This is a genomic window from Leifsonia psychrotolerans (assembly GCF_013410665.1).
Lineage (GTDB): Bacteria > Actinomycetota > Actinomycetes > Actinomycetales > Microbacteriaceae > Cryobacterium > Cryobacterium psychrotolerans_A.
This window is the reverse complement of record NZ_JACCFM010000001.1, coordinates 2,530,104-2,587,774: the sequence shown is the minus strand read 5'-3', so window position 1 is coordinate 2,587,774 and position 57,671 is coordinate 2,530,104. Positions and strand designations below refer to the sequence as shown.

At 63.9% G+C, this 57,671-nt stretch carries 48 protein-coding genes, 1 pseudogene and 1 riboswitch (1 of these 50 only partly in view); of the genes and pseudogenes, 26 read left to right on the top strand and 23 right to left on the bottom strand.

All coding sequences use genetic code 11. The annotated features are described in order from the left end of the window. Window positions 1–20: 20 nt before the first annotated feature. From HNR05_RS11815 to HNR05_RS11805, 3 genes are all read right to left on the bottom strand, one after another. Window positions 21–920 (bottom strand): hypothetical protein, encoded by a 900-nt coding sequence (locus HNR05_RS11815; RefSeq protein ID WP_179579191.1) that lies wholly within the window; start codon window positions 918–920, stop codon window positions 21–23. A 456-nt stretch (window positions 921–1,376) separates the two neighbouring features. Then, a complete protein-coding gene (locus tag HNR05_RS11810; RefSeq protein WP_179579190.1) occupies window positions 1,377–2,771 on the bottom strand; it encodes a glycosyltransferase in 1,395 nt (464 codons plus the stop codon). An 8-nt stretch (window positions 2,772–2,779) separates the two neighbouring features. After that, window positions 2,780–4,189, bottom strand: coding sequence for a glycosyltransferase (locus tag HNR05_RS11805; RefSeq protein WP_179579189.1), 1,410 nt, complete (start codon window positions 4,187–4,189; stop codon window positions 2,780–2,782). 80 nt (window positions 4,190–4,269) lie between these two features. On the opposite strand from HNR05_RS11805, the gene HNR05_RS11800 reads away from it, so the two are divergent. Both HNR05_RS11800 and HNR05_RS11795 read left to right on the top strand, forming a co-directional pair. Further along, entirely contained in the window at window positions 4,270–5,088 is an 819-nt protein-coding gene (locus HNR05_RS11800; RefSeq protein ID WP_179579188.1) for an ABC transporter permease, read from the top strand. Then, window positions 5,085–5,831 (top strand): ABC transporter ATP-binding protein, encoded by a 747-nt coding sequence (locus HNR05_RS11795; RefSeq protein WP_343062569.1) that lies wholly within the window; start codon window positions 5,085–5,087, stop codon window positions 5,829–5,831. The genes HNR05_RS11800 and HNR05_RS11795 overlap by 4 nt, the downstream gene beginning before the upstream one ends. Window positions 5,832–5,954: 123 nt before the next feature. On the opposite strand, the gene HNR05_RS11790 is transcribed toward HNR05_RS11795, so the two are convergent. Together HNR05_RS11790 and HNR05_RS11785 are read right to left on the bottom strand one after the other, a co-directional pair. Beyond that, window positions 5,955–7,268 (bottom strand): rhamnosyltransferase WsaF family glycosyltransferase, encoded by a 1,314-nt coding sequence (locus HNR05_RS11790; protein ID WP_179579187.1) that lies wholly within the window; start codon window positions 7,266–7,268, stop codon window positions 5,955–5,957. Between the two features lie 7 nt (window positions 7,269–7,275). Then, window positions 7,276–9,051, bottom strand: a complete 1,776-nt coding sequence (locus HNR05_RS11785) for a glycosyltransferase (protein WP_179579186.1) — start codon at window positions 9,049–9,051, stop codon at window positions 7,276–7,278. Here HNR05_RS11785 and HNR05_RS11780 point away from each other — a divergent pair. The 6 genes from HNR05_RS11780 (at window position 8,963) to nrdF (ending at window position 17,515) form a co-directional block, all read left to right on the top strand. Further along, window positions 8,963–11,371 (top strand): glycosyltransferase, encoded by a 2,409-nt coding sequence (locus tag HNR05_RS11780; RefSeq protein ID WP_343062568.1) that lies wholly within the window; start codon window positions 8,963–8,965, stop codon window positions 11,369–11,371. The two genes, HNR05_RS11785 and HNR05_RS11780, sit on opposite strands and share 89 nt — an antisense overlap. A gap of 69 nt (window positions 11,372–11,440) precedes the next feature. Then, window positions 11,441–13,186: a glycosyltransferase family 2 protein gene (locus tag HNR05_RS11775; protein WP_179579184.1), complete on the top strand. Its 1,746-nt coding sequence runs from the start codon at window positions 11,441–11,443 to the stop codon at window positions 13,184–13,186. A gap of 389 nt (window positions 13,187–13,575) precedes the next feature. Continuing rightward, entirely contained in the window at window positions 13,576–13,809 is a 234-nt protein-coding gene (gene nrdH / locus HNR05_RS11770) for a glutaredoxin-like protein NrdH (protein ID WP_179579183.1), read from the top strand. Between the two features lie 83 nt (window positions 13,810–13,892). Then, on the top strand, window positions 13,893–14,297 hold the full coding sequence (gene nrdI / locus HNR05_RS11765; protein WP_179579182.1) for a class Ib ribonucleoside-diphosphate reductase assembly flavoprotein NrdI: 405 nt from the start codon (window positions 13,893–13,895) through the stop codon (window positions 14,295–14,297). Window positions 14,298–14,326: 29 nt separating this feature from the next. Continuing rightward, entirely contained in the window at window positions 14,327–16,432 is a 2,106-nt protein-coding gene (gene nrdE / locus HNR05_RS11760) for a class 1b ribonucleoside-diphosphate reductase subunit alpha (RefSeq protein WP_218869150.1), read from the top strand. 108 nt (window positions 16,433–16,540) lie between these two features. Beyond that, entirely contained in the window at window positions 16,541–17,515 is a 975-nt protein-coding gene (gene nrdF, locus HNR05_RS11755) for a class 1b ribonucleoside-diphosphate reductase subunit beta (RefSeq protein WP_179579181.1), read from the top strand. Between the two features lie 209 nt (window positions 17,516–17,724). On the opposite strand, the gene HNR05_RS11750 is transcribed toward nrdF, so the two are convergent. The 5 genes and pseudogenes from HNR05_RS11750 to HNR05_RS17800 all read right to left on the bottom strand — a co-directional run bounded on the left by HNR05_RS11750 (window position 17,725) and on the right by HNR05_RS17800 (window position 21,607). Beyond that, complete coding sequence (locus tag HNR05_RS11750; RefSeq protein WP_179579180.1) at window positions 17,725–18,453, bottom strand: glycosyltransferase family 2 protein; 729 nt, start codon at window positions 18,451–18,453, stop codon at window positions 17,725–17,727. After that, window positions 18,453–19,829 (bottom strand): PIG-L family deacetylase, encoded by a 1,377-nt coding sequence (locus tag HNR05_RS11745; protein ID WP_343062565.1) that lies wholly within the window; start codon window positions 19,827–19,829, stop codon window positions 18,453–18,455. Before HNR05_RS11745 ends, HNR05_RS11750 begins: the two co-directional genes overlap by 1 nt. Then, the gene (locus HNR05_RS11740) at window positions 19,826–20,905 is read right to left on the bottom strand and encodes an acyl-CoA dehydrogenase family protein (protein ID WP_179579178.1); all 1,080 of its coding nucleotides are present in this window, start codon (window positions 20,903–20,905) and stop codon (window positions 19,826–19,828) included. The genes HNR05_RS11745 and HNR05_RS11740 overlap by 4 nt, the downstream gene beginning before the upstream one ends. A 31-nt stretch (window positions 20,906–20,936) precedes the next feature. Next, window positions 20,937–21,331: pseudogene (locus tag HNR05_RS11735) on the bottom strand (Dps family protein). A gap of 141 nt (window positions 21,332–21,472) precedes the next feature. Then, complete coding sequence (locus HNR05_RS17800) at window positions 21,473–21,607, bottom strand: hypothetical protein (RefSeq protein ID WP_281369819.1); 135 nt, start codon at window positions 21,605–21,607, stop codon at window positions 21,473–21,475. Window positions 21,608–21,776: 169 nt separating this feature from the next. Between HNR05_RS17800 and eno the strand changes: the two genes are divergently transcribed. Next, the gene (eno, locus tag HNR05_RS11730; protein WP_218868882.1) at window positions 21,777–23,108 is read left to right on the top strand and encodes a phosphopyruvate hydratase; all 1,332 of its coding nucleotides are present in this window, start codon (window positions 21,777–21,779) and stop codon (window positions 23,106–23,108) included. Window positions 23,109–23,141: 33 nt separating this feature from the next. Here the strand turns inward: eno and HNR05_RS11725 are convergent, their stop codons facing one another. Next, on the bottom strand, window positions 23,142–24,662 hold the full coding sequence (locus HNR05_RS11725) for a MutS-related protein (protein ID WP_179579177.1): 1,521 nt from the start codon (window positions 24,660–24,662) through the stop codon (window positions 23,142–23,144). Further along, entirely contained in the window at window positions 24,659–26,233 is a 1,575-nt protein-coding gene (locus HNR05_RS11720; RefSeq protein WP_218868881.1) for a MutS-related protein, read from the bottom strand. Before HNR05_RS11720 ends, HNR05_RS11725 begins: the two co-directional genes overlap by 4 nt. Before the next feature lie 39 nt (window positions 26,234–26,272). Next, window positions 26,273–26,336: riboswitch (Fluoride riboswitch) on the bottom strand. Window positions 26,337–26,546: 210 nt separating this feature from the next. On the opposite strand from HNR05_RS11720, the gene HNR05_RS11715 reads away from it, so the two are divergent. After that, entirely contained in the window at window positions 26,547–27,047 is a 501-nt protein-coding gene (locus HNR05_RS11715) for an inorganic diphosphatase (RefSeq protein ID WP_179579176.1), read from the top strand. Here the strand turns inward: HNR05_RS11715 and HNR05_RS11710 are convergent. Further along, the gene (locus HNR05_RS11710) at window positions 27,035–28,321 is read right to left on the bottom strand and encodes an MFS transporter (RefSeq protein ID WP_179579175.1); all 1,287 of its coding nucleotides are present in this window, start codon (window positions 28,319–28,321) and stop codon (window positions 27,035–27,037) included. The two genes, HNR05_RS11715 and HNR05_RS11710, sit on opposite strands and share 13 nt — an antisense overlap. Window positions 28,322–28,426: 105 nt before the next feature. On the opposite strand from HNR05_RS11710, the gene HNR05_RS11705 reads away from it, so the two are divergent. The 5 genes from HNR05_RS11705 to HNR05_RS11685 all read left to right on the top strand — a co-directional run bounded on the left by HNR05_RS11705 (window position 28,427) and on the right by HNR05_RS11685 (window position 34,937). Next, entirely contained in the window at window positions 28,427–29,974 is a 1,548-nt protein-coding gene (locus HNR05_RS11705) for a molybdopterin-dependent oxidoreductase (protein ID WP_179579174.1), read from the top strand. Between the two features lie 77 nt (window positions 29,975–30,051). Continuing rightward, window positions 30,052–31,023 (top strand): oxygenase MpaB family protein, encoded by a 972-nt coding sequence (locus HNR05_RS11700; RefSeq protein WP_179579173.1) that lies wholly within the window; start codon window positions 30,052–30,054, stop codon window positions 31,021–31,023. Beyond that, window positions 31,020–33,479 (top strand): excinuclease ABC subunit UvrA, encoded by a 2,460-nt coding sequence (uvrA, locus tag HNR05_RS11695; protein ID WP_179579172.1) that lies wholly within the window; start codon window positions 31,020–31,022, stop codon window positions 33,477–33,479. Before HNR05_RS11700 ends, uvrA begins: the two co-directional genes overlap by 4 nt. Before the next feature lie 194 nt (window positions 33,480–33,673). Beyond that, the gene (locus HNR05_RS11690) at window positions 33,674–34,417 is read left to right on the top strand and encodes a 5'-methylthioadenosine/adenosylhomocysteine nucleosidase (RefSeq protein WP_343062564.1); all 744 of its coding nucleotides are present in this window, start codon (window positions 33,674–33,676) and stop codon (window positions 34,415–34,417) included. A 229-nt stretch (window positions 34,418–34,646) separates the two neighbouring features. Next, a complete protein-coding gene (locus tag HNR05_RS11685) occupies window positions 34,647–34,937 on the top strand; it encodes a hypothetical protein (protein WP_179579171.1) in 291 nt (96 codons plus the stop codon). 64 nt (window positions 34,938–35,001) lie between these two features. Here HNR05_RS11685 and HNR05_RS11680 read toward each other — a convergent pair whose 3' ends face one another. Genes HNR05_RS11680 through HNR05_RS11660 form a run of 5 tightly spaced genes read right to left on the bottom strand, consistent with a single transcriptional unit; the run spans window position 35,002 to window position 39,629 of the window. Further along, window positions 35,002–36,270, bottom strand: coding sequence for a sensor histidine kinase (locus HNR05_RS11680; RefSeq protein WP_179579170.1), 1,269 nt, complete (start codon window positions 36,268–36,270; stop codon window positions 35,002–35,004). Next, window positions 36,267–36,935, bottom strand: a complete 669-nt coding sequence (locus tag HNR05_RS11675; RefSeq protein WP_179579169.1) for a response regulator transcription factor — start codon at window positions 36,933–36,935, stop codon at window positions 36,267–36,269. The genes HNR05_RS11680 and HNR05_RS11675 overlap by 4 nt, the downstream gene beginning before the upstream one ends. Before the next feature lie 26 nt (window positions 36,936–36,961). After that, the gene (locus HNR05_RS11670; protein ID WP_343062563.1) at window positions 36,962–37,705 is read right to left on the bottom strand and encodes an FAD:protein FMN transferase; all 744 of its coding nucleotides are present in this window, start codon (window positions 37,703–37,705) and stop codon (window positions 36,962–36,964) included. Next, entirely contained in the window at window positions 37,705–38,220 is a 516-nt protein-coding gene (locus tag HNR05_RS17980) for an FMN-binding protein (protein ID WP_343062562.1), read from the bottom strand. The genes HNR05_RS11670 and HNR05_RS17980 overlap by 1 nt, the downstream gene beginning before the upstream one ends. Then, window positions 38,217–39,629, bottom strand: coding sequence for a ferredoxin reductase family protein (locus HNR05_RS11660; RefSeq protein ID WP_179579168.1), 1,413 nt, complete (start codon window positions 39,627–39,629; stop codon window positions 38,217–38,219). The genes HNR05_RS17980 and HNR05_RS11660 overlap by 4 nt, the downstream gene beginning before the upstream one ends. A 223-nt stretch (window positions 39,630–39,852) precedes the next feature. Here HNR05_RS11660 and HNR05_RS11655 point away from each other — a divergent pair, with 223 nt between their 5' ends. Continuing rightward, window positions 39,853–42,354, top strand: a complete 2,502-nt coding sequence (locus HNR05_RS11655) for a CDP-glycerol glycerophosphotransferase family protein (protein ID WP_343062561.1) — start codon at window positions 39,853–39,855, stop codon at window positions 42,352–42,354. Here HNR05_RS11655 and HNR05_RS11650 read toward each other — a convergent pair. Continuing rightward, window positions 42,351–44,006 carry a glycosyltransferase family 39 protein gene (locus tag HNR05_RS11650; RefSeq protein WP_179579166.1) on the bottom strand — a complete coding sequence of 552 codons (1,656 nt, stop codon included), beginning with the start codon at window positions 44,004–44,006 and terminating at the stop codon, window positions 42,351–42,353. The two genes, HNR05_RS11655 and HNR05_RS11650, sit on opposite strands and share 4 nt — an antisense overlap. 86 nt (window positions 44,007–44,092) lie before the next feature. Between HNR05_RS11650 and HNR05_RS11645 the strand changes: the two genes are divergently transcribed. The 5 genes from HNR05_RS11645 to HNR05_RS11625 all read left to right on the top strand — a co-directional run bounded on the left by HNR05_RS11645 (window position 44,093) and on the right by HNR05_RS11625 (window position 48,639). After that, the gene (locus tag HNR05_RS11645; protein WP_179579165.1) at window positions 44,093–44,833 is read left to right on the top strand and encodes a VIT1/CCC1 transporter family protein; all 741 of its coding nucleotides are present in this window, start codon (window positions 44,093–44,095) and stop codon (window positions 44,831–44,833) included. A gap of 126 nt (window positions 44,834–44,959) precedes the next feature. After that, window positions 44,960–46,246, top strand: coding sequence for an ATP-binding protein (locus tag HNR05_RS11640; protein WP_179579164.1), 1,287 nt, complete (start codon window positions 44,960–44,962; stop codon window positions 46,244–46,246). Between the two features lie 88 nt (window positions 46,247–46,334). Then, the gene (locus HNR05_RS11635; protein ID WP_179579163.1) at window positions 46,335–46,904 is read left to right on the top strand and encodes a hypothetical protein; all 570 of its coding nucleotides are present in this window, start codon (window positions 46,335–46,337) and stop codon (window positions 46,902–46,904) included. 140 nt (window positions 46,905–47,044) lie between these two features. Further along, the gene (gene rarD / locus HNR05_RS11630) at window positions 47,045–47,959 is read left to right on the top strand and encodes an EamA family transporter RarD (protein ID WP_218868880.1); all 915 of its coding nucleotides are present in this window, start codon (window positions 47,045–47,047) and stop codon (window positions 47,957–47,959) included. A 146-nt stretch (window positions 47,960–48,105) separates the two neighbouring features. Then, window positions 48,106–48,639, top strand: coding sequence for a DUF6630 family protein (locus tag HNR05_RS11625; protein WP_179579162.1), 534 nt, complete (start codon window positions 48,106–48,108; stop codon window positions 48,637–48,639). A 46-nt stretch (window positions 48,640–48,685) separates the two neighbouring features. Here HNR05_RS11625 and paaK read toward each other — a convergent pair whose 3' ends face one another. The 3 genes from paaK to HNR05_RS11610 form a co-directional block, all read right to left on the bottom strand. Continuing rightward, window positions 48,686–50,005 carry a phenylacetate--CoA ligase PaaK gene (gene paaK / locus HNR05_RS11620; RefSeq protein WP_179579161.1) on the bottom strand — a complete coding sequence of 440 codons (1,320 nt, stop codon included), beginning with the start codon at window positions 50,003–50,005 and terminating at the stop codon, window positions 48,686–48,688. Window positions 50,006–50,024: 19 nt separating this feature from the next. Beyond that, window positions 50,025–50,519: a hydroxyphenylacetyl-CoA thioesterase PaaI gene (gene paaI / locus HNR05_RS11615; protein WP_179579160.1), complete on the bottom strand. Its 495-nt coding sequence runs from the start codon at window positions 50,517–50,519 to the stop codon at window positions 50,025–50,027. Window positions 50,520–50,690: 171 nt separating this feature from the next. Continuing rightward, window positions 50,691–51,515: an MBL fold metallo-hydrolase gene (locus HNR05_RS11610; protein WP_179579159.1), complete on the bottom strand. Its 825-nt coding sequence runs from the start codon at window positions 51,513–51,515 to the stop codon at window positions 50,691–50,693. 112 nt (window positions 51,516–51,627) lie between these two features. Here HNR05_RS11610 and HNR05_RS11605 point away from each other — a divergent pair, with 112 nt between their 5' ends. Then, window positions 51,628–52,446, top strand: a complete 819-nt coding sequence (locus HNR05_RS11605) for an NUDIX hydrolase (protein ID WP_179579158.1) — start codon at window positions 51,628–51,630, stop codon at window positions 52,444–52,446. Window positions 52,447–52,475: 29 nt separating this feature from the next. Here the strand turns inward: HNR05_RS11605 and HNR05_RS11600 are convergent, their stop codons facing one another. Next, window positions 52,476–52,829 (bottom strand): DUF4234 domain-containing protein, encoded by a 354-nt coding sequence (locus tag HNR05_RS11600; RefSeq protein WP_179579157.1) that lies wholly within the window; start codon window positions 52,827–52,829, stop codon window positions 52,476–52,478. Window positions 52,830–53,451: 622 nt separating this feature from the next. Between HNR05_RS11600 and HNR05_RS11595 the strand changes: the two genes are divergently transcribed. The 4 genes from HNR05_RS11595 to paaZ all read left to right on the top strand — a co-directional run. Further along, on the top strand, window positions 53,452–54,636 hold the full coding sequence (locus tag HNR05_RS11595; protein WP_179579156.1) for an acetyl-CoA C-acyltransferase: 1,185 nt from the start codon (window positions 53,452–53,454) through the stop codon (window positions 54,634–54,636). Further along, a complete protein-coding gene (locus tag HNR05_RS11590; protein WP_179579155.1) occupies window positions 54,636–55,466 on the top strand; it encodes an enoyl-CoA hydratase/isomerase family protein in 831 nt (276 codons plus the stop codon). The genes HNR05_RS11595 and HNR05_RS11590 overlap by 1 nt, the downstream gene beginning before the upstream one ends. Further along, the gene (locus HNR05_RS11585; RefSeq protein WP_179579154.1) at window positions 55,463–56,341 is read left to right on the top strand and encodes a 3-hydroxyacyl-CoA dehydrogenase family protein; all 879 of its coding nucleotides are present in this window, start codon (window positions 55,463–55,465) and stop codon (window positions 56,339–56,341) included. Before HNR05_RS11590 ends, HNR05_RS11585 begins: the two co-directional genes overlap by 4 nt. A gap of 103 nt (window positions 56,342–56,444) precedes the next feature. Continuing rightward, on the top strand, window positions 56,445–57,671 hold the 5' portion of the coding sequence (paaZ, locus tag HNR05_RS11580; protein ID WP_179579153.1) for a phenylacetic acid degradation bifunctional protein PaaZ. 867 nt of this gene lie beyond the right edge of the window; 1,227 of the gene's 2,094 nt are visible here — the first part of the coding sequence; the start codon lies at window positions 56,445–56,447; the stop codon falls past the right edge of the window.

The following is a 57,671-nucleotide window of genomic DNA, read 5'->3' as shown; positions in this document are numbered from 1 at the left end:
TGCTTCGGCCGGGCGATTGCCTACCCGGTTGCCAGAGCTCCATACTTGGCCTTCAAAACGGCGGATGTTGGCACCACATTGCAATTGGCGACAGATCCGGTGAATGCAACCGATTCGTTGCTATTGCGAGCCGTGAAGATCGTGGTCGTCGCACCAAAATCGGGTTTCAAGGCGTTTGTGTATCCGGAGATGAGGGAGTCCTTGACGGCATTCTTATTCGCGCGGGCCAGCTGGTAGGTCTTTACGCCGCCGTCGTACTGCTGGGAACCGGAAGGGAGGGCGATGAGATTCTTCTCAACTGAGATCCCCTCGGATTTCAGGCCGATGGTCACACCAGAGGCGGCGTAGAGCATGGTGTTGTTGCGGATGAGTACGTTTCGCGGGCTTGCATTTGCGGTGGCGGGAGTACTGGCAGCTGCCTTGATGTTCGCTCCGCGCGGTGCGCCGGCGAGAAAATTGCGTTCGATGAGTCCGCCGGTTGAGTAGATACTCGACATGAGGTAAATGTTATGCATCGTGCCGTGCTCGCCATAACCCCTGTTCTGCGTGATGCAATTGCCACTTACGGTGTAGTCGTTGGGGGCCGCCTTGATGAGCGCGGCGTTTGTTGTCGACGAAGGCTTGGTCGCCTCGATGATCAAGTTTGCAACGCCGGTGGTGCCCGTGACCTCATTGTTCTCAAACGTCCAGCCAGTTCCGCCAGCGAAGGTCGCAATCGCTTGTCCCGACTGAATCGTCGAGTCGTAGACGAAACGGAATCCGTTCACTCGCCAGAAGTCGGCTCCCCGCAACGCGATGGTTCCAGAAACAACCGGCTGCTCACCGGGGTAGGCCTGAAGAACGATGGGCTGGGATTGCGTCGCTGGGCGGGCATTCCAGCCGAGGGCTTCCTTGTAGGTGCCGCCTCGAACGACGATCACATCCCCAGCCTTCGCAATTCGAATTGCAACTTGGATATTCCTCAACGGTGCGCTGGGGGTTGGCTCAGGACAGGCCAGTTGGGCTGAACTCGATGAGGGTTTCCAGCCCGGTGTATCAAGGCATGTGAGGCGACTGTACTCTTTCCAACCCGTAAAGGTGGACCAGACCTTGTACTCCTTCTGCACATCCGTTCCGTTTGGGGCGACATAGATCGTCCGCGCGCCTGCTGACGCAGCTGCGATCGGGGCGCCGGACGGGGCGCGAGCGGCGAAGCTTGCATCTGCCGGGCCGAAGGTGCCAATGAGCAGGGCCGCGACCGCGACGAGACATCCAAGAGCTGTGAATCCGGATGAGCGCACTGAATTTCCCCTTTGCTGTGGCTATCAAGCCGACCGTGAGGGGACACGCCCCCCTAACATGGTCGCAGACTCTCGGACATGGTCGGCGCATTTGATTCAGTGTCGCAGCACTTTTCGCATGATTGTCGCGAGCGCCGGCGTATTGCGCTCCAGGGCTTGAACCACTCGTGAACGCAAGCGGGTCGGCGCGACTAATGGGATTGCGAGGCGCATTGCATCGTCAGCGTTGTCTGACCACCGCTTTCGAAGCAGTCCAAAATCGATAGCTGCGCGGCCGTAGTCATGGCACAGCGTCTGCAGAAGTGACGTACCGTCCCAGCCATCAGAAGGCAACACGGCGACGGACCACTGCTCGTACTGTTCCTCCCCGCCAATGACAACGACCCGTGGGCTGGCTCGGGTCAGACGATCGCGTTGGAGCGGCGCTGGATCAGCGGTCACAGTCACGGCAACATCCCAGATGCCGCTCAGATGATCCGGATCCACGACACTGAGATTGGGATATGCACTGCGAATGAGCCCGCCGAGCCGGGGCGGCACACTCACCGTCACCTGTGCATTAAGGTGACTCGCGTCGTTTGCGGCGCGTAACAGATTTGCCGCCAGCCCGACAGGTGCGCCCTCACAGTCTATGAGCAGCCGGACGACGTCATCTGACGGAACAATTGCATCGGCAAAAACATCGACAGGATCGGCCGTTCGTTTCAGATAAGACTGGACAGACTGTGTATAGGTCGGATGCCGACCCACCAGGATTCTCTCGTGGGCAGCGCGCAGCTGCATCCGCTGTTCGGAGGGGAAACTCTGCCCGACTGCGTGAAACACAAGTGCGCGATGCGAAATGAGGGAGAGGTAGCCGTGCTCGCGCATTCTCAGGCAGAAATCGTTCTCTTCGCCATAGCCGGGCGAGAAAATCTCGTCGAAGAGGCCGAACCGTACGATCAACTCGCGGCGAATGAGAAAACAGAAACCCATCGCGACCGGAGCAACGCTGAAGGCAGGAAGCTCGTTCACTACACCGGCGTAAACTTCGGTCGTGCGCTCAGCAGTTCGTTTAGCCCCTGGCCGCCTGAGACGATAGGGAAGGCTGGCAATTGTCGCGTTGTTACTGCGGGCACACACGATGCCGTGCTCAGGTGCCGCGTGGAGTACCGCGGTCATTTCGTCGAGAAAGCCCGGCGTGACGATCGTGTCACTGTTGAGCAGCAGAATGTCATTCGTCGAGTCGTCAAGCTCGAGCGCGGCGCGATTGCAATTGCCGACAAAGCCGAGATTGCGCGAATTGCGCTCATACCTCACGCCAGGCGTGCCGCTGACCGCGGATAGCACTGCCCGCTCGATATTCTCGGCATCTGGGCCGCAATCGTTGACGAGAAGCAGCGAGTGATGCGTGAGGTCAACTGAAGACGTGACTGCGGCGATGCAGGCGAGGAGGCCGGGAAGATCCCCATATATGGGTATCACGACGGTCACCGGATTGGTCTTGGTCACCTCAGGGCCTAGGAGCGCTGCGCTCGCCGGCGCAGGGCGCTGAACGGGCGCACGAACAAGGCGCGCGTTCTCCCGCCCAACCGAGTCATGATGAACGAAATTGTGATCCTTGGAGCGCGCCGGATATCAAAGTAGTGCTCCGGAAGGCTGAACCAGTATCTCGCGATGCTTGGGAGTCGATAGGCAGGCATCGTCGACGTATGTTTCAACCGCTCGATCGCCGCAGCATTGCTGAACTCGTGGGACTGGAATACACCGGACCGACTCTTCGCAGCAGCACCGTGCTGTGCGACAAGGGCTCGATCGTTGGCGTAGCGCTCAAGGTGATCCACCAGCTCCGCGGGCGATTGCAGATCGAAGAGATACCCGGTTTCGTCATGCGCAATGAGCTCGGCGCTGCCGCCTCGCGCGGCTGCGACGACCGGCTTTCCGAGGATCATCGCTTCGAGAGTGGTGCGCCCAAAGGCCTCGATGCTCGACGGCGTGACACAGACATCAGCAGCTGCCAAATAGGGGAATGGATTCGACTGTTCACCGACGATAGTGAGGCGATCGGCCACTCCGTGTCCCGCTGCCCGCTTCATCATCTGCATGTCGTAGCCGGGATCAATCCATGATCCGACGAGACAGAGTCGGGCATCGACACCGCGTGCAGTCAGTTCTCCGAGCGCGTCGATGACCCTCCACTGGCCCTTGGACTTGGCAAGCCGGCCGACGACCGTGATCTTGAGACTCTTGTCGTTCGCAGGGAACGGCGCACGGGCTGGCGGCTCCTTTGCCAGTTCTTGAATCCGCGGGACATCAAGGCCGGGATAAATAACCGACACCTTCGACTCGTCGAGGTACTGCCCAATGTGGGACTTCACGGCGTGAGAATTGGCGAAGACCGCCTCGGATAGCATCCCGATGTCGGTGAAAGTGTCGGCGCGGCCTATCTGGAAGGCAAGCCCGTGGTCGAGGTCGCCGTATTCACGGACGAACCAAGCATGAGGAATGCCCAAAGTCTTCGCCGCGAAGGCGCCCCACGGTGCCACGATGGTGTTGGTGACGACGAGATCGGGGCGTCGCTCTTCCATGAGCTTGATGATGTCGAGGGTTGAGGCATAGTCGTAACGAGCGAAGTAGGTGATCTCGCTGACAGGGGCGTCGTGTTTGGGGATAGTCCACCCGCGATACGCAAACGCCTTATATTTCCATCCGCGTTCTTCGATTGCCTTGATGAAGAGGCCCCGAGGGGCCTTAGTGATGAAGAACGCTTCAAAATCAGGGTCGCTCGCATACCAGTCCTCGACGAGCTTTATCATCGACCGCTCGGCTCCGCCTAAATTCGCAGGTGCGACGCTGTGGTTGATGAAGTAAACGAGCATGTTGCATTCCACCATATCTGGTCCAACGCGTCGCCACGGTGCAATCAACACCCGGAGTGGCTGTCTATACTGGTCGGGCAGCCCGGGTGTCCCGGGCATTTCCTTGCCGCGCCACGATCGAGAGCCGCTAAATGAGTTATCAAAGCGAACTGTTCGCAACTCGCGAATTGCTCGCCAACCTCACCATGCGGGAAGTGAAGGGCAAATACCGACGCACTGTTTTCGGCCAGTTATGGTCGCTCATTAACCCGCTCGCAACGATGTTGGTGTACACCATCGTATTTTCCTTCATCTTTCAGGCACGACCAAGCGTCGGTGATCCAAGCGGACTCAACATCTATCCGCTCTGGCTGATGTGTGGGCTGCTTCCCTGGCTTTTCTTTACCCGGGTCGTAACCGGGGGGATGTCCTCAATTGTTGCAAACGCGGGACTCATCAAGAAGGTCTACTTTCCACGGATGCATTTGCCGCTCGCAATTGCGGGTTCGACGGGATTCACCTGGCTCACCGAGATGGCTCTGCTCGCAGTCGTTTTGAGCATTGCGGGAAGTTTTGTTCTGCCATGGGTGCCGTTGGTGGCTGTCTTTATGGTCCTACTGGCGCTGTTCGCCGTCGGTCTCGCCATGTTGCTCGCGATCGCGAACGTACATTTCAGGGACATGCAACACTTCACTGCGATCGGCCTTCAGATGTGGATGTACCTGACGCCGATCATCTACCCGATTGCGCTCGTTGAGTCGGCAGCGAAAACCCATGGCGAATGGGTGCTCCAGGTTTACAAGCTCAACCCCCTTGAACGATTCGTCACCGTTTTTCGCAGCATGATGTACGACAACCGATGGCCGGACCTCAACGATTCTCTTGTCTGTTTGGGCTGGGGAGTAGGGATGTTCATCGTTGGCTACCTCGTGTTCTCCCGCAATGAAAAGAGACTGGCGGAAATGCTGTGAGTGAGCCTGCTGTAGTTGTCGAGAACCTGTCGAAGAAGTTTCGACTGTACAAGGAGCGCAACAACTCGCTGAAGGCAGCGGTCATGCGTGGCCGCAAGGAGGTCGCCGAGGACTTTTGGGCGCTCCGTGACGTGTCGTTTGAAGTTCCGGCAGGGTCGACATTTGGGCTTATAGGTCGCAACGGATCTGGCAAGTCGACCCTCCTGAAATGTCTTGCCAAGATTCTCTATCCCGATGGCGGCTCGATTACGATGAACGGCAAGGCCGCGTCGATGCTTGAGGTTGGATCCGGATTTCATCCTGAGCTTTCTGGGCGCGAGAATATCTTTCTCAACGGCTCAATTCTAGGAATGTCGAAGAAGGATATCGCCGGCCGGCTGGACGAGATCATCGATTTCTCGGGTGTTGAAAAGTTCATCGACCAGCCGGTGAAGAACTATTCCTCCGGCATGTACGTGCGCCTGGGTTTCTCGGTTGCCATCCACGTGAAGCCGGACATCCTTGTCGTGGATGAGGTTCTCTCGGTCGGTGACGCAGCATTCAAAGCGAAGTCCAAACAGAAGTTTCTCGAGTTCACTGAATCAGGGCGCACAGTCATTCTTGTGACGCACTCGATGTCAGAGGTCAAGAACATGTGCGATAACGCCGCATGGCTGAACAATGGCACTCTGAGTGCCTATGGGGACTCCAAGTCCGTGCTTGCGGCCTATGCCGCTGACATCGCAGAGGGTGACAAACGCTGACGCTCAGCAACTAACCCGGTCGAGACATCCGCTGATTGATCGGTCGATGTTCCTCGCCCAAAACGGGTGGTGAAGCGTGCGGTGAGACGGGTCGGGGTCGTTGGGTTCGTGCAACGAGTCCGATCAGAATCCGATCCGCCCGGCAAGAGTATCGATGACCCCGTCGATTTCGCTGCCCAGAATCCCATCTGCGAGACCCGAATAACTTCCGGGGCCTTCGTCGGAAATGCGATTGATGGCATCGGTGAGCGCAGCACCGAGCGACTCCGGGTCGGCCGACACCGCGGACAGTCGCGGATGGAGGTCGTTGCGGGTCTGTGCAAACTCATTGGTCACAGCGATCGCGCCCGACACTGCGGCTTCCAGTGGAGGGTGGCTCGGATGGGGGCTTGCCTGGAGTGACAGAACAACGCTTGCGGTCGGCAGGAGCGCGAAGTAGGCGTCCCATGGAAGTGCCCCGACGCTTTTCAGCTGGACGCCCGCGCCGAGATCGATTGAGTCATGGGCTTCGCCGGCAGAAATGAACTCAACGCTGACCGCGCGATCCCCCAGACGCTGCACTGCGTCCATCATCGCTGCGACACCGAGGGAGAAGAGATTGCGCGGCTTGCTCGGGCGACCGTAGAACAGAACGCGGACGGGTCCTCGCTCACGCAAACGCGCGACCTCCTGCATGCGCGCGATATTGAGGGCTGGCGCGAACACACACTCATCGTCGATTTCCACCCCTGCAGTGTCTCGAAGATACTTCGCCAGGGGGGCGGAATTAACCAGGTGGTGGAATCCAGCGTCGTACGTTGACCGTGCCACCGTATGCGCGGTCGACCACGCATGGAATCCGGGTTCGTAGTCCTGGATGAGATAAACGACGTTTTCAGAGCGAATCACGCCTGCCCGGGCAGCGACGGCAGCGGGATGTGCCGTGGTCCAATGAGTGACGACCCAGATGTCGTCCGGATTGAAAGTCGTGTCGAGCAGAGCGTCGCGGTAGACGACATTAACCGGCCGTGCGAAGCGCTGAGTAAGCACGGTCCGCGCCTCAGCTGCCTCGTTGGCGCCGAAGCGTTCACTCAACGTGACAAGCTGCACGGGAAGGCCCGTTCGTGCTCCCAACTTGTCGGCTACATCCAACGCGGTGTGGATTCCGGCAAACGCACGATTGGGGATGAAATCAGTTAAGACGATGTTGATGCGCCGGGGCGTGTGATCCGATTGCGAGGTGGCGGCCAGCGCCAGTGCGGCTCCACTCAAACCGGTGTGGGGGACGGCTGCAGGGGTGACGCGCGCGATTTCCCGTCGAACCTGGACGGTCGGGCGCTGAGCAAGCAGCCATTCCGAGTAGGCCTTCATCGCATCGGCGCGAAACGACCCGGAGCGCACGAGAAGTGCGTTGTATGTCGCTACGTCTCGTAATGCGGTCAGCACTCGTGTGAACATAATTCCCTTAGCGTTCGTTAGTAGGCGTGGAGACGAGACTGCCGACGCGTCGCTTGATTGAACCGAGGCGAGGCCGAACCCGAACCCACGCGGTGGGCTTCACGTGCAGCACGAGGTTCCCGCTGGTTGGCTCAGCCTTCCACAGTGCCCAGTCACTCGGCCGGGTTGCTGGCCCGAAACTGGGTTCAGCTACGGCTGGCAATTGAATCTGGGCGCTACCCCGCTTGCACGAATGAACGAGACTCCAGCACCCCGTGAACAGATGGCCACGCGTGCGGATTCTGTGTTCTGCGGGCACCGATCCCGCAGTCCTCCGGCGCGAGAGTTCGTGCTCTGCCGCGCGAGGGCCCTTGAGCATCGACGAACAGCTGAAATCGTGCCGGGAGGCTAGGAAATCTGAAACCACCAGGTCTGGTTCCGCGCTCATCACGCCTATGGCTTTGACTCGCACGCCCACTGGATTGATGTCGCTGGACAACAGACCGAGCGCGAGTCGAAGCGTGTCAGGATTGTGGTCGTGCGCGGCATTGATTGCCTCCCGTTCAAACGGGGTGAGTCGGGTGCGTGCAACGAACCGTCGCTGGAACTCAAGAAGAGTCTCCGACTTCCTGAGCAGGGAAACGTCATCGAGCACCTCCCAAGCGGCCGAAAGGTCGTTGAGGAGGCGGTATAGGAGAGTTGTAACGAAGAGGTGGGCGGAGGCATCACCGAGCAAGACCTTTAACAGCTCAAGCTGCGAGAAGTGCTCATCAGTGTGGGAGAGATCGACGAACATGAGGTCGAATTCCTGATGCCCGGGTAGGAGGCCCATTGGCTCGAGTTTACCCGACTCGATGATGCGATACGCCCAACGCTGCGTGTGACGGAGCTCAGCCGATGCAGTGTCGGGGGCAGCAGCGATGAGTTCAGAGATCTGCGCGCAGACAGCGTTTTCTGCGTCAGAAACGGGTGCACTCGGCCTGTCGACGAGCGTCTGCGCATGATTCCATACATCGAAGCTCAGAATTCCCAGAATGTAGGCTTCGAGAACATAATCGGAGACGGTTGTTGACAACGCCCGCCAGCACGCGATCTCTTGTGCAAAATAGGCATGCAGCGACGCAAGAGAATTGCGTTGTGCCGTCATCGAGGTTCGTCCAACGCGCTTACGGTAGAGGTAGATGATGTCAGGGACGATGTCGACAGTTGCAGAGATATAGGTTCTGGTCATCGCGAAGATGTCGTTGGAACGAAGAGAATCGGCAAACTCAATTGAGTTCCACGACCACCAGTCGGCGTCGTAGATCTTGTTCGAGCACACCCGGTCGCGAAGCAGACGCGTCTCGTCCTCGAGGGTGAGTCCCTGCCGCTTCGCCCCATAAATGGGAAGGTTGTTGTGGCGGCTCCAGGCTTGATCGGGGGTGAATGTCAGATACTCGCCCATGGCGACATCTGATCCGCTGGCCCCCAGCGACCTGAGAAGCGCGGAGTAGGCGCCGGGCGGCACGAGAACGTCGCCGTCGGCGAACGCCAGATAGCGCCCTTGGGCTCGAGAGGTTCCAAAATTCCGAGCTGACGCTCCCCCTGGTTTCGGGCTTCGAAGCACCTGAATCCGGGGGTCCGATTCGGCCAACGATTGAGCAAACTCCGCGGTTCGATCGGTCAAATTGTCGTCGATGACCGGAATCTCCATTGACTCGATTGCCTGGATTTGAATGCTGCGGATGCAGTCGAAAATCCAAGATTCAACGTTGTGGACCGGAACGATCACGCTGAGGAGGGTGTGCTTGAATGGGGGTTTCACGGAGCGACCAGTGGCACAGGCTCATCCCTACACAGTATCTTGTTCGTCAATGCCCGAGTCCCCGGCAGCACGATCGATAAAATGCAATCATAATTCACCCGAAGGAAGCCTGTTGCCCGCGAGTGCGAATCCGACCCTTTCAGTGATTGTGCCAATTTATGGAGTGGAGAAGTGGCTACCCGCCTTTCTCGACAGCTTGATTGCTCATGCCCAGCGAGACAGCCGACTGCAGGTACATTCCTTCGAGAACGGAGGGCTCGGACGAGCCCGAAATCGTGGGCTCCGATTGGCACGTGGCACCGACGTAACCTTTCCCGATTCTGATGACGTGCTCACCGGCAACGCCTACGAGATTCTCGTCGGCAGCCTTATCGGAAGCGAATCCGATATCGCTACAGGAGTTGGCGAAGACTTCTATGCGGATGGCCGCCGGGCAACTCATTGGGCTCAAGAGTCTGATCTGTTCGATCAGAAGCGAACCGGGGTCAACCATGTCAACGAGCCCAGGCTTGTGCTCGACCACACTGCGTTGGCTGCAATCCGTCGGCTCGATGTGACCAATCATGATGAGGCTGACCTGTCGGCCGTGCTCCTGAAGGACTGCGTTCTGGTTTCCCTGCTTCGCGTGGATCAGATGCGCGATGGCCACATTCAACTCGTGGCGACGCTGCTTCAGTCGTTCCGGCCTGAAGCCGAGAAGGCTGCACATGAGGCCGCAATGAAGCCGCTGGAGCGAGTGCTTTTGACCGCACTTCTCGCTGGGGATATCGAAGGGGCGGCCGAATTGCAGGCGCTGGCCGTTGCTCCATTCGAGTTGGCGGTCGAAGGATTTGATTCCTTTGGCGCGGGGATCCTTCTGTCCGGCCGCGCGACCATCGGGAAAAAAATGAGCACCGGCGACAAGCTGGAGCTTGTACGTCGCTCAGGGAACTCTCCTACGGTTCGCAGTCTGCGTGTGGGGGTGTGGCACGCACCTGCCTCCGAAGAACTCCGCTGGCGGGCAGTGATGCCTGTTTCCGAGGAATTCCTCGAAGAGGCCTGGAGCGTTTCGGCACGTATCGTTCATTCCTCGGGCACAGTTGTCGAGTCTCGGGTGTGCCGGGGCTCAAAACTCGAGGGCCCCCCGACATTCGTGGTCAGAGGCTCTGGCGCCGTGGTGTTCCCCTACGGAACCCCACACCTCATTTTTGTGACCTATCTGAAGGCCTCGCCCGCGGAGGGTTTGGACACATTGCCGGAAGCCGACGGCACGGAACTGGCTACGGTGGAGCAAGGTGTGGCAGCGAGTCGCATTCTGGAGTTCCCCCATTGGAACCAAAACCCATTTCTCAACAATCTCTACCTGGCATCTCAAGCCCATGGCGCCAAGATCCTTCGCGTTTCTCGCTTTAAAGACATGTTGAGCCAAGTTGCCACACTCCGTTCGCTTGACGTTTTCCACATGCATTGGACGCGTCCGATCTGCCAGGGCGCCGAATCCGAAGCCGAGGCGGCGGAGAGGCCCGCCCAATTCGAAGAGTCAGTGGTCGAGGCGAAGTCAGCCGGTGTCGTCGTCGTGTGGACGGTTCACAATGCCCTCCCACACGACGCTGCCTATGCGGATCTGGAGATCGAACTTCGCCGGGTTCTTTCTCACTCGGCCGATCTGATTCATATCTTTGCACCGGGTACGCGTGAGGTCGTTGCGGGGCTGTATGCAATCCCCGCTGAGAAGACCATTCACATTGCGCACCCGGGCTATCAGGGAATGTATGGCGCTCAGGTTCCTCGTCTCGAGGCACGAACAGAGTTCGGAATTTCTGATCAGGAATCTGCGGGGTTGTTCTTCGGGCAAATGAAACCATACAAGGGGCTCACCAATTTGTTCCGGGCTGTCGATCTCGTCGACGTGCAACAGAAGGAAATCGTGCTGATGCTGGCCGGATACGCGCGCGAGGAGGATCGGGAGGACCTGGACGTTCAGCCGCCTACTTCGGTGAGACTGATCCGCGACCACAACTTCATCGACGACGATTCCGTCGGCGACTGGTTCTCTGCTGCGGACATCGCCGTTTTCCCGTATGGCCGCACCCGTAACTCGGGCAACGTGCATTTGGCGGCAACGTACGGCATTTCTTGTGTCATCCCCGACGAGCCGCACCTGGTGGATCAGTTCAGTTATCAGCCGTGGGTGCACTTTTTCGACCGGACCGATCCGGCCAAATCGGTCGCGCAGGTTTTGGCTGACTGCGACGATTCCGCTGGAGAGGAGTCACGGAGTGCGTTTGATTTTGCGCGAAGTTTCACGCCATTCATGATGTCGACTGAGTTCGCGGCATGATTGAACGAATTCCTGGTAGAGCGCGGCGCGACCGCATTGGGGCGTTGTTAGCGGGAATAGGCAATAGTGATGACGAAGTCGGGCGAAATGACCATTCGTGACAAGCTTCGCCTCAGGTACTGGACGTGGCGCATTCAGCGCGCCGGTTTGTTCGACTCCGCTTACTTTGCGGCTCAAACTGGTCTGAACTTGCGATCCGACCGCGATGCCATCCGTCACTGTCTCGCGGGAGCCGTGCAAACGACGAGCACGGTGCATCCACTTATCGAGCCGTCCTGGATCGCCTACCAGTCGGTGAACTCGGATTGGTTTGTCGCGCTTTTCAGAGATCGCGCGCTTTCATCGAGCGGACCATTGTTTAGGGCGGTGCGCGGACGTCGGTCACTGGCTGCCGAGCTGAATCAATTTCTGAAGTCAGATTCATCTTCAGTCTCGGCGCTCCGATCCTGCCAGGGGCAAGAAACCGATGGCGCGCTGGAACAAGCCCGCGACGAGTTGACCCGCGTCGCCGAGACATTTTGGGAACAGGATGCCCGCTCGCGTCGGCGTAACCCGACTGACTGGGATGTGGCCGGGGAGCAACGATTTCTCGCAACGCTCGACCCCGCCGTCGAGCCGGTCTCGACGGGAACCCCCCTCGTCTCGGTGATCATGCCCACCTTCAACAGGGCGAGCCTGATCGGCGCCGCCATCAAGTCGGTGCGGCAGCAGACCGTCAGATCGTGGGAACTCATCATTGTCGACGACGGCTCGACCGATGACACTGCAGCACTTCTGGCCGGGCTGCAGGGTGAGGATGCCCGTATCCGCCTCGTCAGCCAGGCCAATGCGGGCGTCTCGGCGGCCCGCAACAACGGAATCGCGCATGCCGCGGGGCGCTACATTGCATTTCTCGACTCTGACAACGTCTGGACGCCCGACTTCCTGCGCGCCTCGCTCGCCGAACTGCAGGCCCAGGAAGCGTCGGGCAGTTACTCGGCCGTCGAGATTCAGCTCGACGGAGGAGAACGCGAATACCTGGGGGCACCGGCCGAGCGGCAGGACCTGCTCGATGGACGCAACCTCGTCGACCTCAACGCACTCATCGTTCTTCGCGAGATTCTTGTCGCGGAGGGTGGCTTCGACACCGGACTCCGTCGCTGGGTCGACTACGACCTGGTGCTGCGCTTGCTGCGCGACCACGAATTGGTCTACGTGCCGATGATCGGCGTTCTCTATGACCACCGTGCCAGCGCCGGCGACCGCATCACGACGAGCGAAAGCCCACTCTGGCGGTTGGTGGTTCTCGAGAAGAATCTGCTTGATTGGGTTAAAATTGATCGCGAGCTTGGTTCCCGCGTCACTGGCCGTACGTCAGTGCTCATCCGCACCCGCCGGCAGTGGGCCCAGACGCTAGCGACCATCGAGTCGCTGCTGCAGCTGGGCGGCGACGCCGACGTGGAAATCGTCGTGATGGACACAGCCTCGCCCCGTGCCGAGACGGCCATTCTGACAGCGGCTTTCCTGGGCGACAGGCGGGTGCGCATCCAGCGCACTGCAACGGATGTGCGTCGACCCACCGCGCTCAATCTCGCATTCGCTGAATCCACCGGCGACGTGATCGTGATTGGCGAGTCGGGGGTGCTCGCGGTGGCTGATTGGATCGGCTCGGCGCGCGAGGCGGCCCGTGTCATCGCTGGTGGCCGGCCGGCCAGCATATACGCCACCGGAGCGATGCCGGTCGCGGAATTCAGTGCACGTCACGGGTTCACCCCGATGCCCGATGGTGATCTCAGTGGCGAATCTCTGGTCTTGCGGGACGGCGTATCCGCCTGACCCTCGTGCGGGGACAGACTCGTGTCGGTGGCACCTGCGGGCCTGCATCGTGCTCAAGAGTCTTGTGCAACTTTGCACTGCCAAACACGACATCGGGTTATCAACGCGACACGCCCGGCGACTATCCACAGGCAGAAAATAAGCGAACGCGAAGGCTGTGGATAACTCTCGTGACTCCCGCGTAATACAGGGCAAGTGGAGTTCGCGTCCTGGGGGCAACCGGTGGAATGTCGGTGGATAACTACATAATTGTAACTACTGCATCTAGTGGCCGTTCCTATTTCAAATCACTAGATGTAGTATTGTGGTATCGGTTCGGCACGGGGGAGACGCCGCCTGGTCCCACTCTTTCTCTCCATTTTTTCGACTGACCAGAGAGGTCTCACGACATGGCAATTACGGTCTACACCAAGCCTTCCTGCGTTCAGTGCACCGCCACGTACCGCGCCCTCGACAGCAAAGGTATCGAGTACAACGTGCTCGACCTGTCTGTCGACGAGAACGCGCTCGAGGCCGTCAAGGCTTTGGGCTACCTGCAGGCACCCGTCGTGATCACCGACGAAGATCACTGGTCCGGCTTCCGCCCCGACAAGATCCAGGAACTCGCCGACCGCATCGCCTGAGTTGTTCCGCTCCATTCAGCAGCTGCTCCCGGCGCACGCCGGGAAGCCGCTGAGCTACGTCCCGTGAAAGAAGGGGGTGTCTGATGACCGAGCTCGTCTATTTTTCGAGCACGTCGGGTAACACGCACCGCTTTGTCGAGAAGCTGGGCCGACCGGCCACACGCATTCCGCTCTATGCGCGCGACGAGCCTCTCCACGTGAACGAACCCTATGTGCTGTGCCTTCCCACCTATGGGGGAGGCCATGGCGGCGGGGCTGTTCCAAAGCAAGTCATCAAGTTCCTCAACGACCCGAGCAATCGCTCGCTGATTCGCGGCGTCATCGGCGCCGGCAACACCAATTTCGGTGAGGCATTCTGCCTCGCCGGGGACATCATTGCTGCGAAATGCACGGTTCCCCACCTCTATCGATTTGAAGTTTTCGGAACACCAGACGATGTGTGCATCGTCAATGAAGGATTGGACACATTTTGGAAGCAACAGCCGTGACAGCCAGCCAGCTCGATGCGACGGCGGGAATGGACTACCACTCCCTCAACGCAATGCTCAATCTCTATGGACCGAACGGCGAGATCCAGTTCGACATGGACAAGAGGGCTGCGCGGGAGTTCTTCCTGCAGCATGTCAACCAGAACACGGTGTTCTTCCACAGTCTGCGTGAGCGCCTCGACTATCTGGTCGAGAAGGAATACTACGAACAGGCCGTGCTCGACGCCTACTCGTTCGAGTTCATCACCAGCCTGAACGACTTGGCCTACTCGAAGAAGTTCCGCTTCCAGACCTTCCTCGGTGCGTTCAAGTACTACACCTCGTACACGCTGAAGACGTTCGACGGAAAACGTTACCTCGAGCGCTTCGAGGACCGCGTCGTGATGACCGCCCTCGGACTGGCCCAGGGTGATGAAGCCCTCGCCACCGCGCTGGTCGAAGAGATCATCGCGGGTCGTTTCCAGCCGGCCACCCCCACCTTCCTCAACTCGGGCAAGGCCCAGCGCGGCGAACTCGTCTCCTGCTTCCTGCTGCGCATCGAAGACAACATGGAGTCGATCTCGCGCGGCATCAACTCGTCGCTGCAGCTGTCGAAGCGTGGCGGCGGCGTGGCACTGTTGCTCTCCAACATCCGTGAAGCCGGTGCGCCGATCAAGCAGATCGAGAACCAGTCCAGCGGAATCATCCCCGTGATGAAGTTGCTCGAAGACTCCTTCAGCTACGCCAACCAGCTCGGAGCCCGTCAGGGTGCCGGCGCGGTGTACCTGCACGCGCACCACCCCGACATCATGCGTTTTCTCGACACCAAGCGCGAGAACGCCGACGAGAAGGTGCGCATCAAGACCCTCTCGCTCGGCGTTGTTATCCCCGACATCACCTTCGAGCTGGCGAAGAAGGGTGAGGACATGTACCTGTTCTCGCCGTACGACGTCGAGCGCGTCTACGGCGTGCCGTTCGCTGACATCTCGGTTTCTGAGAAGTACCAGGAGATGGTCGACGACCCGCGCATCAAGAAGTCGAAGATGAAGGCGCGTGACTTCTTCCAGACGCTCGCCGAGATTCAGTTCGAGTCCGGTTACCCGTACATCATGTTCGAAGACACCGTCAACGCGGCGAACCCGATCAAGGGTCGCATCAACATGTCGAACCTGTGCTCCGAGATTTTGCAGGTCAACACCCCGACGACGTACAACGAAGACCTCTCCTACGACACCATCGGCAAGGACATCTCGTGCAACCTCGGCTCGATGAACATCGCGCTGTCGATGGATTCGCCCGACTTCGGTCAGACCGTCGAGACCGCCATTCGCGGCCTCAACTCGGTGTCGGAACAGAGCCACATCAGCTCCGTGCGTTCGATCGAAGACGGTAACGACCTCTCGCACGCCATCGGCCTGGGCCAGATGAACCTGCACGGTTACCTGTCGCGTGAGCACATCTTCTACGGCAGCGACGAGGGAATCGACTTTACGAACATCTACTTCTACACGGTGGTGTTCCACGCGCTGCGGGCCTCGAACAAGCTCGCCATCGAGCGTGGCCGCGCCTTCGCCGGCTTCGAAGACTCCGCGTACGCCTCGGGTGAGTTCTTCGACAAGTACACCGACCAGGCCTGGCTGCCGGCCACGGCGCGCGTCGCCGAGCTGTTCGAGACGTCGGGTGTCGCCATTCCGACCCAGGCCGACTGGGCCGAGCTCAAGGCATCCGTCATGGAGCACGGCATCTACAACCAGAACCTGCAGGCCGTGCCGCCGACCGGTTCGATCTCGTACATCAACAACTCGACCTCGTCGATTCACCCGATCGCCTCGAAGATCGAGATCCGTAAGGAAGGCAAGCTGGGCCGCGTCTACTACCCGGCGCCGTTCATGACGAACGACAACCTGGAGTACTACCAGGACGCTTACGAAATCGGTGCCGAGAAGATCATCGACACCTATGCGGCGGCGACCCAGCACGTCGACCAGGGACTGTCGCTGACGCTGTTCTTCAAGGACACCGCCACCACGCGCGACATCAACAAGGCGCAGATCTACGCCTGGCGCAAGGGCATCAAGACGATCTACTACATCCGTCTGCGCCAGCTCGCCCTCGAGGGCACCGAGGTTGACGGCTGCGTCAGCTGCATGCTCTAGCCTTTCTGGATGCTCTCTCGCGGGTCGAGCGTGTCGAGACCACGCAACCCGCTCTCGACAAGCTCGACTACCGGTCGGCTCGACTCACGTTCGTATAAAGGAATTGAAATGATTGACAAGCTGAAGCTCGTCTCGCACGTTGACGCGATCAACTGGAACAAGATCGAAGACGAGAAAGACGTCGAGGTCTGGAACCGCCTCGTCAACAACTTCTGGCTGCCCGAGAAGATCCCGCTGTCGAACGATGTGCAGTCGTGGGCCACGCTCACGCCGGCCGAGCAGCAGATGACCATGCGCGTCTTCACCGGTTTGACCCTGCTCGATACGATTCAGGGCACCGTCGGTGCTGTCTCGTTGATTCCGGATGCGATCACTCCGCACGAAGAGGCCGTCTACACGAACATCGCGTTCATGGAGTCGGTGCACGCCAAGAGCTACTCGTCGATCTTCTCGACGCTGTGCTCCACCAAAGAGATCGACGAGGCGTTCCGCTGGTCGACCGAGAATCAGAACCTTCAGAAGAAGGCCGCGATCATCATGGGCTACTACCAGGGTGACGATCCGCTGAAGCGCAAGGTCGCCTCGACCCTGCTGGAGTCGTTCCTGTTCTACTCCGGCTTCTACCTGCCGATGTACTGGTCCAGCCGCGCCAAGCTTACCAACACGGCCGACATGATCCGCCTGATCATTCGTGATGAGGCTGTGCATGGTTACTACATCGGTTACAAGTTCCAGAAGGGGCTTGAGAAAGAGACGCAGGAGCGTCGCGATGAGTTGAAGGAATACACCTTCAACCTCATGTACGAGCTCTACGAGAACGAGGTGCAGTACACGCAGGATCTCTATGACGAGGTCGGTCTGACCGAAGACGTCAAGAAGTTCCTGCACTACAACGCGAACAAGGCGCTGATGAACCTGGGCTACGAGCCGATGTTCCCGAAGACCGTCACCGACGTGAACCCGGCGATCCTGTCGGCTCTGTCGCCGAACGCCGACGAGAACCACGACTTCTTCTCGGGCTCGGGCTCCTCCTACGTGATTGGCAAGGCCGTGAACACGGAAGACGAGGACTGGGACTTCTAGCCACTGTTTCATAGCTTCATCGAGGGCGGATGCTTCGGCATCCGCCCTTGTCCGTTGTGTGTGGTTTGACTCAATCGATGGCAGTTGCTCGCGCTCCAGACGCGCCCATCGATGACAGCGCGAGTCATCGTTTCGGTGACGAAGCCAAGCGCGCTTCTGTGGAAGCAGGGAGCAGCGGGCCCCTACACGTCAGGGTTGGGGGAGGGTTCTCAGAACGTCGGTTCCGAGATCGAGGCGGAGAGGTCTTCGCGAATGTGACGGGCGTAACCGCCGGGCGTTCGTCCGACGGGGCGCCCCGAGGTCAGAACCCAGCATTCGTCGGTGGCCGCTTCTGGGGCGCTGGTGGCGCGGATCCGTTCGACGAGGCCCACATCTTCATGTTCGGTGATGGCTGCGAACCCTCCGGCCGCGAGATACACGTCGGCGCGGACGCCGAGGTTCGCACCGTGCACATGACCGTTTGCTTCTCCGAGAACATGCGTGGACTCCCATGCTGCCCGCTGGGCGGACGTGAGATCGAGCGGATCGGGCCGCACGGTGCCGATCATGAGCTGGACACCGGATTCTGCCAGCGCCAGCTGATGGCTCAGCCAGTGCGGAGGCACTGCTGAATCGGCATCGGTGTTGGCCAACCAGACCCGACGGGAGTCGCTCTGCGAAAGCCGACGGAGGCCAGCGTCGATTCCTGCAGACCGTGCTGCGCCCACACTTCTGGCCCCGATGGTGATGACGTGAAACGGGGAAAGGCGGGCGATCTCAGCCGAGCCATCGTCGCAGGAATCCAGGACGAGCACGACGTCGACCTCGAGAGTGCCTGACGGGAGGGTGGAGACCCGAGTCACCGCGACGCCGAGCGCCTCCAGGCAGCGGCGCAGCAGCTGTTCCTCATTCTGGACCGGAACAACCACCAGGATGGCGTCGATTGGTTGGCGACCCATTAGACGAGCCCTGTCACTGTGGCGACCGACCGACCGGGTGGGCGGGAGAAGACGTCCAGGAGAAAATCGTCCTCACTGTGGTGCACGAGGAGGGCAAGATCAGACCGCTCTCGGAGTGCGGCATGCACCTCGTCCCCACCGAGCGGATACTCGGCAACGGGATGTCGCCAATGACAGGCGAGGAGTATTCCGTCGGGGGTGAGAGAAGCGAGGGCCTTGTCGAGTGCGCGGCCCAAGGCCGCTTCGTCCCAGTAGTAGCCGACTTCCGAGAGAACAATGAGGTCGAAGGTGTCGTCCGGCCATTGATCTGGAGTCGTCAGTCGGACAAAGGCGATGTTCTCCACGGCCCCCAGCCGCTTTCGGGCGAGGGCGAGCGGCGCTTCGGAGATGTCGATCGCGAGGACGGCGTCGCAGCGGGTGGCCAGCTCGCCGGTGAGAACTCCGATGGAGCAGCCAATTTCGAGGCCAGACCTGAACTGTTTCCGAGGCAAGGACGCAAGCGTTATGGCGCGCTTGCGCTCCTCATACCAGCGGGTTTCAACACCCCACGGATCGGCTTTGCCCGTGTAGAAGTGATCAAAAAAGGCCTCGGGCAAACTCTCGAGTGTTTGATGGGATGCGCCAGGCGGAACGATGAACACCTCGAACGGTCGCGAGAAGTGACGTTGGACCTCTGGGTTGAGAAGCACCTCATCGCCGAGAGCATCAGACAGCGGGAAGATCTGGCTGCGATGAGCGGACAGCGCCTTCGATTTCACGGCGTGCTCGACCTCGGTCAGCTCGAGGCGCACCATATCGTTCCAGGGCACCGCTGCGTTGTCGGGGTCTGCCCAGTGCCACATCCAAATCGGATATTCCACAAGGCGCGCTCCGGTGGAGTGTGCCGCTGCTCGGGCGATCATGCCTGCCGCGCGATGGTCGCGGTGCCCGTCCTCTACCCAGGGTGCGACCAGCACAAGCCCCTCCGGGCCGTGCCGTCCGACGAGCTGCGTCAGGTGGTGCCTGACGGTGTCGGCATATTCGCGCAGTTGCCCATCAGGGATACCGAGAAACTCGATGCGGGCGGCCGGGGCGAGATTGCCGATCGCTTCTCGCAATTCGCTGCGACGCAGGGCGCTGAGCTGTGCGGCGGTACAGGTGGGTGAGCGGGGATGCGAGTTCTCGCCATCCGTCGCTACAACGATGCTCACCTGCGCAGTGCATCCGGCGGCGCGTGCGATGAGGCCGGCCGCCCCGAGGGTTTCGTCGTCAGGGTGCGCGGACAGAACGACGAGGTGCGTGAGGCCGTCGAGATCCAGGCTCTGCAACTCGGACAACCGAGGTGACCGCACCCATTCGGCTTCCAGGGTTCCGGTGTCTTGATGGTCGAAGCTCACCACGGCGTGCTCTTTCGAGCCAGGAGTTTCCGTCCCAGAGACGCTTCGTCGCGTTCGGCATGGTGCTGCCGCACGTAGAGGTGCAGGTCGGCGACGCGGCGGGCGTGTTCCTCATCCTGAGTCAGTGGTCCCGGTCCGAGGGCGTGCCCGACACGAGTGAGGGTGGACTCCACAGTCTCTGCCACCAGGTTTCTGGTGCGCCGGGTGAGGAGCGTGACTGTCTCAGCCGAAGTTGTGGGGTCATCGATGGCGCTGCTGGCCTCGGCGAGGGTTGCGCGGGCGGCACTCAGAAGCGTGTCGACCGCTCCGAGGTGAGCAAGCGCAAGCTGGTCGGGTTCGCGCTTGAGAGCACTGCCGTACAGGGCGCGGGCGATCCCGATGGCACCGCCCCACCAGCACGCAGCCACGCCGATACCACCCCAATCGAAGCCGGTCCTGGTCAAATACCACCCCTCGGGTCCGAGAGGAATGGCGGGAGCCCGACTGAATGACACCGGCGCGCTGACGACGTGCCGAAGCCCCCGGGAATGCCACGGGCCTGGTTCGGCTTCCACTCCCGCACCCTTCATATCGACCGCAAACAGCCGAAGTGCACCGTCGCTCGTGCGTGCGGTGACCACGGCGTGGGAAACAACCTGTGCGAGAGAACACCACGGTTTGATCCCACTGAGAATCCACGACCCGTCCTCCTCGGCGGCGGTCAGCGTGCACTCCGGCCCCTCAGCTGCATAAACCCCCCAGGTGCTCGCCTCATCGATCCCGATCTCGTCGAGCGCAACACCGGTCGGCACCTGATCCAGAATGGCGAGTGCGTCAAGGTGGGGCTCGAGGATGCGGGCGACGCCGACATCCGCTGCGGCGGTGGTCGCGAGGAGTTCCCACAATCGTGCCGTGCTTCCGGTGCCGGGCTTGGGCGCCCAGTGGCCCACCTCGACGGACCACGCGAGCGCGGCTTCCACATCACCATGAAAGCCGAGCGCGCACTGTCCAACGTCATGAAGCCGGGTGTTCCACACGCTGGCCGGGTGGCTCAGCGAAAGACTGACAGGCCCACCATCATTCTGAACTCCGCGCACACTTAACCCTCTCTCTTCACCTCGCCGTGCGCTACTTTTTGGTCGTCGAAACCTTCGTCGAGGCCTTGCTCGTCGTGGTCCGGGTCTCGGAGGCGGTGGGAGTGCGGTTTTCGGCGCTCACCATCCACGCATAGTGCTCAAGTTTCAGGATAAATGCGTGCAAGAGGTCGGCCGTGGCCGGATCTTCGTCGTCTACCTGGTCATGCACAGCCCGGATTGTTGCAGAGACTGCTTCGAGTCGTTCGGTGATGAGATCTACCACTGCGCTCGTTTCAACTTCTCCGGCCGGGAAAGCGGTTGAAGGTGCAGATCACGGAAATTCTTCCCGACCACGTTCCAGTGGGCTTGTTTTCCTTGCAGGTGCAGCTCGATCATGTCGACCAGGACGGCCTGGAGATTGCTGCTGAGTTCGGCAGATGCTTTCATAATGGACTCCTTCACTTTCGACGAAGCCTGCGGATTCGACTTATTTTCTGGACATTCGCATTAATGAGAGTTACTACTCGACGAGCGATCCGGCTAGTCCGAAAGGCTCTCGAGTGACCTGAGCGATCGCATCGCGGCGCGTCAGATGGATGTCTTCTTGCGTCCGGCACTAGAGCGCATCAGCCAGGCGATCACCGCGATAGCCAACACGACGATGCCGACCCACAGCAGCCACTGGACGGCCTGAACGAAGCCGCCGACAAAGAGGAGGACCACGGCTTGCCGGTGCCGATAGTGGCGCCCGGTCTCTACGGATCCGTTGTGGAACAGGCGCGACTGAGTATTCTTAAATTGGCGATGGATCCCGCCTGAACGTCAACTCGTGATGTTCGCACTGCACCGCACGCTAATGGTTTCCTACCTTGATTGCACAACAAGGAGAATCATGAACGCCCACGTCAACCACGATCCCCAGCGGCCGCCGAGTGACGACGTCGTCACGCCCGCTGACGTGATACAGCTGAACATTTCGCAGGTGCAGGCGCGGCAGATTTTGGACTCCCGCGGGTATCCCACAATCCAGGTGACCCTGCACCTCGAGGGCGGTGGCAGCGTTGAAGCTGCAACTCCGGCCGGCGCATCGACCGGTGCCCATGAAGCCGTCGAGTTGCGTGATGGCGGGGGCCCTTTCGGAGGGCGGGGTGTGCGTCAGGCGGTCGCCGCCGCGGAGGGGGAGCTCGCCACGTTGCTCACCGGCCGTTCGTGGCCGTCGCTGGCCGATCTGGATGCGGCGATGCGCGAGTTGGACGGCACGGAGACCCTGTCTCGTTTGGGCGGCAACACCATCGTTGGGCTGTCGATGGCGGCCGCTCGTGGGTTCGCCGCGCTGGACCGAATTCCGTTGCACACCTGGATCGCCTCCCAGACCCACAGCCTGGAACGCCTCCCGGTGCCGCATTTCAATGTGCTCAACGGTGGCGCCCATGCCTCGAACGACCTCGTTTTTCAGGAGTTCATGATTGCCCCCATCGGCGCCGGCACGTTTGAGAATGCGCTGGAATGGGGGGCCGAGATCTATCACGCGCTCGCCTTCCGGGTGAAGCGCCAGTTCGGTACTGCGGGGCTGGGTGATGAGGGCGGGTTTGCCCCACCGATCGCGCAGCCGGAGCAGGCCTTAGATCTGCTCATTGCCGCGATCTCCGACGCCGGTTATACAGCGTCGACCGACCAGGTGGCGATCGCCCTCGACCCAGCCGCCAACGGCTTCCGAGCCGACCCCGGGTATGAATTGCCGAGGGGGGCCGTGTCCACGGACGAGTTGCTCGACTACTACGTGCGGCTCGTCGACACGTACCCCATTTGGAGCATCGAAGACGGATTCGCCGAGGACGACATCCCCGGTTGGGTTGCGCAGTATTCACGTTTGGGTGATCGGATTCAGCTCGTGGGTGATGACCTCTATGTCACCGACCCGATGCGAATCGCGGCCGGCGCAGCGGATCACCTCTCGAACTCCGTTCTGATCAAACCGAACCAGATTGGCACTGTCACCCAAACGTTTGAGGCGATTCGGGTGGCCCGAGAGAACGGTATGACATGCATGATCTCCCATCGCTCGGGGGAGACCCTCGACACCTTCATTGCTGACCTGGCGGTTGGCGCCGGGGTGGGCCAGATCAAATCCGGGGCGCCCGCACGGGGTGAACGCGTCGGCAAATACAACCGGCTCGCCGAGATCGCCCGCTCCCAGGCGGAGGTCCCGTACGGCCTGTATTGACGGCGGCACAGCCAACCGTCGACCCCACCCTGGTCAGTTCGCCACGTCGATACCTGGCGCGGCTGCGAAGATCCGCTGGTACACGTCCTGGCCAAAGCTGGTCGGGAGCGGTTCACCCTTGACAAGCTTGAAGGTTCGTCGGCGGTCGGACTCACGATCTGCACGGAGGAAGAGAGACGCGTTTTCATCCTCGGTGAAGAGGGCGTGTGCGAAGTCGTAGAGATGTGTGACGAAGAACACGGCGACACCAGAGTTCACCAGTGCGTGAACGATGTTGGTCGCGATCTCCGAGCCTTCTCGTGCGCTGGTAGACGCAAACGACTCGTTGAACAGCACCAGCCCGTCTGCGGAGACCGCGCCGGCGATGTCGCTCATCCGGCTGAGCTCCTCGTCGAGCTTCCCGCTTTCCATGCCGGCATCCTCCTCGCGTTTGAAGTGCGTGAAGATCCCGGAGCGAACACTCGCGGTGAACCGCGCAGCGGGGACCACCATGCCACACTGCAGCATCAACTGGGCTAAACCAACGCTGCGCAGGAACGTCGATTTGCCTCCTTGGTTGGCGCCCGTGATCACAACCAGTGGAGTGCTGTCGGCCGTGATGTCATTGCCGACGGCGTGTGCTCCGGCGTACAGGGCGAGGCACACGTCGTAGAGTTCGTCACAGTTCAGCGTGAACGGGCCGGCCTCCGCCGGGAGCGGAACAGGAAAGCAGAGAGGCTCCCCGAGCGACGTGAGTCGCTGGTTGAGGTTGAGGCAGCCGATGTAGAACGCGAGATCACAGCGCAGCATGCTGAAGAAGCTGAGGATGTGATCCGTCGATTTCGCCAGTGCATCCGCAGCGAGGTTGATACCGCGGCCCCGCAGTTCCCGCAGCGCGTCGTGACCGGCCTCGTCGCGGTCGGCGATCGTGAGGGTGAGTGGAGAGTGCGTGAGCATCCTGAGCCGTTGCAGCCAGCTCGGATTCGGATTCAGGGGCAGGCGCAACACGTACGCTTTTGCTTTGTTCCCCTGGCCGAGTCCGGAACTGAGAAGCACACCATTTCGAAAGGTCAGGGTTTTGAGATGGGTTTCGATTTCCTCGAAATAGTCGTCACTCAGCTCCTCCTCTAACATGCTGAAGAAACGGGTGAAGCCCGCGGAATGGAAAGCGTCGCGGTGCTCGCCGGCGATTCTCCTCAACCGTCGCAGCAGGCTCACGAACATCTCCAACACCTCAACCGAGCGGCGAAGGATGCTGTCGGGCGACGTGAACGCCCAGCTGTAGATCTTCTTCTCGCGAGCTAGAGCCTCCACGGCGAGGTCATAAATTTCTCTGACGACCGACTCCTGTGCGAAAGCGTCACGGAGTACATCCTGACGGAACGTGATGGATTCGACGTCGTGGCAACTCGTGAGAAGCGCTTCGCGAGCCACGTCGAAGAGGAACGCGTCACCGGCGGCCATAGCGGCGACCAGAGTGTTGAGGTTCAGGTCCTGTACGAGCGATTCGGCCTGTGAGGGAACGGCCGCGTGGAGGTCGAAATCCGCATCCCGGTACATCAGGTATGCCTTCATGAGGAGATCCGTTCCATCAGGCTGTCGTAGGTGAGCCCGTACTTTCGGGCGATTGCTGCGGCATAGGCAAGCCCATCGGCCGGTTTCCTGACGATCGAGAAGGTTCGAGCGACCGGGTCGTTCGGGTCGACTTGCGCAACCATGCTCACGACTGATGGGTCGAGCGATGACAGCTCGTCGACGAAGGTGACGCACACGCAGACCGCACCGCGGTGGATGATCCGTTTCATGATCTCGGTGCCGAGGAAGACGGCGTCGTCGAGCGTCGTCGAGGTGAAGATTTCGTTCATGATGACGATACTGCGCTCGGTGGCCCGGTCGAGAATGTCGCGGATGCGCAGAAGATCATCTTCAAGCTTTCCGCTGAGACCGTGCAGGTCTTCCTCCTTCTCGAAGTGGGTGAGGAGGTCATCGAACAAGGTGAGGTGTGCGTCGCGGCCGGGAACGGTGCAACCCAGGGCTGCCAGGTAGTGAACCTGTCCGAATGCTCGGGCGAAGGTCGTTTTGCCACCCTGGTTCGCGCCGGAGACCACGAGAATGCGTTCCGCCCCGACGAGCGCGAAATCGTTGCACACGACCTCGCGACGCGTGGGGATGAGCTTCGTGGCCAACGCCAGGTCGAACACCGCGTGTGCGGAGAGTGCAGTCGATCGGTCTACGACCTCGGGATAGCACACAGGCAATCCGGCCGATACGAAGATGTCGGTGTAGGCGCGGTAGGCGACGTAGAACTGGATCTCCCGGTCGAAACTGGCGATGGCCCGGTCGACATAGGAGGAGTGCTGGGCGCAAAAACTCGCGACGGCGTGGAAGGTGTCAGGGTTCAACGAGGCCACGAAGCTCAGAATGTCTGCCTCAACATGATTCATTTCTACCCAGTTGGGAAACGCGACGAGGTGACCCGCGACCCCGCCCTGCTTGAACTTCTCAAACGTCGACTCGACCTCTGCGCCGTAGTCGATTTCCGATTCGTACGGTGTGACCTGCACACGGTTTCCACGAATCTGCACGCAATAGCGGATGGCGGAGAGTTCGCGAATGAGGCGAGCGGCCTCCTCAACCATCGAAACGTAACTCGACGACTGCAGGTATGCGACGAGGTAGTCCCGGAACTCCGAAAGACCTCGCGACTGAACATTCGCGGCGTCGAGGTCCTCGGCCAGGCTGCGCACCGCGCGGTCATAAAGCTGCACTGCATCAAGAATCCAGCGTTCCTTCTGATGCGCGACGCGAAGCTTGTCGGCCTGGAGCGCGTATTTTCGGATCTCCCGCATCAGGTGTGCGAAGCGTCCGACGCTCCCGAGCAGTTCGTCACTTTCGAGATCGCGCAGAACCTCATGCCGATATTGAAGCGCATCGACCGTGGTCAGTGGAGTGTAAAAGAATGGTTTGAGATCGTATTCCTCTCGGCCCGCCGTGATCGCCTCGACGATCTGGTCGAGGTTCAGGTCCGCGAAACAGGCCGGTGCGACGAGCGTGAGTCTGGGCATTTCGTTCTCGCCGTTGACGAAAAGGATGCTGGGCGATGTCACCGCGGAAACGGTGGGCCGTGTGGCCGTCTGGCTCATCATCTACCTCCTCCACCTGAGCCTCGACGTCACGTCGAGTGCTCTCAGGTAGAGGCCATTAGCGGCAATATCCGCGGTTGTGGCGAGCCTCATCGCCACCCTCAGTATGTTCCGGCTCGGAGCCAACTACAACCCTCGCGACCGTCGGTGCGGGCAGGGGCTTGGGCTTCGAACAGTCACTCTCATTTGGAGATGAGCACATCTCATGAGTGCGCGGTATCGTGGGCGCTGGCGATGGATCCCGCCCGGGTACGTGTCACCCGAACCGCACTGAGTGCTGATGGTTCCTTGCTCGGTGATGAGACAGGAGAAGGCGATGACCACACTCGACGTCACGATTGAGATTCCGCGTGGAGGCCGCAACAAGTATGAGGTCGACCATGCGACTGGACGCATGCGCTTGGACCGCACACTGTTCACCGCGATGACCTACCCAGCCGACTACGGCTTCATCGAGCACACCCTCAGTGAAGACAGCGACCCGTTGGATGCCCTCGTGCTCCTGGACGAGCCGACGTTTCCTGGTGTGGTCGTGGCGGTACGAGTGGTGGGGGTCTTTCGGATGACCGACGAAAAGGGCCCCGACGCCAAGATCATCACGGTGCCCGCATCGGATCCCCGCTGGGCCGACATCCGTGAATTGGACGATGTCTCCGTCAATCTGCGCCACGAGATCCAACATTTCTTTCAGCATTACAAGGATCTGGAGCCCGGAAAGTTCGTGACGGTGCACGGCTTCGGTTCGCGTGATGAAGCGGAACGCACGGTGACGGCGGCTGTGCACGCGTACCGTGCGAACGACAGCTACGAGAGCTGAGCGTCCGGCTCGACAGCCGGCTGCGGGCGATGGCCTCGAAGCCACGCCGCGGTCACTACCGACAATGCCATCCAGGCTGCCGCGTAGATGAAGCCTGCGGTGGGCGACACCACCGTGTAGAGCACCCCTACGACGACGGTTCCGACCAAATTGCCGCCGGCTTGAACTGCTCCGATGACGCCGAATCCGCTCCCGCGCAGCCGGTCAGGGAGGATCTGGGCCACCAGGGTGGATTCCGCCGTTTCCGCCAATCCGATGCCGGCACCGGCCAAGCTGAACACGATCACGAGAAACCACCACTCAGACGGCGCCCACGCGAATCCGACGTAGGCGACCACGTACAGCACGGCGCCGGCCGCGAAAACGATCCGCGGCCCTGACCGGTCGATCCAGCGACCGCCAAAATAGGCCACGATCGCGCCAGCGGCATTGTGCGCGGCGTAGATCAGGATTGCCAACGACGCCGCCGTCGCGGCGCTCCGGCCATCGACCTGGAGCAACTGCGTCGAACGGAGGATCAGCATGGTGGTGGCGATGTTGCCGCATTCAAACAGGATCACCGGAATCAGCGGGCGGAGTAGTCCGGCCGAGCGCAATCCGGCGAAGTCCAGCCGGATGCGTTGCCGGGCCCCTGGCAGGTGGTGACGGCGAGCCTCCCTGGCCGCAACGGTGATCGCCACGGCCGCCAGCGCGCCAGGGATCAGGGCGAACCAGATCGCCGGGCGAATACCCAGCCAGGCCACCAGGCCCGCGGCGGCCAACGGCCCCACCACGGCGCCGAGGTTGTCACCTGCGCGCTCGAGGCCGAATGCGCGGCCATACGCGCGAGTCTGGGCAAGGGATGAAAGAAGTGTGTCACGCGCGGGGGACCGAAGGCCGCGCGACACCCACGCGATGGCGCGAAGCACCCCCACCTGCCACACGGCCGCGGCCAATCCGATCGCCGCCGTTGCAACTGCGGTGCCCAGATAGCCCCCGGTCGCGATGGCCTGACGCCGTTTCGGATCGTTGGCCAGCGGGCCCCCGATCAGTTTTGCGACGCCGGCGAGGGCATCGCTCACCCCCTCGATCAGGCCCAACGCCGCAGCCGACCCATGGAGAACACTCGTGAGAAAGCTCGGCAGCACAGCGGTCGCGATTTCATGGCCCGAGTCCGAGAAGAAGCTCGCCGCGGCAACGCTTCCCACCCCGGCGGTCAGCCAGCGTTCGTCGTCGTCGTCGCCGTCCGGAGGTGACGAGGGTTCGCCCCCAGGCGGTTCAAGGTGGTCGGTCATTGGTGTCCCTCCGCTGGCCCGGCAGGCCTGAGCTCTACCCTGCTGCGACGATACTCCCGACACTCAGACCTACCGAAAGCGGGCGGTCGCGAGTTAACATGACCCATGAGCAGAGCGCGTCAGAGAGCATGGGCTGCGCTGGCGGGCCTCGCCAGCGCCGTTGTCACGCTCGGAATCGCCGAAGTGGTCGCTCTGATCGTCGCTCCGGCGGCCAGCCCGCTGCTCGCGGTCGGCTCGCTGGTGATCGACCTGGTTCCCGGCTGGACCAAAGACCTGGTGATCGCGCTGTTCGGCACCAACGACAAGCTGGTGCTCATCATCTGCCTCGGCGTGCTGGTGGCGGTGCTCGCGGGCGTGCTGGGCCTGCTTGAATACCGGCGACCGCCATGGGGGATCGTGGGCCTGGTGCTGATCGGTGGGATCGCCACCCTCGCAGTCACGACCCGAGCCCAGGCGACCGGAATCTGGGCGCTTCCCACTGTGCTCGGGATGATCGGCGGCGTGCTGGTGCTGCGCCTGGGCACCATTCGACTCCGGGCCTGGGCCGGCATCGAGCAGGCAGCCCCAGCGCCGGGCGTTGCCGTCTCGCGCCGGCGGTTCCTCGTCTTCGTCGGAGGGACCGGAATCGCAGCTCTCATCATCGGAATCGGCGCGCGAGCGCTGAACGCTGGAACGGTGGCGGTGACGACCGTGCGCGACGCCATCAGGCTCCCGAAACCGGCTGTAGCCGCACCGCCGATCCCAGTCGGCGCGGAACTCGACATCCCCGGGATCACACCCCTCGTCACCCCCAACGACGTGTTTTACCGCATCGACACGGCGTTGCAGGTGCCGAGTGTCGACTCGTCGACCTGGCGGCTCAAGGTCACTGGAATGGTCGAGAACGAGGTCGAGATCAGCTTCGAGGAACTCCTCGCCCTGCCCCTGATTGAATCGACGGTCACGCTGATGTGTGTCTCGAATGACGTCGGTGGTGACCTCGCCGGCAACGCCGTGTGGCTCGGTTACCCGATCCGAGAGCTGCTGGCCCGAGCCAAACCGCACGCCGACGCCGACATGGTGCTCTCGACCAGCGTCGACGGGTTCACCGCCGGTACGCCGCTTGCCGTTCTGCTCGAACCGGATCGCGACAGCCTGCTCGCCGTCGGGATGAACGGCACCCCGCTACCGCTCGAGCACGGCTTTCCGGTGCGGATGGTGGTTCCCGGTCTCTACGGCTACGTCTCCGCCACCAAATGGCTGGTCGAGATGCGGGTCACCCGATTCGCTGACGCCAGCGCCTACTGGACCGATCGCGGTTGGTCGCCGAAGGGACCGATCAAGACCGAGTCGCGCATCGATGTGCCCTCGGACGGGTCGCAGGTTGCGGCCGGGAGGGTCGCCATCGCCGGGGTGGCCTGGGCGCAGCACACCGGCATCGACCGTGTCGAGGTGCGCGTCGACAACGGTGCCTGGGAGAAGGCCCGCCTCGCCACCGCGATCTCCGTCGACACCTGGGTGCAATGGGTGTACGAGTGGGAGGCGACAAGCGGCGGCCACACCATCCAGGTGCGGGCCACGGATGCCACCGGTGCCACCCAACGCGACGTCAACATTCCGACGGTTCCCAACGGGGCGGAAGGCTGGCACACGGTGCACGTGAGCGTGGCGTAACCGCCCCTCGAAGTCGCCAGCGCAACTTCGCAGCGGATCCGCAGCCGCGCGCGGGTCGACTGGGTTAGCGTCGAATCATGAGCGAACACCGCACGGCCCACCCCCGTGCCGCACGCTGGCGGCCTGGACGAACGGGACGCCGCGAGCCGCCGGCGTGGACTCTCGCGCTCGCCGACGGCACCGACGCCGGATTCTTCGGACCCGGCAGCGCCGTCTGGGCGGTCAACGGAGCGCTGCCGACGCTGGTCGCCGGCATCCGTGCGTTGCTGCTGCAGACCCTGCACCCCGGCGCGATGGCGGGCGTGCACGACTGGTCGCGCTACCACGAGGATCCGCTGGGGCGACTCGACGGCACCGTGCGGTGGGTGTCCACGACAACGTTCGGCGATCGGGCCGGCGCCACGGCGGCATCCGCTTTCGTCTCGCGGTTGCACGAGCATGTGACGGGAACCTACGTCGATGCTCGTGGCACCGAACGCCCCTATACGGCCAACGACGAAGAGCTGTTGCGGTGGGTGCACGACGCCTTCACCGAAGCCTTTCTGGGTGCGCATGCAATCTGGGGCGGTCCGATCCCGGGTGGGCCGGATGCCTACGTGCGCGAATGGGCGCAGGCCGGGTCGCTGATGGGAGTGAGTCGCCCTCCCACGACGGTCGCGGAACTGCACGCTGAGATGGACGCCTTTCTCACCGAGGCCAAACCCGACGAGCGGGTCGCCGAGGCGGTGCGTTTTCTGCGCAAGCCCGGGCTGCCGGGCGTGACCGGTCGGCTGTACCCGATCCTCTTCGGCGGTGCGGTGGCTTCGCTCGATCGGCGCCATCGTGAGTTGCTCGGCCTGCGGCGCCCGTGGTGGCCGGCCGTGACGCTGACGCGGGTCTTGCTCGTGGGTGGATCGCGCGTGCTCGGACGGATGTCGCCGAGCGAGCAGAACGCTCGGGCCCGGATCGCCCGCCTGAAGTCGGGCCTGCACGCGGGCCCGCAGGAATCAACAGGCAGTTCCGACGACAGCTCGTCGTCTCCCGCGGCGGAGAGAACGGTTGAACCGTGACCCGCGGCGACGTGGACGGTTGGGTGCGCGTTCGCGGCGCTCGAGAGCACAACCTCAAGAATGTCGACATCGATATTCCCCGCGACTGCATGGTGGCCTTCACCGGTGTGTCAGGGTCGGGCAAGTCCTCGCTGGCGTTCGGCACCCTGTATGCCGAGGCACAACGACGCTATTTTGAATCGGTCGCGCCCTACGCACGACGACTGCTGAATCAGGTCGGCGCTCCGGAGGTGGGGGAAATCACCGGGCTGCCCCCGGCCGTTGCACTGCAGCAGCGCCGCGGAGCGCCGAGTTCGCGCTCGACCGTCGGCACACTCACAACGCTGTCCAATCTGCTCCGCATGCTCTATTCCCGGGCCGGAACGTATCAGCCGGGCGCGACGCACCTCGCCGCCGAGGCATTCTCGCCGAACACCGCGGCCGGGGCCTGCGCGCGCTGCCAGGGGCTCGGAGTAGTGCACGACGTCACCGAGGAGCTGCTGGTTCCCAACACGGCGTTGAGCATTCGCGACGGGGCGATTGCCGCCTGGCCGGGAGCGTGGCAGGGAGCGAACCTGCGCAGTATCGTGCGCGGCCTCGGGATCGACATCGACACACCGTGGACGTCGTTGCCGCGCGCCGACCGGGACTGGTTGCTGTACACCGAGGAGCAGCCCTCCGTGCTGATCGAACCCGAGGCCGGCCGCATCGATCACGGCTACTACGGAAAGTTTTGGAGCGCACGCAAGCACGTCATGCATGTGCTTTCAGAGTCCCAGAGTGAGCGGATGCGCGAGCGCGCACTTCGCTTCGTTCAGAGCATCGCCTGTCCCGATTGCGACGGCAGCGGCCTGCGTGCGGAGGCACTGGCCGTCACGTTCGCCGGGCGCACGATCGCCGACATGAACGCGGTGCCGCTGGCCGAACTCGCGGGGGAGTTGCGAACCGGTGTCGAGGCGGGAGCCGTGGCATCCGCAGCGGAGGGCAGCGAGGCCGCCAGTCGAATCGCCGCCGACGTGATCGCGCGGGTTGAGGTGCTGCTCGATCTCGGCCTCGGCTACCTGAGCCTGGGGCGCAACTCCACCACGCTGTCCCCCGGTGAATCACAGCGATTGCGCATCGCCACGCAACTGCGCTCCGGGCTCTTCGGCGTTGTCTATGTGCTCGACGAACCATCCGCGGGGCTGCATCCGGCCGATGCGCGGCCGCTGCTCGACGTTCTGGAACGCCTGATCGCGTCGGGCAATTCTCTGTTCGTCGTCGAACACGACCTCGATGTCGTGCGCCGGGCCGACTGGGTCGTGGACATCGGACCCGGGGCCGGCGACGGTGGCGGGCAGGTGCTCTATTCCGGACCGGTCGAGGGGCTCCGGGAGGTTGCAGACTCGGTCACCGGCCGCTACCTTTTTCCGCGCTCGGCGATGGCCGTTCACGAGCCGCGAACCCCGCAGGGCTGGTTGCGTCTGCGCGGGGTCACTCGGCACAATCTCCGGGAGACATCCGTCGAGGTTCCTCTCGGTGTGATGACAGCTGTCACCGGCGTCTCGGGATCGGGCAAGTCGACGCTCGTGACCCAGGTGCTCGCGCATGTGGTGCGCGGTCATCTCGGCACGGCAGCCGAGGGGCCGGATGACGCGGTGCTCGAGGTCGACGTGGCGGGGGTGTCGGGAGTGGAAACGTTTGATCGGCTGGTGGTGGTCGACCAACGTCCCATCGGCCGCACCCCGCGCTCCAACCTCGCCACATACACCGGCATGTTCGACGGTGTGCGCAAAATCTTTGCGGCCACCGATCTGGCGAAGGCCCGTGGCTACACCGCAGGGCGATTTTCGTTCAACGTCGCCGGTGGGCGCTGCGAGACCTGTCAGGGTGAAGGCTTCGTGTCGGTCGAATTACTCTTTCTGCCCGGCACCTACGCGCCCTGTCGCACCTGTCACGGAGCGCGCTACAACGCCGAGACGCTCGAGGTGACCTCGCGCGGAAAGACCATCGCCGATGTGCTGGCGATGACGGTCGACGCGGCCGCCGACTTCTTCGCCGATGTTCCCGCGGCGTCTCGCAGCCTGGAGACGCTCCGGGATGTCGGGCTCGGCTACCTCCGTCTTGGCCAGCCGGCGACCGAGCTCAGCGGCGGAGAGGCACAGCGCATCAAGCTGGCCACCGAGCTGCAGCGGGCCCACCGCGGGCATACGCTCTACCTGCTCGATGAGCCAACCGCGGGCCTGCACCCGGCCGACATCCGGTTGTTGCTCGATCAGCTGCAACGACTGGTGGAGGCCGGCAATACGGTGGTTCTCATCGAGCACGACCTGGCCACAATCACCGACTGCGACTGGGTGATCGATTTGGGTCCGGGCGGTGGAAACGCGGGCGGCCAGGTTGTCGCATCCGGCACCCCGCGCACCATCGCGAGCGGCAGGGGCGCGACGGCGGAGCACCTCGCGGGGTGGCTCGCGAGACACGACCAGGGCGCATAAGCGGCTGGTCACCCCTTCGAGTCGCGCACAGCCGAGGGTGAGTCGCGCACAGCCGATGGTGAGTCGCGGCAGCGTATCCTCGTGAAGGTCTCGAACTCGAACAGAATGTTGACAATGAACCCAGAGCGCATAAACCTCGAACCCTTCACTCGGCCCAACGTGGACCACCTCGAGATCTGGAACGTGGTCGTCGCGTGAGTGCTCCCGAACTGGCCATCCTTGCCGCGATGGACGATGAGCTTGCGCCGTTCATCGAACGCGCCGAGAACGTCGGCCCGGCCCGGCAGGTCGGAAATGCGGTTCACCGCGACGCCGTTCTCGGCGGTCGCCCCGTCGTGCTCGTCCAAACCGGCATCGGCCTCGTCAACGCTGCCGGAGCGGCCACCGCCGTTATTCTCAAAGCGCAGCGCGACGGCGGTGTGTCACTCATCATCAGCGCGGGCACCGCGGGTGGGCTCGGCGCCGAGGTGCGTGTCGGCGACGTGGTGGTGGGCACCGACTACATCAACGTGGATGCCGATGCTCGCGCATTCGGCTACGTTCTCGGCCAAGTTCCGCGCATGCCGGCGAGCTACCCGGCGGCACACTATCTGACTGACGCTGTTTTCTCCGCGCCGCGGCCCCGAACCGGAGCCGTGCACCAGGGACTGATCGTCTCCAGCTACGGCTTCGTCACCCAGGAGCGAGCGACACGCATCACCGGCGACTTTCCGGGGGCCTTGGCGACCGACATGGAGTCATCCGCAATCGCGCAAACCTGCCACGTGTACGGGGTTCCGTTTCTGTCCATCCGTGGCATCTCAGACCTGTGCGGACCGGCCGCCAACGACGACTTCCTCGACCAGGTCGACGATGCGGCGACTCAGTCGGCGACGATGGTCCTCTCGGCGATTGATGCTCTTCTTCTGAGTGTGGCGAGAGCCGACACGTCGGCGTGAGTCGAAGGCGGTCTCGACCCGCTCGTTGATCGAGCGTGTCGAGATCGCGTGAGCCGTTCGTTGATCGAGCGTGTCGAGATCGCGTGAGCCACTGTCGAGACCGGGCCTGCGTGTGCGCAGCGGCGTGCCCGCGTGCGAGGTCGGCCATTGCGTGGCAGCTCGACCCGGAGGATTCTGGAACGACGGATGCCCGCGCCGTGGCATTCCACGCGACGAAAAGGGGCTGGCCATGTCATTCGCAAAGCCGCACAAACACGAACACCTCGAGCACCGGGGGAACGCGTTCACCCTCGAGCGCGGGGATTCGAACCGCTGGGTGATCACCGATCTGGAGGGCGTGGTTTACGGAAGCATCGTGATGATTGAGCGCGACGGCGCCGATCACGACCCGGTCTACAACGGCTACCTCGCCGGGCAGACCGACTTTCTGCACTTCGGTTCCGATTGGGACGGTATCGCCCGCGCCCTGATCAACGACTTCGTCGCCGAGCACACGCCCCCACACATTCTCGGCCGGTAGCCGCATACCGGTGCCGCGAAAACAGGAACGACTGCCGAAAAACTAGCAATCCAGCCTGTTTTGGTTACGGATGCGCACTCCCGCCTGTTTTCGTCCGGCCCCGGTGCAGCGGCAGGGTCACCGTGACGGTGGCGCCCGGTGGGGTGCCGGGGGTGACACGTGCGGGTTCGATCCGCACGCTGCCGCCGAACCGTGCCGCGATCTCGGCTGCCAGTGCCAACCCAATGCCGTAGTGTCGAGGCCCCTCCGAGAGGTTCGTCTCCCGGCGTGAGCTCGAAAATCGTTCGAAGGCGCGCTCGGCCATCTCCGCCGGGAATCCGGGTCCGTCGTCGCTGATGCGCACGACGGCCTCCGCGCCCTCGGCGGCGACGTCAACCTGCACCGTTCCGCTGGCATGGTCGACTGCATTGGAGATGAGAGACGAGAACAGGCGCTGCAGGGCGGCGGGTGAGGCCAAGACGACGAGCGCCCGGTTCTCCCCGGTACGGGTGATCGACACCGAGCCCGACGTCGCGTGGGCTACGGCCGCCGCCACGGCGGTGTCGGCCCAGGCAACGAGATCCACGTCGGCCGCGATCGCGGACTCGCGAGGATCAGCCGCGATGAGCAGGTCTTCGAGAATTTCGGTGAGCAGTTGTGAATCGTGAACAATCTCGTCGAGCTCACCCGCCAACGCGGGCGCGGCATCCGTCGCGCTGGCCGACGTCAGATGTCGGCGGATCAACTGAGCGCGAGTGCTCAGGAGCGTCAATGGCGTGCGCAATTCATGGCTCGCATCGGCGATGAAACGCCGTTGCAGGGCGAGCGCCCGGGCGAGCGGACGCATCGCTCGGCGGGCCATCCAGGCTGCGATGAATGCGCTGGCCACCGCCGCGACGAGACCCGAGACCACCAATGCCCACAACAGTCGGCCACGCTCCTCCTGCGTTTCGTGCTGGTCGCGCGCAACCTGCACAATCCGACCACCGTCGGCCACGGTGAGCACTGAATAGCTGCGCCCGGCCGAGTCACGCTGCGACTCGACCGGCTGGCCGGTCCGAGCAGCCTCGGCGAAGGCGGCTTCGTCGGGAAGCCCGGGTAGGCGCACCGCGGATGTCTCGAGGTGACCGCCATCGAGGATGGCAACCCACACCGCCTGCGGCGCATCGTGCGGGGAATCGACGTGCACGGCATCGGTGAGGGCCCGAAGATTGGACTCTTCAGCACTCGTGGAGACGATTGCGAAGACGAGCCCGCCGACCAAGACGAGGAGGATGACGATCAATGCGGTGAACTGCACGGTGAGACGCCGCACCGCATGGCGCATCTCGGCCCCGTCGCGCTGCGCCGTCATCGCGGAGCTCCCAGCCGATAGCCGACACCGCGCACGGTGAGGACGACATCATGTCCGAGCTTTTTGCGCACGTAATGCACATAGGTGTCGACGACGCCGATGTCGTCGGCATCCGGAAAGACAGAATGCAGAATGGCGGCGCGCTGAAAAACCTGGCTGGGACGCCGCGCGAACTGTTCGAGCAACGTGTTCTCCCGCTCGGAGAGCACCGCGGTCGAGCCGGAGTCGAGAACCACGGTCCGGCTGCTTGGATCGAACGATCCGCCGGGCACACGGAGCACCTGGGCGAGGGAGGACGGACGTCGTTGCAGCGCGCGCAGGCGGGCCAACAACTCGTCGATGTCGAACGGTTTCGACAGGTAGTCCTCCGCCCCGCGATCGAGGCCTTCGACACGGTCTGCGGGGTTGCCGAGCGCCGACAAGATCAGCGCCGGGGCGAGAACCCCCTTCTGCCGGAGCTTGGTCAGCACGTCGAGACCGTCAATGATCGGGAGTCCGCGGTCGAGAAGCAACACGTCGAAGGATCCGGTCAGACCCTCATGCAGAGCGCGCTGGCCGTCACGCGCTGCAACCACCCGGTAGCCTTCGCTTTCAAGCAGCCCCTGCAGCATCTGGGCCAGGCGCACGTCGTCTTCGACAAGCAGGATGCGCGGGCCGTCTTCCATGCTCGAAGTATAGGGATCGGAATCGGTCACCGGGGCTGTGCCGTCAGGTCTCGCAGGCGCGCCGACAGTGTCAGCTCACCATCTCGATCGACGGTGAGCACGTCTACGTTCCACCGGTCGGTCGCGTCATCGCGCATCTCGGGCCCCCCCGAGAGAACGGCAGTGGCGAGCACATCGGCGGTCACGATGTCAGCGGCGAGTACGGTGACCTGACGGTAGACATCCGGCCCGGTACGCCAGACGTGTTCGCCGCGTTCGGCTGTTCCGGATGTCGCGACGGCAGCCCACTCGCCGTGGAAATCGACAGAGCAGAGGAGTGCTGTCGCATCGGCCGGGTCGACGATTCCGGCGCGCCAGGGTCTGCCATGCCGCGTGCCGAGCGCGAGAGCGTCTCCGCCCACATCGAGCAGCGCATCGGTGACCCCGAACCCGTGCAACACGTCGGCCGCCCGGCTGATCGAGGCGGCCTTCACAATTCCCGAGAGGTCGATGAGACCATCCGGACGATGAGCGGTGAACGCTCCGTTGGTCTGCAACCGCCAGTCGTTGGCCTGCGCGTAGCAGTCGCGAACATCCGCACTCGTTTGGGCAAGGGTGATCTCGCCTCGGGCGAGCCGGCTGAGTTCAGAGTTGGGCCGGTACAGCGAAAAGAGTTCGTCGTGGTCGGTGAACACACGTGCCACGGCGGCGAGGCAGCCCACCGAGGGCAGCTCGTCGGCACAGATGAGACTCGCGACGGTGCCCATGGTGTGGAACGTGTGGGTAGACACTATTTGATTCCCGCCTTGTCGAGTGCCGATTGCAACGACGTGAGGTAGCCCTCGCTCGTGTAGGTCGCCCCCGACACCATCTGCACTGACGAGGACTGCGCCGACAACACCTCCGTGCGCAGAACCGGCGCCGCCCGGTTGCTGATCTGCACCGAGCGACCGTCACTGTCGGTGAGGTGAAGTGCGGTGACATCGGTGATCGTGCCGGCAGCCACGGTGATCTGAACCTGCACGTTCCCATATTCGGTGCTCACCATGCTCCCGGTGAACGAACCCGACGGGGCGGCAGGGGCAGCGGGAGCAGCGGGAGAAGCGGCAGACGGAGAAGGCATCGCGGCGGGCACCGGCCCGGCCGCAGGAGCGCTGCCGGGCGCTGCCGGTTGGCTGGGTGTCGCAGCGTGCGCGGCGGATGCGGAGACGCCGGTGCCGGGATGCACGGTTGTGCCGAGTTCCCAGCCGAGAAGTAGGATCGCCGTGGTACCGAGGATACTTCCGGCTACTGCTCGTTTTCTCACCAGTCGAACCTTTCTACGTGAATCTGAAGGTCGGGGATGCCCGCAGTGCGGGCATCCCGCACAACCAGATCGGTCCAGGCAGGAGGGCCGCAGACGTAGAGGTCGGAACTCGCGAGGTCGGGGAAGATGCTTGCCAGCGTGACACCCCGAGCGATCGCCTCGGCCGACATCCAGGTGTCGACGCCGGCCGGACGCCGACCGATCATCGAATAGACGGTGGCCCGGGCAGACTGACCCAGGGCGACGACCTCATCCCAGAGATACCCCTGGGACTCATCGGTGCCGCGCAGCAGAACAGTCGCTTCCCCGGCCCGGAGGCTCGAGTGCTCCAGGAGGGTGCGCACCGGGGTGATCCCAATTCCTGCCGCCACGATCGCGAGTCGAGGGGAGGTGCGTGCCCGATCCGTGAACAAACCGTACGGACCTTCGATCGTGACCCGGGTGCCGGGGCTAAGCCGGGCCAATTGGCCGCTGCCACGGCCGAGCTGGCGCACGGTCACCCGCGCGGTTGACGCGGTCGGAATGGCCGAGAACGAGATGGGGTGGGCGTGCCACCAGACTCCGTGGCTCCAGAACCGCCAAATCGCGTACTGCCCGCCCGCGGTGTTCAGCCGATCGAGGTCGCGTCCGCGCAGATGAATCGATACCACCCCCGGGGCAACGGGCTGCACGGATTCGACGCGCAAGCCGTGCCGAATCGATCGGATCAGCGGGACGGTGAAACGGAACCACGCGACCGAGGCGAACGTGAGCACATACAGCGCGATCCAGTACCAGCGCTGGGCGGTTCCGTGGGAAAGCACGGCGCCGGTGCTCAACTGGTGGGGGAGGGCCACGAGCACGGCCAGGTAGCTGAGCAGGTGGATGGCGTGCCACACCTCGTAGGGGAACCGGCGTCGTACGGCGACAACTGACGAGACGACGACGACGAGCAGAAGGCCGAAGCCCAGATAGGCGATGGCCATGTCGGGGGTGGTGAAGAGCAGCACCGTCTCGGCGATCACGTTCACCTGATCGGCAACCGCGTAGCCGATCGTGAGCAGAACCAGATGGGCGAGAATTAAATACAACGCTGGTTTTCCGAGAGCGCGGTGCCACCGCATCGCGACGTCCTGCCCGACGGCGCGGTCGATGAACGGCAGCCGGGCAGCGAGCAGCAGCATCAGCAGAATGAAGTCGGTGCCGACGAGACCGGTCACGATTCCGAGCGCGGAAAGAGCGCTCGACAGGGTGACAACGCTGGCGAGCCCGCCCGATGACAGGTAGAGAGCGACAGCCGCAGCGACCGACGACCAGCCGGCTATGACGATCAGATCGGCGGCTCGCAGCCGTCGTCTGAGCTGAGTCCGGCGTGCGCGGGCCAAGACCGGAGCGCCACCGCTGCGGGCGGGTGATGCAATGCGGGTCATCTCGGTCTCGATTCGATGAAGGTTCAACTCACACCCAACGATTCCCGAGTTTTCTTCCAGCTTTCTGAGTCGTCCCGACGATTCAGTGCCCATTCCGCGTTTGCTCGGAAATCTCCCAGCATTGGTCGGTCGTGGCTGAGAACTCCCACAGTTGCTTGGCGTGATGCGGACTTCAGGTCAAGATGAAAATCCGAACGAACATCGAAATGAGTGAGCCGTGAACGTGACGTCACCAGCCGTGGTGTTGAGGCGCGTCAAGCGCGCCGCACTGGCGCAGGTTCACGCGCACTATCGAACCCAGCCGCTTGCTCCCCGCACCGTTTTCTATGAGTCATTCGGCGGTAATGGCATGCTCTGCAATCCCGAAGCGATCTTTCGGTCGCTGCTTCAGGCCTCGGATCAGCAGCAGCTGAAGCACATCTGGGCGCTGTCGAGCGGTCGAGAACACGACGCCACGATAGCGAAGTTCGCGGGAAACCCGCGCGTGAGCTTCGTGCGACGCGGCACGACCGGCTACTACCGCGCCCTGGCCACGAGCCGCTTCCTGGTGAACAACGCCACGTTTCCTCCCGAATTCTCCAAACGGCCCGGTCAGATCTACCTGAACACCTGGCACGGCACTCCGCTCAAACACATGGGATTCGACATGCCCGATGGGCCGATGGAGGCGGCCAACACACTGCGCAACTTCGTCGCCGCCGACTATCTGCTCTCGCAGAACCCGTTCATGACCGAGACAATGTATGGCTCGGCCTACAAACTCGACGGGCTCTACCGGGGCACGGTTATCGAGGCCGGCTACCCGCGCGTGGACCTCCAATTTCTTGATTCGGATGCCGCGGCATCCGGTCGCCACCTGCTCGACGACGCCGGGATTACCCTGGGCGGGCGCCGCCTTGTCGTGTTCGCGCCGACCTGGCGGGGTGCATCGTTCAACCGCCCCGACGAGAACCTCGACGAGATCCTCGAGGCCCGCTCCGCACTGCAGCAGTCGCTCGACCCGACGCGCTGGTTCGTCGCCCTCAAACTGCACCAGGCCGCGCACGCGCAGGCCGCCGGCCGAGCCGACGCCCGCGGCGTTCTCATCCCCAACGCGATTCCGACGAACACGGTTTTGGGCATCGCCGAGATTCTGGTCACCGACTACTCGAGCATTTTCTTCGACTTTCTGGCCACCGGGCGTCCCATTGTCTTCTTCACACCCGATCACGACGACTATGCGGATGCCCGTGGCCTCTACCAAGATCCGTCCCGACTGCCCGGGCCGGTGTGTGTCACCATCGACCACGCCGCCGCTGCCGTGGCCACTTTCGCCGACGCCACTTCCGCCGACACCTCCACCGCCGATGCCGACGACCGTTACGCGGAAGCCCGGCGGGCCTATGTTCCGTGGGACGACGGCCACGCAGCCGAACGGGTGATCGACATCGTCTTTCGCGGGACGAACGCCGGCCATCGGCTGCGCCGGTTCGACAGCACGTCACGGCCCACGGTGCTGCTGCACCTGGGCGGGATGCGTCCGAACGGCATCACCACAGCCGCCTTCAACCTTGTGAACAGCATCGATCAGATGCGATTCGACGTGTCGGTGCTCTACCCCGCGGGGCCTCTTGCCCGGCACATCCTGACCGACCGCCCCCTCGACGCGGGTATCCGTCATTTTGCGCGGGTCGGCGGGATGAACGGCAGCAAGTGGTTGCACGCCAAACGCCGGCTGGCCGATCGTTTGGGTCGCACGAGTCTCGATCTCTCTGACCCCGCCGAATACGCCCTCTGGGACGACGAGTGGACGCGGTGCTTCGGCGATAGCGAGTTCGATCATGTGATCGACTTCAGCGGTTACGGCCCGATCTGGGCCCGGCTGCTGTTGCACTCGCCGACGGGATCCCGCACGATCTGGCTACACAACGACATGGCGGCCGACGCCCAGCGCAGGGTCAACGGCAAACTCGTGCACGCCCGCAGCCTGAAGGTCGTGTTCTCGCACTACAACGACTTCGATGCGCTCGTCTCGGTCTCGCCCGCGCTCGCCGCGATCAACCGGAGGAATCTCGGCGAGTGGGCTGCGGCCGAGAAATTCATCTCGGCCCCCAACTGCGTCGATGGCGAGCAAATTCGGGCGCTCGGGGCCTCGGCTTCATTCGGCTGCGCCGACGAGCCGGAACAGGACCTCGAGGAACGCTTCGAACAGCTGCGCGAATCGGGTGACACTCTTTTCATCACCGTCGGTCGCCTCTCGACCGAGAAGAACCAGGCACGGCTCATCTCGGCGTTCGCGCTCGTACACGCGCGCCAGTCGGCGAGCCATCTGGTGATCGTCGGGTCAGGACCGTTGCGGGCGAGCCTGGAAGCGCTGATCGAGGAGCTCGGGCTGACGGCATCCGTGACGTTGACCGGCGAACTGAGCAATCCCTACGCCGCGATGAGTCGGGCACACTGCTTCGTGCTGTCGAGCGATTACGAGGGGCAGCCGATGGTGCTGCTCGAGGCTGCGGTGCTCGGGCTTGCGATCATCTCGGTCGACTTCGAGACGGTCGCCGACGCGCTGCCGCCCGGGACCGCGCTGATCGTGCCGCAGACTGTCGAGGCATTGGCCGAGGGGATGGCGGCCTACCTGGCCGGTGCGGTCTCGGCGGCCCGCTTCGACGATGAAGCTCACAATCGCGAGGCGATCGACGCGTTCTACCGAGTGCTCGACGTTGAGCGCCGGGTGCAGGAGCATTAGCGACTGTCTGTTCGGGGGCCGCTGGTCCGTTCCAACTCGTAGATGACGCTCGCGTGCTGACGATAGAACGTCGTCACTGCGAAGCCCTGGGCGAGTGCCGAGATCAGCCCCGAGCTGTCGACCGTTCGCCCCTCGGCGTATTCAATGAGCCAGACGCGCTGCACCCCGTCGAAGCGGCCGCGCGTCGCCGCCTGAGCCACGGTGTACGCGCTGTCGTACCAGGTCGTATTGCGGCTGAACGGCACGTTGAGAGTGATATCGCGCAGCCCGACAAAGCCGGCCGGGTAGGCGTGCATCGCGAGGCGGGGGCGCCGTGAGGGGCGCGCTGACTCGTCGAAGGCCACCGCATCGCCGGGCCGGGCGTGCGCTCCCAGGGTGGCCGATATCTCGGCCCAATCACTGTTGTTCTTCGAATAGGGCTCCCGTTGGCTGAGATAGACGGGCACGGCCAGCGCCATGACGAGGGCCACCGACACCCACAAGACCGCGGGCCGTCTGCCGAACAGGACGGTGAGTCCACAGGCCAGGAGCATGGCGGCCGCCGGGGCACAAAAGGACAGATATCGGCCGGTGAAAACCGGCGCGAACAGGCCGATGCCCACCAGTGCGGTCGAGGGAACGAATAACCAGCATGCCGCGACGAGGTCGAACCGGGGCGCCCGCCAGCGGGACGCGCCGGATGCGCCGGATGCGGCGGATGCGGCGGATTCGGCAGCGGCAGCGAATGCTGCGGGCGACTGGGTCCGGTCCTCCCGCAGCGAGACGATGGTTCCGATGATCGCCACGACGATGAGTGTCCAGGCCAGCACGGCGAACGCAAACGTGCCGAACCAGAGTCCCACAAAGATCGAGTGGGGCGTGATCTCGTCGTCGGTCGCAAGATAGGCGATCTGGTGCCCTTCGCGGGCCGCCCAGTAGAGCAGGGGCACCGCGGCCAGGCCGGCGAGCGCCACGGTGATGATCCAGCGTCGGGCGAAGGCGCGGCCGGGGCGCGACCAGGCGAGCAGGAGCGCGTGAGCGAGCATGAGCAGCGCGAGGTAGAGAAAGACGTAGCTGCCGACCGCCAGGAGTGCGCCGTAAGCGGCCCAGCGCATCCGTTTGCGGGATTGCTTCAGCAGCAAATCGATGAAGAGCAGGGTCAACCAGGCCGCGATGGCGGCGCTGAAGGCGAACGAGCGGGCCTCTTCACCCATGTAGGTGACGCGCGGGAGCACCGCGCAGAGCAGACCGGCGGCGGTCGCCACCGACGCTGTGGAAAGTCTCAGCCCGATCAGCACCACCGCGGCCGTGCAGAGCCCCGCGGCGAGAGCGCTCGGAAACCGGAGCGCGAACGGCGAGGTGCCGAACAGGTCGATCCAGGCGTGCAGGCCGAGATAGTAGGTGCCGTGCACCGCGTCAACCTGGCCGAGCATCATGAACAGGCTCGGCAGCGGGCGTTCGGCCGACAGCAGGCTGGCGACTTCATCGCCCCAGAGCGACGGGATCCACGAGCCGAGCGCCGCAACGAGTGTGGCGAAGGCGCCGAGCAGCAGCGGCAGAAGCCAACGCGGCAGCACCCGATGCCGACCTGTCGACCGGGCGCCTGTCGATATCGGCGGAAGAACGTGCGTGTGCTGCGGCATCTGACCGGTTCCCTGGGAGGTTGAGCGCACACTACTCCTCTCGCCGGGGAGCCGGAGAGGGGCGGATGCGCAGTGCGGTCCTGGTGGATCCGGTGGGAAACTGCTTGGCTGGGGCGATGACCACTGACAAGCCTCGTGAACCAGCAGCCGGACAGCACGCCGACGAACCACACCAAGAAGGGCTCGCCCAACGGCTGAACTGGCTGCGCGCCGGCGTTCTAGGCGCCAACGACGGGATCGTGTCGGTCGCGGCCATCGTTGTCGGCGTCGCGGGAGCCACAGCTGCGACGGCTCCGATCCTGACCGCGGGTATCGCCGGCCTGGTCGGCGGTGCCGTGTCGATGGCGCTCGGCGAATACGTCTCGGTGAGCAGCCAGAGCGACAGCGAAAAGGCTTTGATCGCCAAGGAGGTGCGGGAACTGGCGGAGATGCCCGAGCAAGAACTCGAGGAACTCGCCGGAATCTATATGTCGAAGGGGTTGGCCCCGGAAACCGCCAAGCAGGTCGCGATCGAACTCACCGCACACAATGCGCTGGCCGCGCATCTGTCGGCCGAGCTTCATATTGATGCGGGCGATGTGGTGAGCCCCTGGCATGCCGCCGGCGCGTCGGCCGCGGCGTTCACGATCGGCGGCATCCTGCCGTTGTTGGCAATTCTGCTGCCGCCCGCTTCGATTCGTGTTCCGGTCACGTTCGTCGCGGTGCTACTGGCGCTTGCCCTGACCGGTGCGGTCGCGGCTCGCATCGGCGGAAGTTCAACTGTTCGGGCCACGCTGAGGGTTGTGATCGGAGGAGCGATCGCGCTCATCGCCACGTTCCTGATCGGCTCGCTGCTGGGCAGTACGGGCATCGTGTAGCGCTCAGACGTTTCGTCGCGATCATGTTCCGCTCTGTGTCACTCTGTTGCGAATCGCACACGGGTGTCGGAACGCGTGAAAACCGTCGGATACGCTCCCAGTAACGGCACCTTTGGAGGGAACCCGATGACTGGTTGGCGACTGCGTGACTTTCACCCTGACGACCTCGATGGCATTCTTGCGCTCTGGGAAGAGCTGAAGGCCAACGGTACCGAGCCCGTCTACGGACTTTCCGAGGTGCTGGCGTCGTGTGAGAAGGATGACGCGGTGGTCGCCGTGGTCGGCGATAAGGTCGTCGGCGCGGCGGTGGGGCGGGCCGCCCACGCGCAGGGCTGGATCGTCTTTCTCGCCACGCTCGAGGCCTGGCAGAGCCGGGGCATCGGCTCGTCACTGCTCATGGCACTCGAGGCGAAGATGTCGCCGCACGGGCTGTCGAAGCTGTCGGCACTGATGCCCGACACCGAATCGCGCGTCGACGCCTTCCTCAGCCGGGGCTTCGAGGTAAAGCAGAACCTGCGCTATTTCGAGCGGCATATCCCGGTGCAGCGCGAGGAACTACGTCTGCTCGGCGAGCTCGGCGGACGTGTTCTGCCGCGTGATCTCTGGGACAACGTGGGCGGCATGATCGCCGAGAAGGAACTGCTGGAGCGCCGCCTCGTCATGCCGCTGGCCCAAGCCCAGCTCGCCGAGCAATTCGGTGTGGCCCCGCCGCGTTCGGTTGTGCTGTTCGGCCCGCCCGGCACGGGCAAGACCACGTTCGCCAAGGCCATCGCCTCGCGCCTTGAATGGTCATTCGTTGAGGTGTTCCCGTCTCGATTGGCCGCCGACCCGCGCGGCCTCGCGGGTGCGCTGCGCGAAACGTTCCTCAAAATCTCGGAGCTCGAGCATGCGGTCGTGTTCATCGACGAGGTCGAAGAGATTGCCGCTCAGCGTTCGGGTGAGCCGCCGTCGGCCATGCAGGGCGTCACGAACGAGCTGCTCAAGATCATTCCGGCGTTCCGCGATCAACCCGATCGGCTGCTGGTCTGTGCGACGAACTTCATTCGCGCCCTCGACTCGGCCTTCTTGCGGCACGGTCGATTCGACTACGTGATTCCGATCGGGTTGCCGGATGCCGCGGCTCGGCGCTCCATTTGGGAACGCTACATTCCCACCGCGACCCGCGGCACCGTCGACCTCGACCAGCTGGTCGAATCGAGCGAGGGCTTCTCGCCGGCCGACATCGAGTATGCCGCCCGCAAGGCGTCGCAGAACGCGCTCGAGAACGCGGTCTACCCGGGCGGCAGCGGGCCGACGCAGACCGGGCCGGAGACGGCGGACTATGTGGATGCGATCTCGTCGACCCGCACGACGGTGTCGGCCGAGCAGGCGGCCGAGTTCCTCGAAGACATCGAGAGCCTCGCGCGACTGTAGCCACATCGGCGCGCGTTCCGCGGTAGACCGAGACTGCCGACGCGACTAGCGTGACAAGCATGCGAGCCACGGGCTGTGGGGCGGATTCATGACGGGCGCAGCGCCCGATTCGGGTAGCGGGCGGCCCAGCGGGAGCCGCTGGATCAAGCGGGCAGCGCGGGGAAGCGCCAAGCCGGTCACCGTCGTGCTCGGTGCCTATGGCACCGAGTATGCGATCTACGGCACCGTGCTCGTCAGCGCGTTGATTGCCGTCGGATGGAAGTTCGACACTGACTTCGAGGTGTTGCTGTTCACCCTCGGAACCGTAGTGGTGTTCTGGATCGCGCACATCTACTCAGGCGTCGTGGCGAACAACGGATCCGTGGAGGCGCGCAACCTGACGCTCGGGAAGCTGATTTTGAATTCGGCCCGACATTCCATCGGAATGGTGCTCGCGATGCTCGTGCCGGCACTCTTCCTCCTGCTTGCCGCGGCGCGTGGGCTGGACGAGTACGTCGCCTATTACATCGCACTGTGGGCCGGCGTTGCCACCCTCGCCGTCCTCGGCTACTGGAATTCAGTGAAACGGGGCAACAGGTGGGCGCGCCGAATTCTCAACGCGGCGATCACGGCGTCGCTCGGCGTCGGGATCATCTGGCTCAGCTATCTGGTGCACTGATACCTGGTGCACTGATACCTGCCGCCCCGCGCCCCGCGCACACGAGAACAGGGCGTGAAGTCGCGCAGATGACCCTTCCCGAGCGGCGGGAAGGGTCATCTGCGCGACCTCATGGCTCACCGACGCACCAGAATTGACTGATGCAGAGTTTTTACCGCGGAATGACGCCGACCTCGCGCGGGGTTGTCGCGTCGGTCGTCGCCTCGGCCCTCTTCGCGGTGCTTTATGCGCTGCCCGGAATGCTCACGGTGCTGTCGCCGACCGAGATCTTCGCCTGGCGCGTGGTCGTCACGGTACCCGTGCTCACCGTTCTGGTCGTGGCGATCGGTGAGTGGGCCGACGTGCGGGGGATTGCCCGGCGCATCCGTCAGACCCCCTTGCTTGCCGGGCTTCTCGTGGCGGATGCCGCACTTCTGGGCGTGCAGATCTGGCTCTTCGGGTGGGCGCCGCAGACAGGGCATGGCCTCGACGTGGCGCTCGGCTACTTCCTGATGCCACTGATGATGGTGCTCGTGGGCGTGACGCTGCACCGTGAGCGGCTCAGCAGGCTGCGGATTGCGGCTGTCGCGGCCGCCGCGATCGGCGTCATATTCGCGCTACTGGCCGGGGGCGGGATCGGGTGGTCGACGGTCGTGGTGGCCCTCGGCTATCCGATCTACTTCACGATTCGGCGGGCGGCGCGCATCGACAGCACCGGGGCTCTCTGGTTCGAACTGGTGATTCTGCTCGTGCCGAGTATTGTGTTTGCCGCGCAGCCCGCGTCGCTGGCGGTTGTCGCTGCACACACCGAGTTGATCGTGCCGGTGCTGTTGCTGGGTGTCATCAGCGCGGTCGCGCTTGTCGCCTACATTCTCGCCACCCGGCTGCTGTCCTTCAGCCTGTTCGGCTTGCTCACCTACGTCGAGCCGGTGCTGCTCGTGGTGGTCGCGGTCGTGGTGCTCGGCGAGGGCGTTTCGCCCAGCCAGGTACCCACCTACCTCGCGATCCTGGTGGCGATCATTCTGCTCATGGTCGAGGGCGCGGCGCCGCGCCGACCGGATGCCGCTCCCAACTGATCCCCGCTGCGTGCGTGCTCGAGGGGCAGTTTCAGGTCGCCGCGACTCGGATAGGATTCAGGCAGGCCGGGGTGACGAATCCGGTCCGACACAAATCGAGCCGAAACAGAAATTCATGTGTCGGGCGCAAACATCGGGGGACATCCGTGACCATCTCACACTCAGCACTGTGGCAACAACTGTGCGCTCTTCTCGTCGAGGATGCCCGACTCGGGCAGACCGTCGGGGATTACCTGGCCGACCCCGACGCGTACTTCGCGGCTCATGAGGATGACCTGCTGCAGCGTGGAATCGAGGAGGCCGAGGAACTCAACGCGTGGCTGGTCGTTGTCGACTGGCTGGAGTCGAACGAGATGTTGATCGAGCTCGACTGGAGTGCAGATTCCGATGAGCTGGTGGAGGAGCTGCAGGGCCTGACGCAATTTCCGGACGAGCAGTTCGACGCGTCATTCGAGCCGGCCACCGAACTCGTTCCCGCACTGACCGACGTCGACGCGATGCTCCAGACGCGCGGAATGCACCTGCTCTACCTCGACATCGACTCGGATTCCTACCCGCTCGTTTTGGTGCCCAGCGCCAACGCCGAGCCCATTCGCGACGTCGCGGCTCAGCTGGGACAGCACGTTGAACTCCCGGGCCGCAGCGACAACGGCTGGACGCTGCGGGCGCTCCGCGGCTGAGCCTCGCTCCGTCTCGAGCCGGTCACTGCTCACGGCGTGCCGGTGGTTAGTCGCGCAGGTCGTACACGCGCTTGAGTTTTCCCTCACTGCGGGGAAGTGTGCCGGGCTCGTCAAGCCGCACCGTCACGGTGCAACCGATCTGCTCTTTTACCAGGCGGGTCAGGAGCATCCGTGCCGACTCGCTTTCCGAGCTGCTGCGGGCCGGATGCCGTTCGACACGCACCGTGAGTTCGTCGAGGTGCACGGGGCGGGTGAGCTCGAGAACGAAGTGCGGGGTGAGATCGTCGATGCCGAGCACGAGTTCTTCGATCTGGGTCGGGAAGAGATTGATGCCGCGCACGATGATCAGGTCATCGTTGCGCCCGGTGATCTTCTCGATTCGGCGCATCCCGGGCCGCGCGGTTCCGGGAAGAAGTCGGGTGAGATCGCGGGTGCGATAACGGATGACCGGGAACGCCTCCTTGGTCAGCGATGTGAAGACGAGTTCTCCACGCTGGCCGTCCGGCATCCGTTGCCCGGTCTCGCCGTCAATGATCTCGGGCAGAAAATGGTCCTCCCAGATGTGCGGACCATCTTTGGTCTCGAGGCATTCGTTGCCGACGCCGGGGCCCATGACCTCACTCAAACCGTAGATGTCGAGCGCGTCGATGTTCAGTCGGTGCTCGAGTTCGCGGCGCATCTCGTTGGTCCACGGCTCGGCCCCGAGCACCGCAACGCGCAGGCTCGTCGACCGCGGGTCGACGCCCGCCGCCTCCATCGCATCGGCGATGGTCAGCAGATAGCTCGGCGTGCACAGGATGGCATCCGGCTCAAAGTCGCGAATGAGCTGAACTTGCCGGGCCGTCTGCCCGCCCGAGACCGGAATGACCGTTGCACCGAGCGCCTCGATGCCGGCATGGGCACCGAGGCCGCCGGTGAACAGGCCGTAGCCGTAGGCGTTATGCACTTTCATTCCCGCACGGATGCCCGAGGCGCGCAGCGAGCGGGCTACGAGCGCACCCCAGGTGTCGAGATCGTGCTTCGTGTAGCCGACGACGGTCGGACGGCCGGTCGTGCCCGACGACGCGTGGATGCGCGCAACCTCGCTCATCGGAACCGCGAACATGCCGAACGGGTAGGTCTGACGCAGGTCTTCCTTCGTTGTGAATGGCAGTCTGGCCACATCTTCGAGTGAGCGGATGTCATCGGGATGCACCCCCGCAGCGTCGAACTTTGCCGTGTACAGCGGCACGTTGGCGTAGGCATGCCTGACCGTCCAGCGCACACGGTCGAGTTGGAGCGCCTCGAGCTCGTCACGGCTGAGCCGCTCGGCCGGGTCGAGTTCGTGGGGGAGTGGAGCGCGCAGTACGGGTGTCGACGGTGACACGAGAGTCCTTTCGACGTGATCAGGCGCGTGCGGGGTGGGCGCGGTTCGTGGAGAAGCTGCGTCCGCGGAATTCGGCTATGGCCACGCCGTTGTCGTCGACCACCGAGACGTCGTAGAGTCCGGTGCGGCCGCTGCGCACGCGGCGCACGGCCGTGGCAGTGAGCGTCTGGCCGGCGTGGGTCGGCGCCAGGAAGGTGATGTCGGCGCCGGCGGCAACGGTGACCGACGCATCTTCGTTGCAGGCGATCGCGAACGCCGTGTCGGCGAGGGCAAAGACGAGACCGCCATGCGTGATCTGGAACCCGTTTGTCATATCGTCGCGCACCAGCATCGAGACCACGGCATGCCCGGGGTCGTCGCGCAGAACTACCATGCCGAGGGCGGCGGAGGCCCGATCGTGCTGCATCATCGAGCGGTTGGACGCGGCGGGCTCGGATTCCGGCGTTCTGGCTTTCTGGGTGCCGGTGCTCTGCGTGCCCGGGCTCTGCGTGCTGTTGCTCTGCGTGCGCGTCATCGATTCTCCTCGCTGAGTCGAGTGCCGCTGCGGGGGTCGTAGCCGCAGTGTGCACTGACTCTAGCGCATACTGAACGAACGGTCAGTGTTGAATTGCGACGGCCGCGCGCAAGCCTGAGTGACCGGGGCAGCGGTGTGCTCGTCGGTGGGCGGTTGCCCGGCCGGCGCGATTCAGGCGGGGTCCCCGCCCGCGCCGCGCAGGTGAGCCAACTGTGTGCGCACGGAGGCCTCGGCGGCGAAGCGCACCGCGGCATCCGTGTCGGCGTAGACGATGTCAGTGACCTGCTCGGCCGTGGCCTGCGGCCCCAGCGCAGTCAGTGCGGCGCGCACCTCGTCGAGACGCTGGCGGCGGTGCGCGAGGTAGGCGGTGCCGACGACGGCCAGGTCGGGCAGGGTGGGGCCGTGTGCGGGAAGCACCGTGGCGGGCCCGAGCGCGCGCAGGGTTTCGAGCGAGTGCAGGTAGTCGGTCAGCGTGCCGTCGGGGTAGCCGATGATTGTGGTGCCGCGCCCGAGGATGGTGTCGCCGGTGAGCACCGAACCGGCCGGGCCGTCATCCGGCAGGAAGAAGCACACCGAGTCGGCCGTGTGGCCCGGTGTGTGCACGACACGGATGCGGGTGCCCGCCGCCTCGATCAGCTCGCCGTCGGTGAGAGGGTCGCCGCCGATGCAGAATGCGGGATCGAGCGCGCGTACCGGGGCTCCGGTGAGGCGGGCCAGTGCAGCGCTGCCCGCGGTGTGGTCGACATGGTGGTGCGTGATGAGCACGAGTTGCACCCGGCCCGCCGCGGCGAGAGCGGCGAGGTGGCCCGCATGATCCGGGCCCGGGTCGACGATCACGACGGGCGCACTCGCCGCCTCGGTGCCGGCAGACGCCGAGATGAGATAGGAGTTTGTGCCTTCCAGCGTCATCGGCCCGGCGTTGGGGGCGAGCAGGCGGCGGGTGAGCGTGCTCGTACGGATGCCGGGCAGGGGGTTGGTCGTGGCGTTGTCGTGCATGATTCGCAGCCTAGCGTTCGAGTGTCGGACCCGGGACCCGGGGCTAGTCTGGGCGGATGGGCAGATCGTCGCGCGGGTGGGCGCAGCGCGGATGCAGAGAGTAGGCGACGCGATGACGCACGAGGCGGATGCGGTGGAACCCGACGCGACCCCCGGGTACCCGGGCGGCGTGGTGAGGCCCCGGTCGGAAAGTGCCGAGTCGGGGCATCCGGAATCGCTGTCTGCCGAGCGGGAGGACGACGACTCGGCTGCTGCAGCTCACCTCGTCGCTGCCACCGTTGTACTGCTGCGTGATGGGGCCCTGGGCCTGGAGGTGCTGCTTCTGGAGCGACCGCGGGACCGTGGTTCGTTTGCCGGGGCCTGGGTGTTTCCGGGCGGACGGATGGACGAGGGCGACCACCGGCCCGGCGACCCCGCCGAGATCGGCGAAGAAGAGCTCGCCCGGCGGGCCGGAGTGCGCGAGACCCGCGAGGAGACCGCGCTGCTGGTGGATGCCGACTCCGTAGTGACAACGGCCGTGTGGTCGCCGCCCGCCGCCGCACCGAAGCGGTTTCGCACCTGGTTCTATTGGGCGGCTGCACCCGCCGGAGAGGTCGTGCTCTCGGCCGACGAGATCATCGATTCGGCGTGGCTGCGACCCGCGCGCGCCTTGGAATTGCATGCGGCCGGCACGCTGCTACTCGTTCCGCCCACCTGGGTCACACTTCAGGCGCTGACCGCATTCGCCACGGCGGAGGCCGCGCTGACCGAGGCACGAAATACCGCAGTGCAGCATTATGCGACACGGATCGCCGCGCCGAGTCGCGGCTCGGTGCTGCTGTGGAACGGCGACGTCGCCTACGCCGACGACGCGCTGTTTGAGGCGGATGGCGGGCGACATCGGCTTGATTATGGTGCGCTGCCCTGGCGGTACACTCAGCGTGGCCGTTGAGACGCCGGCGAGAGTGCGGCGGATGCAGGTTAGGCCGACATCGGAACCGGCAGTGCGGTTGAACGACGTGGACGTGACGCGAGGTAGATTGCCTCATTGAGGTAGTTCTGCACGATGGCGGCGCCGATCGGTCCAAGCAGGAAGATCAGCAGAAATGCGTTACTGCGGCTCAGCAGCTTGTGAGTGACCACGTCGACGCTGACGGAGAACTTCCACTGCCACCAGATATTCACGAACGGAACGAGCAGCAACCAGGCAGTGGGGATTCTGTCGACATTCGTCTGGTTCATTTCATTCTTGGTCTTCACAAACCACACCAGTGAGTAGATGCCGAACGTGATCAACGGCACCAGCAGTACCGCAGCCGGACTGCGTCGTTTCATGAAGATTCCCCTTCGAATCGTTTGCACCTTCAGCCTAGGCAGGTCGACGCAGAAGCGCCCGTGATTTTTCGCCCCCAACCAGGGGTATTCTTTTTGGCTACGGTGCTCACTCGGAGACGGTTTGACCGGCGGTGTGGCGAGGGTCTCGACGGGCTCGACTGGCGAGGTGGGCTCGCCTGGATCGGTGATCGAGCGTGTCGAGATCTGGCGGGGGTCTCGACGGGCTCGACCAACGGAGGGGGTTTGACCGGCGGGGAGGGTTTGACCAGCGGGGAGGGTTTGACCGGCGGTCTGGCGAGGGTCTCGACGGGCTCGACTGGATCGGTGATCGAGCCTGTCGAGATCTGGCGAGGGTCTCGACGGGCTCGACCAGCGGAGTGGGCTCGACCAGCGGGGAGGGCTCGCCTGGCGACGTGGGCTCGCCTGGATCGGTGATCGAGCCTGTCGAGATCTGGCGAGGGTCTCGACGAGCTCGACCAGCGGAGGTGGGCTCGACCAGCGGCGGCGGCTCGACCAGCGAGGTGGCTCGGCACACGGTGAGAAGCGGTTGACGCACGCGGCCGCGCGTGAGAACCTTGGCAGAACGAACGGTCAGTAAGTTCGCGAACGAGGCAATGGAGCTATGGCGGAAGCGTTTGTGATTGACGGAGTGCGCACTCCGATCGGACGATACGGCGGCGCGCTGGCAAGCGTGCGCCCCGACGATCTGGCTGCACTCGTGATTCGCGAACTCGTCGCCCGCACCGGCATCGACCCGGCCGCCATCGACGACGTGATCTTCGGTGCCGCGAACCAGGCCGGCGAAGACAATCGCAACGTGGCTCGCATGGCCGGACTGCTCGCAGGCCTACCCGTGACCGTGCCGGGCATCACCGTGAACCGACTCTGCGCATCCGGCCTCTCGGCTGTGCACCTGGCCGCCGCGATGGTGAAATCCGGCGAGGCCGATCTCGTGATCGCCGGCGGCGTCGAGTCGATGACCCGCGCGCCCTGGGTGCTGGCCAAGCCCGAGAAGGCGTTCGGCAAGCCGGGCGAATTCGTCGATTCGACACTCGGTTGGCGGTTCGTGAACCCCGAGATCGCCGCCCACGAGCAGTGGACGTTCAGCATGCCCGAGACCGGCGAAGAGGTGGGTGTGCGCGAGGGCATCAGCCGAGCGGATGCCGACGCGTTTGCCCTGCGCTCCCACCAGCGAGCTGTCGCGGCGGCCGCGTCGGGTCACTTCGACGATGAAATCGTGGCGGTTCCGACCCCGACCGGCAGCGTGAGCGTGGATGAGGGTCCCCGTGCGAACACCTCGACCGAGGTGCTCACCGGCCTGCGGCCTGTCGTGCGCGGCGGCAGCCTGGTCACGGCCGGGAACGCCTCGTCGCTGAATGACGGGGCGGCATCCGTTCTGATTGCCAGCGAACGCGCCGTTGCGCGCTTCGGCCTCACCCCACGCGTGCGGGTTGTCGGCGGAGCGAACGCCGGCGTCTCGCCCGAGGTGATGGGCCTTGGCCCGGTGCCCGCCGTGCAGAAACTGCTCGATCGCACCGGTCTCGGCGTGCCCGATCTGGCCGCCATCGAACTCAACGAGGCGTTCGCCACGCAGGCGCTCGCCGTGATGCGCCGGCTCGGCCTCGACGACGCCACCGTCAACGCCGAGGGTGGCGCGATTGCGCTCGGCCACCCGCTCGGCGCCTCAGGCACGCGCATACTGGTGACATTGCTCGGCCGGATGCGCCGTGAGGGCGCCCGGCGCGGACTCGCCACGATGTGCGTCGGGGTCGGCCAGGGCGCGGCCCTTCTCGTGGAAGGCGTGTGATGAGCAGCGAACCCGGCAGCGACACACGCAGCGAACAGGAACGCGAGCCGAGCGCCGAGACGAGCCCCGAGACGAGCCCCGAGCTGGGCGCCGAGTCGACGCTGTGCGTCGTCGTCGACCGGGCCGACCGCATCCAGATCAGCCTCAACCGGCCAGCCGTGAAGAACGCGATCAACGGCCAGATGATCGACGAGCTTCATGCGCTCTGCGCCGAGCTCGAGCAGAACCCGCGCATTCTGATTCTGACCGGCTCGAACGGGGTCTTCGCCTCGGGTGCCGACATCGCCGAGCTGCGCGAGCGCCGCCGTGACGACGCGCTCGCCGGGATCAACTCGGAGCTGTTCGTACGACTGGCCGCACTGCCGCTGCCCGTGATCGCCGCGATCGACGGTTGGGCGCTCGGCGGCGGCGCCGAGCTGGCCTACGCAGCCGACTTTCGACTCGGCAGCACGGCACTGCGGATCGGCAATCCAGAGACGAGCCTGGGCATCGCGGCCGCGGCGGGTGCCAGCTGGCGGCTCGTCGAGCTGGTGGGGGAGCCGCTCGCGAAAGAGATCCTGCTGGCCGGGCGCATTCTGAACGCCGCGGAGGCGCTCGCGGTGCGCCTGGTCACGGAGGTGCACGAGCCCGATGCCCTGGAGGCCGCAGCCCATGCCCTCGCCGACCGGATTGCAGCCCAGGATCCGCTTGCGTTGCGCTACACGAAGCAGCTGATCCACGCGCCGCGGGAGGCTCACCCCGCGGTGGACAACGCCGCGCAAGCCGTGCTGTTCGAGTCGGCGCAGAAATTTGCGCGGATGACCGCCTTTCTCGATCGGAAGAAGCAATGAACGGGGTTGACCTGCTCGCCGGTGCGACTGCTCCCGCCGCCGTCGGCGTGGTCGGCGGCGGACGGATGGGCGTCGGAATCGCGCACGCCTTTCTGCTGGCCGGCGCCCGCGTGCAGATTCTCGAACGCGACGACCGGGCTGCGGCGCACGCCGAGCAGGCGCTCGCCTCCGCGGTGCGACAGAGCGTCACCCGCGGCACCACGGAACGCGGCGAAGCAGAGCTCCTGGCCGACAGCGCGGTGACAATCGACATCACCGCCCTGGCCGACGCCAATCTCGTCGTCGAGGCCGTGCCCGAAGACCTCGCCCTGAAGACCGACATGCTCCAGCGCATCGAAGCCGTACTCGCGCCCTCGGCCTGGCTCACCTCGAACACGTCGTCGCTGTCGATCACGCTGCTGGCCGCCCCCTTGCGCCGGCCCGAGCGCTTTCTGGGCCTGCACTTCTTCAATCCGGTGCCGAGCTCGACGCTCGTCGAGATCGTGCAGGGTGAACGCACGAGCGAGGCGGCCGTTGACGCCGCCCGCAACTGGGTGCACATGATCGGTAAGAACCCGATCGTGGTTCAGGATTTCCCCGGATTTGCGAGCTCGCGGCTCGGTGTCGTGATCGCGCTCGAGGCCATCCGCATGCTCGAAGACGGTGTCGCGACGGCCGCCGACATCGACACGGCCATGGTGCAGGGCTACAAGTTTCCGGTCGGCCCGCTGCGGCTGACCGACATGGTCGGACTCGACGTGCGGCTCGGCATCGCCGAATACCTGCACGGCACGCTCGGCGAACGATTCGCCCCGCCCCCCCTGCTGATCGAGATGGTTGCGGCCGGAAAGCTCGGCCGAAAATCGGGCGAGGGGTTCTTCAGCTGGCCGGATTGACGGGCCCGGGCGTCCGTCGCGATCGCGCTCCGCGGCATCCGTCTCATCGAACGCACGTCACTCTCGCATTTCGCGTCACCACGCTTCACCGGAAGGAACCCTGATGTCCATTCAGCAGACCGAGGCCGACACGCTCGACCACGCCCGCCCGACTGCCCCTCTGCTGCCCAGCTACGTGAGTGGCGAATGGTGGCTGCCGGAGTCCGGCAGCCCCACCCGCGACGCGTCGACGGGGGAGACCGTGGCGATCGTGGGCTCCGACGGGCTTGATCTGGCCGGCGCGGTCGACTATGCACGCACGGTCGGGCAGCACAGCCTCGGCCAACTCACCTTTCACCAGCGGGCCCTCGTGCTCAAAGCACTCGCGTTGCACCTCACCGCGGCCAAAGCGGAGCTGTACGCGCTGAGCGCCAGAACCGGCGCGACCACACGCGACTCGATGGTCGACATCGACGGCGGCATCGGGGTGCTGTTCAGCTACGGTTCGAAGGGGCGCCGGGAACTGCCGAACGCCCAGGTCGTCGTCGACGGGCCGCCCGAGAACCTCGCCGCGGATGGCTCGTTTGGCGGGCAGCATCTCTACACCCGCAAGCCGGGCGTGGCCTTTCAGGTGAACGCCTTCAACTTTCCGGTCTGGGGCATGCTCGAAAAGTTCGCCCCCGCCTTCCTCGCCGGGGTGCCGAGCATCGTCAAACCGGCCACACCCACGGCCTTTCTGACTGAGGCTTGCGTGCGCATGATGGTCGAGTCCGGCCTGCTTCCGGCGGGCTCGCTGCAACTCGTCTGCGGGTCGGTGCGCGGTTTCCTCGACCTGCTAGATCTGCGCGACAGCGTCGGCTTCACCGGCTCGGCCTCGACGGCGCGGGCGCTGCGTGAAGACCCCGCGGTCATCGCCGGCGGCGTCAACCTGACCTGCGAAACCGACTCGCTCAACGCGGCAATCCTGGGACCGGATGCCGAGAGCGGCACCCCGGAATTCGACGCGTTCGTCGCCTCCGTCGCCACCGAGATGACATCGAAGGCCGGGCAGAAATGCACGAGCATCCGCCGCGTCATCGTGCCGCGGGAGCGCATCGCTGATGTCGTGCAGGCGGTCGCTGCCCGCATCGAATCACGGCTTGTGCTCGGCGACCCGCGCGTTGCGGGAGTCACGATGGGACCCCTCGCGAGCGTCGAACAGAAGGCCGAGGTGCGCAAGAGCGTGGCCGCGCTGATCGAAGGAGGCGGCACCGTGGCTTGGCGCAGCCGCGCCGAGCGTTCGGTCGCCTACGCCGATGGCACCGTCGGTGAGGCCGGCGAGGCGTTCCTCGCCCCGGTGCTGCTGAGTTTT

What these genes read in the sequence shown, in the direction of transcription:
- HNR05_RS11640 (WP_179579164.1), top strand. Translation starts at nt 44,960, where the DNA reads ATGACTGGTTGGCGACTGCGTGACTTTCACCCTGACGACCTCGATGGC.
- HNR05_RS11705 (WP_179579174.1), top strand. Translation starts at nt 28,427, where the DNA reads ATGAGCAGAGCGCGTCAGAGAGCATGGGCTGCGCTGGCGGGCCTCGCC.
- HNR05_RS11725 (WP_179579177.1), bottom strand. Translation starts at nt 24,662, where the DNA reads ATGAAGGCATACCTGATGTACCGGGATGCGGATTTCGACCTCCACGCG.
- HNR05_RS11790 (WP_179579187.1), bottom strand. Translation starts at nt 7,268, where the DNA reads ATGTTCACACGAGTGCTGACCGCATTACGAGACGTAGCGACATACAAC.
- nrdH (WP_179579183.1), top strand. Translation starts at nt 13,576, where the DNA reads ATGGCAATTACGGTCTACACCAAGCCTTCCTGCGTTCAGTGCACCGCC.
- nrdE (WP_218869150.1), top strand. Translation starts at nt 14,327, where the DNA reads ATGGACTACCACTCCCTCAACGCAATGCTCAATCTCTATGGACCGAAC.
- HNR05_RS11595 (WP_179579156.1), top strand. Translation starts at nt 53,452, where the DNA reads ATGGCGGAAGCGTTTGTGATTGACGGAGTGCGCACTCCGATCGGACGA.
- HNR05_RS11675 (WP_179579169.1), bottom strand. Translation starts at nt 36,935, where the DNA reads ATGGAAGACGGCCCGCGCATCCTGCTTGTCGAAGACGACGTGCGCCTG.
- HNR05_RS11710 (WP_179579175.1), bottom strand. Translation starts at nt 28,321, where the DNA reads ATGACCGACCACCTTGAACCGCCTGGGGGCGAACCCTCGTCACCTCCG.
- HNR05_RS11700 (WP_179579173.1), top strand. Translation starts at nt 30,052, where the DNA reads ATGAGCGAACACCGCACGGCCCACCCCCGTGCCGCACGCTGGCGGCCT.
- HNR05_RS11715 (WP_179579176.1), top strand. Translation starts at nt 26,547, where the DNA reads ATGACCACACTCGACGTCACGATTGAGATTCCGCGTGGAGGCCGCAAC.
- HNR05_RS11720 (WP_218868881.1), bottom strand. Translation starts at nt 26,233, where the DNA reads ATGATGAGCCAGACGGCCACACGGCCCACCGTTTCCGCGGTGACATCG.
- rarD (WP_218868880.1), top strand. Translation starts at nt 47,045, where the DNA reads ATGCAGAGTTTTTACCGCGGAATGACGCCGACCTCGCGCGGGGTTGTC.
- HNR05_RS11605 (WP_179579158.1), top strand. Translation starts at nt 51,628, where the DNA reads ATGACGCACGAGGCGGATGCGGTGGAACCCGACGCGACCCCCGGGTAC.
- nrdF (WP_179579181.1), top strand. Translation starts at nt 16,541, where the DNA reads ATGATTGACAAGCTGAAGCTCGTCTCGCACGTTGACGCGATCAACTGG.
- HNR05_RS11660 (WP_179579168.1), bottom strand. Translation starts at nt 39,629, where the DNA reads ATGACCCGCATTGCATCACCCGCCCGCAGCGGTGGCGCTCCGGTCTTG.
- HNR05_RS11775 (WP_179579184.1), top strand. Translation starts at nt 11,441, where the DNA reads ATGACGAAGTCGGGCGAAATGACCATTCGTGACAAGCTTCGCCTCAGG.
- HNR05_RS11685 (WP_179579171.1), top strand. Translation starts at nt 34,647, where the DNA reads ATGTCATTCGCAAAGCCGCACAAACACGAACACCTCGAGCACCGGGGG.
- HNR05_RS11800 (WP_179579188.1), top strand. Translation starts at nt 4,270, where the DNA reads ATGAGTTATCAAAGCGAACTGTTCGCAACTCGCGAATTGCTCGCCAAC.
- HNR05_RS11780 (WP_343062568.1), top strand. Translation starts at nt 8,963, where the DNA reads ATGCTGCGGATGCAGTCGAAAATCCAAGATTCAACGTTGTGGACCGGA.
- HNR05_RS11750 (WP_179579180.1), bottom strand. Translation starts at nt 18,453, where the DNA reads ATGGGTCGCCAACCAATCGACGCCATCCTGGTGGTTGTTCCGGTCCAG.
- HNR05_RS11645 (WP_179579165.1), top strand. Translation starts at nt 44,093, where the DNA reads ATGACCACTGACAAGCCTCGTGAACCAGCAGCCGGACAGCACGCCGAC.
- HNR05_RS11600 (WP_179579157.1), bottom strand. Translation starts at nt 52,829, where the DNA reads ATGAAACGACGCAGTCCGGCTGCGGTACTGCTGGTGCCGTTGATCACG.
- paaI (WP_179579160.1), bottom strand. Translation starts at nt 50,519, where the DNA reads ATGACGCGCACGCAGAGCAACAGCACGCAGAGCCCGGGCACGCAGAGC.
- HNR05_RS11585 (WP_179579154.1), top strand. Translation starts at nt 55,463, where the DNA reads ATGAACGGGGTTGACCTGCTCGCCGGTGCGACTGCTCCCGCCGCCGTC.
- HNR05_RS11635 (WP_179579163.1), top strand. Translation starts at nt 46,335, where the DNA reads ATGACGGGCGCAGCGCCCGATTCGGGTAGCGGGCGGCCCAGCGGGAGC.
- HNR05_RS11590 (WP_179579155.1), top strand. Translation starts at nt 54,636, where the DNA reads ATGAGCAGCGAACCCGGCAGCGACACACGCAGCGAACAGGAACGCGAG.
- HNR05_RS11680 (WP_179579170.1), bottom strand. Translation starts at nt 36,270, where the DNA reads ATGACGGCGCAGCGCGACGGGGCCGAGATGCGCCATGCGGTGCGGCGT.
- eno (WP_218868882.1), top strand. Translation starts at nt 21,777, where the DNA reads ATGAACGCCCACGTCAACCACGATCCCCAGCGGCCGCCGAGTGACGAC.
- nrdI (WP_179579182.1), top strand. Translation starts at nt 13,893, where the DNA reads ATGACCGAGCTCGTCTATTTTTCGAGCACGTCGGGTAACACGCACCGC.
- HNR05_RS11610 (WP_179579159.1), bottom strand. Translation starts at nt 51,515, where the DNA reads ATGCACGACAACGCCACGACCAACCCCCTGCCCGGCATCCGTACGAGC.